55 protein-coding genes and 7 pseudogenes (1 of these 62 only partly in view) are annotated in these 55,152 nt (G+C 67.4%); 41 read left to right on the top strand and 21 right to left on the bottom strand.

All coding sequences use genetic code 11. The annotated features are described in order from the left end of the window. Positions 1 to 410, top strand: the 3' portion of a protein-coding gene (locus tag ACF3NH_RS20205) for a site-specific integrase (protein ID WP_422925466.1). 271 nt of this gene lie to the left of the window's left edge; the window shows 410 of its 681 coding nt (coding positions 272-681); the start codon falls outside the window, past its left edge; the stop codon is at positions 408 to 410. A gap of 19 nt (positions 411 to 429) precedes the next feature. Here ACF3NH_RS20205 and ACF3NH_RS20200 read toward each other — a convergent pair whose 3' ends face one another. The 3 genes from ACF3NH_RS20200 to ACF3NH_RS20190 form a co-directional block, all read right to left on the bottom strand. After that, positions 430 to 1,122, bottom strand: coding sequence for a hypothetical protein (locus ACF3NH_RS20200; RefSeq protein ID WP_422925464.1), 693 nt, complete (start codon positions 1,120 to 1,122; stop codon positions 430 to 432). Positions 1,123 to 1,368: 246 nt separating this feature from the next. Further along, positions 1,369 to 1,533: a hypothetical protein gene (locus ACF3NH_RS20195; protein ID WP_422925462.1), complete on the bottom strand. Its 165-nt coding sequence runs from the start codon at positions 1,531 to 1,533 to the stop codon at positions 1,369 to 1,371. A 411-nt stretch (positions 1,534 to 1,944) separates the two neighbouring features. Continuing rightward, positions 1,945 to 2,175, bottom strand: coding sequence for a hypothetical protein (locus ACF3NH_RS20190; protein WP_422925460.1), 231 nt, complete (start codon positions 2,173 to 2,175; stop codon positions 1,945 to 1,947). A gap of 159 nt (positions 2,176 to 2,334) precedes the next feature. On the opposite strand from ACF3NH_RS20190, the gene ACF3NH_RS20185 reads away from it, so the two are divergent. Both ACF3NH_RS20185 and ACF3NH_RS20180 read left to right on the top strand, forming a co-directional pair. Next, positions 2,335 to 3,534: an IS256 family transposase gene (locus tag ACF3NH_RS20185; protein ID WP_422925458.1), complete on the top strand. Its 1,200-nt coding sequence runs from the start codon at positions 2,335 to 2,337 to the stop codon at positions 3,532 to 3,534. 454 nt (positions 3,535 to 3,988) lie between these two features. Next, the gene (locus ACF3NH_RS20180) at positions 3,989 to 4,273 is read left to right on the top strand and encodes a hypothetical protein (protein WP_422925456.1); all 285 of its coding nucleotides are present in this window, start codon (positions 3,989 to 3,991) and stop codon (positions 4,271 to 4,273) included. A 56-nt stretch (positions 4,274 to 4,329) separates the two neighbouring features. On the opposite strand, the gene ACF3NH_RS20175 is transcribed toward ACF3NH_RS20180, so the two are convergent. The 3 genes from ACF3NH_RS20175 to ACF3NH_RS20165 all read right to left on the bottom strand — a co-directional run bounded on the left by ACF3NH_RS20175 (position 4,330) and on the right by ACF3NH_RS20165 (position 6,779). Beyond that, a protein-coding gene (locus ACF3NH_RS20175; RefSeq protein WP_198368402.1) for an IS630 family transposase occupies positions 4,330 to 5,275 on the bottom strand; the annotation gives its coding sequence in 2 pieces (ribosomal slippage) (positions 4,330 to 4,936 and positions 4,935 to 5,275; 948 coding nt in all). A 162-nt stretch (positions 5,276 to 5,437) separates the two neighbouring features. Next, entirely contained in the window at positions 5,438 to 5,821 is a 384-nt protein-coding gene (locus tag ACF3NH_RS20170) for a nuclear transport factor 2 family protein (protein ID WP_422925454.1), read from the bottom strand. A 328-nt stretch (positions 5,822 to 6,149) separates the two neighbouring features. Beyond that, positions 6,150 to 6,779, bottom strand: coding sequence for a LysE family translocator (locus ACF3NH_RS20165; protein WP_422925452.1), 630 nt, complete (start codon positions 6,777 to 6,779; stop codon positions 6,150 to 6,152). Positions 6,780 to 6,936: 157 nt separating this feature from the next. Between ACF3NH_RS20165 and ACF3NH_RS20160 the strand changes: the two genes are divergently transcribed. Beyond that, on the top strand, positions 6,937 to 7,080 hold the full coding sequence (locus ACF3NH_RS20160; RefSeq protein ID WP_422925450.1) for a hypothetical protein: 144 nt from the start codon (positions 6,937 to 6,939) through the stop codon (positions 7,078 to 7,080). A gap of 145 nt (positions 7,081 to 7,225) precedes the next feature. Here the strand turns inward: ACF3NH_RS20160 and ACF3NH_RS20155 are convergent, their stop codons facing one another. Then, positions 7,226 to 7,567, bottom strand: a complete 342-nt coding sequence (locus ACF3NH_RS20155; RefSeq protein ID WP_422925448.1) for a phage baseplate assembly protein — start codon at positions 7,565 to 7,567, stop codon at positions 7,226 to 7,228. Positions 7,568 to 7,668: 101 nt separating this feature from the next. Between ACF3NH_RS20155 and ACF3NH_RS20150 the strand changes: the two genes are divergently transcribed. The 4 genes from ACF3NH_RS20150 to ACF3NH_RS20135 all read left to right on the top strand — a co-directional run bounded on the left by ACF3NH_RS20150 (position 7,669) and on the right by ACF3NH_RS20135 (position 9,383). Further along, on the top strand, positions 7,669 to 7,971 hold the full coding sequence (locus tag ACF3NH_RS20150; RefSeq protein ID WP_422925446.1) for a type II toxin-antitoxin system HigB family toxin: 303 nt from the start codon (positions 7,669 to 7,671) through the stop codon (positions 7,969 to 7,971). Then, positions 7,971 to 8,342 (top strand): helix-turn-helix domain-containing protein, encoded by a 372-nt coding sequence (locus tag ACF3NH_RS20145; protein ID WP_422925444.1) that lies wholly within the window; start codon positions 7,971 to 7,973, stop codon positions 8,340 to 8,342. The genes ACF3NH_RS20150 and ACF3NH_RS20145 overlap by 1 nt, the downstream gene beginning before the upstream one ends. 109 nt (positions 8,343 to 8,451) lie before the next feature. Next, positions 8,452 to 8,763 carry a glutathione S-transferase N-terminal domain-containing protein gene (locus tag ACF3NH_RS20140; RefSeq protein ID WP_422925442.1) on the top strand — a complete coding sequence of 104 codons (312 nt, stop codon included), beginning with the start codon at positions 8,452 to 8,454 and terminating at the stop codon, positions 8,761 to 8,763. Next, the gene (locus tag ACF3NH_RS20135) at positions 8,673 to 9,383 is read left to right on the top strand and encodes an IS6 family transposase (RefSeq protein WP_422925440.1); all 711 of its coding nucleotides are present in this window, start codon (positions 8,673 to 8,675) and stop codon (positions 9,381 to 9,383) included. Before ACF3NH_RS20140 ends, ACF3NH_RS20135 begins: the two co-directional genes overlap by 91 nt. Positions 9,384 to 9,545: 162 nt before the next feature. Here ACF3NH_RS20135 and ACF3NH_RS20130 read toward each other — a convergent pair whose 3' ends face one another. Both ACF3NH_RS20130 and ACF3NH_RS20125 read right to left on the bottom strand, forming a co-directional pair. After that, a complete protein-coding gene (locus tag ACF3NH_RS20130; protein ID WP_422925438.1) occupies positions 9,546 to 9,887 on the bottom strand; it encodes an ATP-binding protein in 342 nt (113 codons plus the stop codon). Then, the gene (locus ACF3NH_RS20125; RefSeq protein WP_422925693.1) at positions 9,884 to 10,684 is read right to left on the bottom strand and encodes an ATP-binding protein; all 801 of its coding nucleotides are present in this window, start codon (positions 10,682 to 10,684) and stop codon (positions 9,884 to 9,886) included. The genes ACF3NH_RS20130 and ACF3NH_RS20125 overlap by 4 nt, the downstream gene beginning before the upstream one ends. On the opposite strand from ACF3NH_RS20125, the gene ACF3NH_RS20120 reads away from it, so the two are divergent. The 5 genes and pseudogenes from ACF3NH_RS20120 (at position 10,671) to ACF3NH_RS20100 (ending at position 13,664) form a co-directional block, all read left to right on the top strand. Then, a complete protein-coding gene (locus tag ACF3NH_RS20120) occupies positions 10,671 to 10,910 on the top strand; it encodes a hypothetical protein (protein WP_422925436.1) in 240 nt (79 codons plus the stop codon). The two genes, ACF3NH_RS20125 and ACF3NH_RS20120, sit on opposite strands and share 14 nt — an antisense overlap. Before the next feature lie 84 nt (positions 10,911 to 10,994). Beyond that, positions 10,995 to 12,166 (top strand): IS3 family transposase gene (locus ACF3NH_RS20115; protein ID WP_422925434.1). Its coding sequence is split into 2 segments (ribosomal slippage): positions 10,995 to 11,259 and positions 11,259 to 12,166, totalling 1,173 coding nucleotides; the frame shifts between segments, so codons are not numbered across the junction. A gap of 47 nt (positions 12,167 to 12,213) precedes the next feature. Continuing rightward, positions 12,214 to 12,337 (top strand): annotated as a pseudogene (locus ACF3NH_RS20110) (IS5-like element ISMex42 family transposase); the annotation flags it as partial. 292 nt (positions 12,338 to 12,629) lie between these two features. After that, positions 12,630 to 13,340: an IS6 family transposase gene (locus ACF3NH_RS20105; protein WP_422925432.1), complete on the top strand. Its 711-nt coding sequence runs from the start codon at positions 12,630 to 12,632 to the stop codon at positions 13,338 to 13,340. A 75-nt stretch (positions 13,341 to 13,415) separates the two neighbouring features. Next, the gene (locus tag ACF3NH_RS20100; protein WP_422925430.1) at positions 13,416 to 13,664 is read left to right on the top strand and encodes a hypothetical protein; all 249 of its coding nucleotides are present in this window, start codon (positions 13,416 to 13,418) and stop codon (positions 13,662 to 13,664) included. Between the two features lie 263 nt (positions 13,665 to 13,927). Here ACF3NH_RS20100 and ACF3NH_RS20095 read toward each other — a convergent pair. Then, positions 13,928 to 14,683, bottom strand: a pseudogene (locus tag ACF3NH_RS20095) (DDE-type integrase/transposase/recombinase); the annotation flags it as partial. A 139-nt stretch (positions 14,684 to 14,822) separates the two neighbouring features. Here ACF3NH_RS20095 and ACF3NH_RS20090 point away from each other — a divergent pair. The 8 genes and pseudogenes from ACF3NH_RS20090 (at position 14,823) to spt (ending at position 21,839) form a co-directional block, all read left to right on the top strand. Further along, positions 14,823 to 14,996, top strand: a complete 174-nt coding sequence (locus tag ACF3NH_RS20090; protein ID WP_422925428.1) for a hypothetical protein — start codon at positions 14,823 to 14,825, stop codon at positions 14,994 to 14,996. 185 nt (positions 14,997 to 15,181) lie between these two features. Then, entirely contained in the window at positions 15,182 to 16,315 is a 1,134-nt protein-coding gene (locus ACF3NH_RS20085; protein WP_422925426.1) for a hypothetical protein, read from the top strand. A 144-nt stretch (positions 16,316 to 16,459) separates the two neighbouring features. After that, a complete protein-coding gene (locus ACF3NH_RS20080; protein ID WP_422925424.1) occupies positions 16,460 to 17,575 on the top strand; it encodes an IS110 family RNA-guided transposase in 1,116 nt (371 codons plus the stop codon). 365 nt (positions 17,576 to 17,940) lie between these two features. Then, a pseudogene (locus ACF3NH_RS20075) lies at positions 17,941 to 18,471 on the top strand (IS3 family transposase); the annotation flags it as partial. A gap of 185 nt (positions 18,472 to 18,656) precedes the next feature. Continuing rightward, entirely contained in the window at positions 18,657 to 18,869 is a 213-nt protein-coding gene (locus ACF3NH_RS20070) for a hypothetical protein (RefSeq protein ID WP_422925422.1), read from the top strand. A gap of 79 nt (positions 18,870 to 18,948) precedes the next feature. After that, positions 18,949 to 20,280 (top strand): lipopolysaccharide biosynthesis protein, encoded by a 1,332-nt coding sequence (locus ACF3NH_RS20065; protein WP_422925420.1) that lies wholly within the window; start codon positions 18,949 to 18,951, stop codon positions 20,278 to 20,280. 130 nt (positions 20,281 to 20,410) lie between these two features. Continuing rightward, positions 20,411 to 20,629 (top strand): acyl carrier protein, encoded by a 219-nt coding sequence (locus ACF3NH_RS20060; RefSeq protein ID WP_422925691.1) that lies wholly within the window; start codon positions 20,411 to 20,413, stop codon positions 20,627 to 20,629. Position 20,630: 1 nt separating this feature from the next. After that, positions 20,631 to 21,839, top strand: a complete 1,209-nt coding sequence (spt, locus tag ACF3NH_RS20055) for a serine palmitoyltransferase (protein WP_422925418.1) — start codon at positions 20,631 to 20,633, stop codon at positions 21,837 to 21,839. On the opposite strand, the gene ACF3NH_RS20050 is transcribed toward spt, so the two are convergent. The 3 genes from ACF3NH_RS20050 to ACF3NH_RS20040 are packed head-to-tail and all read right to left on the bottom strand — an operon-like array spanning position 21,840 to position 24,819. Then, positions 21,840 to 22,739, bottom strand: a complete 900-nt coding sequence (locus tag ACF3NH_RS20050) for a hypothetical protein (RefSeq protein ID WP_422925416.1) — start codon at positions 22,737 to 22,739, stop codon at positions 21,840 to 21,842. Between the two features lie 53 nt (positions 22,740 to 22,792). Further along, complete coding sequence (locus tag ACF3NH_RS20045; RefSeq protein ID WP_422925414.1) at positions 22,793 to 23,737, bottom strand: diacylglycerol kinase family protein; 945 nt, start codon at positions 23,735 to 23,737, stop codon at positions 22,793 to 22,795. 8 nt (positions 23,738 to 23,745) lie between these two features. Then, positions 23,746 to 24,819, bottom strand: a complete 1,074-nt coding sequence (locus tag ACF3NH_RS20040; RefSeq protein WP_422925412.1) for a CDP-alcohol phosphatidyltransferase family protein — start codon at positions 24,817 to 24,819, stop codon at positions 23,746 to 23,748. Positions 24,820 to 24,921: 102 nt separating this feature from the next. On the opposite strand from ACF3NH_RS20040, the gene ACF3NH_RS20035 reads away from it, so the two are divergent. Beyond that, positions 24,922 to 25,851: a metallophosphoesterase family protein gene (locus ACF3NH_RS20035; protein WP_422925410.1), complete on the top strand. Its 930-nt coding sequence runs from the start codon at positions 24,922 to 24,924 to the stop codon at positions 25,849 to 25,851. Here the strand turns inward: ACF3NH_RS20035 and ACF3NH_RS20030 are convergent. Continuing rightward, positions 25,802 to 26,368, bottom strand: a complete 567-nt coding sequence (locus tag ACF3NH_RS20030) for a DUF2141 domain-containing protein (RefSeq protein ID WP_422925408.1) — start codon at positions 26,366 to 26,368, stop codon at positions 25,802 to 25,804. The two genes, ACF3NH_RS20035 and ACF3NH_RS20030, sit on opposite strands and share 50 nt — an antisense overlap. Positions 26,369 to 26,387: 19 nt before the next feature. Here ACF3NH_RS20030 and ACF3NH_RS20025 point away from each other — a divergent pair, with 19 nt between their 5' ends. From ACF3NH_RS20025 to ACF3NH_RS20005, 5 genes are read left to right on the top strand one after another with little or no spacing between them, the layout of a single operon-like run. After that, the gene (locus ACF3NH_RS20025; protein ID WP_422925406.1) at positions 26,388 to 26,789 is read left to right on the top strand and encodes an HIT family protein; all 402 of its coding nucleotides are present in this window, start codon (positions 26,388 to 26,390) and stop codon (positions 26,787 to 26,789) included. Further along, complete coding sequence (locus ACF3NH_RS20020) at positions 26,789 to 28,045, top strand: LptF/LptG family permease (protein WP_422925404.1); 1,257 nt, start codon at positions 26,789 to 26,791, stop codon at positions 28,043 to 28,045. Before ACF3NH_RS20025 ends, ACF3NH_RS20020 begins: the two co-directional genes overlap by 1 nt. Beyond that, positions 28,042 to 29,109: an LptF/LptG family permease gene (locus ACF3NH_RS20015; RefSeq protein WP_422925402.1), complete on the top strand. Its 1,068-nt coding sequence runs from the start codon at positions 28,042 to 28,044 to the stop codon at positions 29,107 to 29,109. The genes ACF3NH_RS20020 and ACF3NH_RS20015 overlap by 4 nt, the downstream gene beginning before the upstream one ends. Then, positions 29,099 to 30,256 (top strand): GNAT family N-acetyltransferase, encoded by a 1,158-nt coding sequence (locus ACF3NH_RS20010; RefSeq protein WP_422925400.1) that lies wholly within the window; start codon positions 29,099 to 29,101, stop codon positions 30,254 to 30,256. The genes ACF3NH_RS20015 and ACF3NH_RS20010 overlap by 11 nt, the downstream gene beginning before the upstream one ends. Beyond that, positions 30,253 to 31,029, top strand: coding sequence for an NTP transferase domain-containing protein (locus tag ACF3NH_RS20005; RefSeq protein ID WP_422925398.1), 777 nt, complete (start codon positions 30,253 to 30,255; stop codon positions 31,027 to 31,029). Before ACF3NH_RS20010 ends, ACF3NH_RS20005 begins: the two co-directional genes overlap by 4 nt. Here ACF3NH_RS20005 and ACF3NH_RS20000 read toward each other — a convergent pair. Further along, the gene (locus ACF3NH_RS20000; RefSeq protein WP_422925689.1) at positions 31,026 to 31,805 is read right to left on the bottom strand and encodes a phosphocholine cytidylyltransferase family protein; all 780 of its coding nucleotides are present in this window, start codon (positions 31,803 to 31,805) and stop codon (positions 31,026 to 31,028) included. The two genes, ACF3NH_RS20005 and ACF3NH_RS20000, sit on opposite strands and share 4 nt — an antisense overlap. A gap of 279 nt (positions 31,806 to 32,084) precedes the next feature. On the opposite strand from ACF3NH_RS20000, the gene ACF3NH_RS19995 reads away from it, so the two are divergent. Further along, the gene (locus ACF3NH_RS19995) at positions 32,085 to 33,827 is read left to right on the top strand and encodes a fatty acyl-AMP ligase (RefSeq protein ID WP_422925396.1); all 1,743 of its coding nucleotides are present in this window, start codon (positions 32,085 to 32,087) and stop codon (positions 33,825 to 33,827) included. Then, complete coding sequence (locus tag ACF3NH_RS19990; RefSeq protein WP_422925394.1) at positions 33,824 to 34,780, top strand: NAD-dependent epimerase/dehydratase family protein; 957 nt, start codon at positions 33,824 to 33,826, stop codon at positions 34,778 to 34,780. The genes ACF3NH_RS19995 and ACF3NH_RS19990 overlap by 4 nt, the downstream gene beginning before the upstream one ends. A gap of 51 nt (positions 34,781 to 34,831) precedes the next feature. Here the strand turns inward: ACF3NH_RS19990 and ACF3NH_RS19985 are convergent. Both ACF3NH_RS19985 and ACF3NH_RS19980 read right to left on the bottom strand, forming a co-directional pair. After that, a pseudogene (locus ACF3NH_RS19985) lies at positions 34,832 to 35,101 on the bottom strand (transposase); the annotation flags it as partial. 23 nt (positions 35,102 to 35,124) lie between these two features. Continuing rightward, entirely contained in the window at positions 35,125 to 35,406 is a 282-nt protein-coding gene (locus ACF3NH_RS19980) for a hypothetical protein (protein ID WP_422925392.1), read from the bottom strand. A gap of 157 nt (positions 35,407 to 35,563) precedes the next feature. Between ACF3NH_RS19980 and ACF3NH_RS19975 the strand changes: the two are divergent. Beyond that, positions 35,564 to 35,689, top strand: a pseudogene (locus ACF3NH_RS19975) (transposase); the annotation flags it as partial. A 163-nt stretch (positions 35,690 to 35,852) separates the two neighbouring features. On the opposite strand, the pseudogene ACF3NH_RS19970 reads toward ACF3NH_RS19975, so the two are convergent. Continuing rightward, positions 35,853 to 39,176, bottom strand: a pseudogene (locus tag ACF3NH_RS19970) (non-ribosomal peptide synthetase); the annotation flags it as partial. A gap of 4 nt (positions 39,177 to 39,180) precedes the next feature. Then, positions 39,181 to 42,162, bottom strand: a complete 2,982-nt coding sequence (locus ACF3NH_RS19965; protein WP_422925390.1) for a salicylate synthase — start codon at positions 42,160 to 42,162, stop codon at positions 39,181 to 39,183. 461 nt (positions 42,163 to 42,623) lie between these two features. On the opposite strand from ACF3NH_RS19965, the pseudogene ACF3NH_RS19960 reads away from it, so the two are divergent. Continuing rightward, positions 42,624 to 43,168: pseudogene (locus ACF3NH_RS19960) on the top strand (transposase family protein); the annotation flags it as partial. A 157-nt stretch (positions 43,169 to 43,325) separates the two neighbouring features. Here ACF3NH_RS19960 and ACF3NH_RS19955 read toward each other — a convergent pair. Continuing rightward, positions 43,326 to 43,685: an HU family DNA-binding protein gene (locus ACF3NH_RS19955; protein ID WP_422925388.1), complete on the bottom strand. Its 360-nt coding sequence runs from the start codon at positions 43,683 to 43,685 to the stop codon at positions 43,326 to 43,328. Positions 43,686 to 43,965: 280 nt separating this feature from the next. On the opposite strand from ACF3NH_RS19955, the gene ACF3NH_RS19950 reads away from it, so the two are divergent. From ACF3NH_RS19950 to ACF3NH_RS19910, 9 genes are all read left to right on the top strand, one after another. Further along, positions 43,966 to 44,100 (top strand): hypothetical protein, encoded by a 135-nt coding sequence (locus ACF3NH_RS19950; protein WP_422925386.1) that lies wholly within the window; start codon positions 43,966 to 43,968, stop codon positions 44,098 to 44,100. Positions 44,101 to 44,144: 44 nt separating this feature from the next. Beyond that, positions 44,145 to 45,836: a ParB/RepB/Spo0J family partition protein gene (locus ACF3NH_RS19945; protein WP_422925384.1), complete on the top strand. Its 1,692-nt coding sequence runs from the start codon at positions 44,145 to 44,147 to the stop codon at positions 45,834 to 45,836. 105 nt (positions 45,837 to 45,941) lie between these two features. Next, entirely contained in the window at positions 45,942 to 46,226 is a 285-nt protein-coding gene (locus ACF3NH_RS19940) for a hypothetical protein (protein ID WP_422925382.1), read from the top strand. Next, on the top strand, positions 46,201 to 46,650 hold the full coding sequence (locus tag ACF3NH_RS19935; protein WP_422925380.1) for a hypothetical protein: 450 nt from the start codon (positions 46,201 to 46,203) through the stop codon (positions 46,648 to 46,650). The genes ACF3NH_RS19940 and ACF3NH_RS19935 overlap by 26 nt, the downstream gene beginning before the upstream one ends. 290 nt (positions 46,651 to 46,940) lie before the next feature. Beyond that, complete coding sequence (ssb, locus tag ACF3NH_RS19930; RefSeq protein WP_422925378.1) at positions 46,941 to 47,369, top strand: single-stranded DNA-binding protein; 429 nt, start codon at positions 46,941 to 46,943, stop codon at positions 47,367 to 47,369. Between the two features lie 78 nt (positions 47,370 to 47,447). Next, positions 47,448 to 47,708 (top strand): hypothetical protein, encoded by a 261-nt coding sequence (locus ACF3NH_RS19925; RefSeq protein WP_422925376.1) that lies wholly within the window; start codon positions 47,448 to 47,450, stop codon positions 47,706 to 47,708. A gap of 125 nt (positions 47,709 to 47,833) precedes the next feature. After that, positions 47,834 to 52,870, top strand: coding sequence for a lactate dehydrogenase (locus tag ACF3NH_RS19920; RefSeq protein ID WP_422925374.1), 5,037 nt, complete (start codon positions 47,834 to 47,836; stop codon positions 52,868 to 52,870). Positions 52,871 to 52,955: 85 nt separating this feature from the next. After that, the gene (locus ACF3NH_RS19915) at positions 52,956 to 53,243 is read left to right on the top strand and encodes a type II toxin-antitoxin system RelB/DinJ family antitoxin (RefSeq protein WP_422925372.1); all 288 of its coding nucleotides are present in this window, start codon (positions 52,956 to 52,958) and stop codon (positions 53,241 to 53,243) included. Further along, positions 53,212 to 53,547, top strand: coding sequence for a type II toxin-antitoxin system YafQ family toxin (locus ACF3NH_RS19910; RefSeq protein ID WP_422925370.1), 336 nt, complete (start codon positions 53,212 to 53,214; stop codon positions 53,545 to 53,547). The genes ACF3NH_RS19915 and ACF3NH_RS19910 overlap by 32 nt, the downstream gene beginning before the upstream one ends. A gap of 30 nt (positions 53,548 to 53,577) precedes the next feature. Here the strand turns inward: ACF3NH_RS19910 and ACF3NH_RS19905 are convergent, their stop codons facing one another. After that, positions 53,578 to 53,943, bottom strand: coding sequence for a hypothetical protein (locus ACF3NH_RS19905; protein WP_422925368.1), 366 nt, complete (start codon positions 53,941 to 53,943; stop codon positions 53,578 to 53,580). Between the two features lie 411 nt (positions 53,944 to 54,354). Here ACF3NH_RS19905 and ACF3NH_RS19900 point away from each other — a divergent pair. Further along, positions 54,355 to 55,152, top strand: a 798-nt coding sequence (locus ACF3NH_RS19900) for a DUF932 domain-containing protein (RefSeq protein ID WP_422925366.1), incomplete at its 3' end; no start/stop codon positions are given.

Genomic DNA, 55,152 nt, shown 5'->3' with positions numbered 1-55,152 from the left:
AGCCGTCCTGCTGCCCGCTGGCGGCGTGGCAGGCCTGGATGGGCTTCCGGCGGGAAGCTGCGGACTTTTGCGGCGGCGCCTCGGATGCGGAGCTGCCGCTGTTCGTTGGGCTGAGCAAGGCAGGCCGCGCCAGCGGCCTCCAGCTGTCCGACAAGGCGGTCTGGCGCCTGGTGCGCGTGGCGGCCCAGGACGCCGGGCTGGAAGGCTGGGAGCGCTTCTCCGGCCATTCCCTGCGGGCCGGGCTGGCGACGGCCGCCGGCGAGGCGGGGGCGGATCTGGCGCAGGTCATGCGGCAGACCCGGCACCGCTCGGCCGAGGTGGCCATGGGCTACCTGCGGCCAGCGGAGATCTGGCGCCAGAATCCGACCAAGCGGATCTGGGATCGGCAGCCATCCGTTCCAACGGATTGAACTCTATGGGAGTCGGCGCCTATGACCAGAACTGGGTGCTAAAGTTATTGAGACCGCGTGTATGCGGGTCGGTCTTGGCCTGAAACACTTTCGGAATCTTGTTTCTATCACGACCTGATTTGAGATATTCCCGGACAGCATAAAGCGATAATCGCGTTAGTTGTTCCCAGCTCAGAGAGAGCTGATACTGCAACTCTGGCTCCTGCTTGGCGGCGCTCGGCTTCCGCTTCGGAACTGGTGCGGTATAATCAGGACGTGCCTCGACATCATGGACAAACGTGATGCAGCCCCTTTTCCATTCTTCGTCGACGGTTGAGCGCCATTGGTAGCTCACCATCACGCGTAGGTGCTTCGCAAAATAAGAAGGTCGACCGATGTCATCGTCGACGAAGAAGAGTTGCCCTTCCTTCTCCTGATCTTCCACCCGCTGCTTCATGGTGCCGACTGCAAAATAAAGCTCACTACCTGCCTGTAGAGCGCGGCCTCTCGCCTCATCCCGCTTACGGGGTGACTTGGATCGATTGAATTCTGCTATCGCTTCATAGAAGCTCCTGAGACAGGCAGAAACAAATGGACCGCAGTCTGCGAGGACATGATGCGGAATACAGGATTTTTCTTCACGTATCGATTGATCGATAAACCGATCCAGTTCCCGGTTGTTGACCGCCTTCAGGGCAACCTGGTGGTTCCGAGGGATGTTGATCTCACCCATGCCGCGTCTCCCAGATTCCCGAAGGTGTGCCGACCTTTTCCTAGCCCAACTTCGCAGCCTCATAAATGGACAGGTCGGTCAGGATCACCGGCATGCCTCCCAGCCGTACTTCGACGTAGGGCCCGACAATGCGCGCCGTAGCGCCGGCAAGGAGCCGCTTCTCGACTTGGCGCACCAGCGGTGCCCATGGGCCAAGGGGAGGGGAGGGCTCGGGCTCCCAGACCCCCGGATGATGCCCATCAAGCATCAGCCTTGCCCCCCGGCCAGAAGCGCGCGCAGCCAGGACGCCACGGCGCGCAGATCCGCCTGCAGCTGCCGGTGCTCCTGCAGGCGATCCCGGAACCCTAGGTAGTCGGCCTTTTCGTCCAGGGTCTGGGCGGCCTGGGTCAGCTGCTCGGGCGAAGGGTGCATCAGCTGCACCCTAACCGGCCGGCCGCCGCCGGCTGACCCACACCCCAGCCGATATGGGTGTTCTCGCCGGCGCGAACGCCGGCCCGGGCCGCATCAGCGAAATGCTGCGTGCGACGCGGCCCCCGGTTTGGCACATCCGTCACGCCCATGCGGGCAACGGCCTTGCTCGCCAGGGCCAGGTCGCGCCGCTGTTCTTCGGCCTCATTGCGGCGGTCCTTGCCATGGACCAGATCCCTTATGGCGGTGATGCGGGGGCTAATCGCCTCACACAGTTGCTCCTCTGCATCCCGCTCCTCCTGGCGACCGCCATGGTGATGGGCATTTCACCAGACCATGAGCGCCAGGCACAGATCCTCCGGAATCACTGCTACCTGCTCGATGGTGTGCTCGGCAGGCGGGGTCGTTTGCTGGTCAGCCATCGATCGGCTCCTCCTCGGCCCGGCGCAACGGCGTGTGACACCGCACCATCTGCCGGAAGTTGTCCCTCCGTCCTAGATCGCTGAAGCCCAAACTCAGGTACCAGCTAACGAGTTCATCTGGCGTTCGTGCGCCTTCCCCCTCGTCCGCCACGTCCAGATCTTCATCCACTTCCAGCGTGAGATCCAAAGCGTGTCGTTCGGCAATCTCGATCAGCTGCCTCATCGTGCTCGAGGCAACACCTGCGCCTCTGTCGGCCGGCTGGGAGGTCGTGTCCCGGGTGGTGGTGTAGGAGGTGACCGCTTTTGAGGAGGCGGCCACCGCAATGGTTCTCGGTAGGGTGTGGGTTGTCGAGACCTGTAACCCGAACCTCGGACCACCACGATGACCGATGACAAGATTGCCCTTCGCGAGCTGTTGGAGAAGGGCTCGGACGCCAGCTTCCTGCGGGAGATGATCGGCTTTGCCGCGGAGCGGCTGATGGAACTGGAGGTCGGCGAGGTGACGGGAGCCGCTCATGGCGAGCGCTCCCCGGACCGGCTGGTGCAGCGCAACGGCTATCGCGAGCGGGACTGGCAGACCCGGGCCGGGACGGTGGAGCTGCGGATCCCCCGTCTCCGGCGCGGCTCCTACTTCCCGGCCTTCCTGGAGCCACGCAGGACCGCCGAGAAGGCGCTGACGGCGGTGATCCAGGAGGCCTATGTCCAGGGCATCTCCACGAGATCGGTCGACGACCTGGTTCGCGCCATGGGCCTGGAGGGGGTCTCCAAGAGCCAGGTCAGCCGCCTCTGCGCCGAGATCGACGAGCGGGTGGGCGACTTTCTGGCCCGCCCCATCGAGGGCGACTGGCCCTATCTCTGGCTGGACGCGACCTACGTGAAGGTGCGCGAGGCAGGGCGCATCGTCTCCGTCGCCGTCACCATCGCGGTGGGCGTGAACGCCGACGGACGGCGCGAGGTGCTCGGCATGGCGGTGGGCAGCTCGGAGGCGGAGCCGTTCTGGCTCGACTTCCTGCGCGGCCTCGCCCGCCGCGGCCTCAGGGGCGTGAAGCTCGTCGTCTCCGATGCCCACGAGGGCCTCAAGGCCGCCGTGACGAAGGTGCTCAGGGCCACCTGGCAAAGGTGCCGCGTTCATTTTGCCCGCACTGCGCTGGCGCATGCCGGAAAGGCGCAGCGCCGCATCGTCTCGGCCTGGATCGGCACCGCCTACGCGGAGCCCGATGCGGAGGGTGCCAGGCGGCAGTGGAGAGCGGTGGCCGACCAGTTGCGGCCGAAGGTCCCGAAGCTCGCTGTCCTCATGGATGGCGCCGAGGAGGACGTGCTCGCCTACATGACATTCCCGGCCGCGCACCGGGCGAAGCTGCACTCCACAAACCCCATCGAGCGCCTCAACGGCGAGATCAAGCGCAGGACCGATGTGGTCGGCATATTCCCGAACGAGGCCGCCGTCGTGCGGCTCGTCGGCGCCATTCTGCTGGAACAGTCCGACGAGTGGGCCACCCAGCGGTCGCGCTACATGACGCTGGAGACCGTCGCCGCAGTCAGCGATACTGGTCCCATCAGGCTCTCCGCCGTGCCAGCCTGATCCCGGCTACCCAACCCGCCGGAACCATCGCTCCTACACCACGCGATGGGACACGACCGGTCTGGGATTTTGATTCCGCCAAGATGGACTGATCTCTGTTCAAGATGGCCGCAAGCTAGCTCGACATGAATCGTCATTTCCCAGCCGCGCTGGCGGAGGAAGCCGAATAGAAATAGTGAAAGAGGGCACCTGCTGAGGGTCCCCAAATTAAGATGACTGTAGCAGCACCTGGCTCAGCCAGACGTCGAAGGGATGCACCTTCGTCATGCTGCCCTCCGCTCGCGGGTGGACCGCCAGAGGTGCGTGATCCGCTCGAAGCCCATGGCAGCAGCGACCGCCGGCGACATGTGGCGGGTGCAGCTCTCGACGTCGCCGACCTGTCCATAGGACAGGTCGTTCGCGCCCGGGCCCAGCTGCGCAGGCCACCGATGGTGCGTATCCGCTGGCGCAGGTTGTGCAGCAGGTCGTCCGAGGTGGGCACGCGCACCAGCCGCATCGTCTGCGAGCTGCCGATGCCCGGCAGGCCGTCGCCGCCGACTTCCAGTCGGAAGGTGCTGCCTTGCAGGCTGCGCACCAGAACATCAGGCACCGCGGCGGCATCGGCGCCTATGGTCCAGCCGATGCCGTGGCATTTCACCAGCGCTTCGCCAGCAAGCAGGCGCTCCAGCAGATCTCCGACGCGGGTGACCGGCCTAGACATGAGGCTCTTTCCGCGCGATCGCCGCCTGCCGGTGGTTGAACAGCGTGCGCTCCGGGCAGCTGATCCAGGCCGAGCTGCACTAGAGCATTTTCCATCTACTCCGGCTCATATCCGGCGGCGGTGAAGTAGTTGGCGCATTCTGCTGGTGTGAAGGCATCGAGGAGTTGGCCGATGGTGGCCCAGAGCCCGTCCAGGGTGCGCTCCGCCGCCTTGCGCAGGAGCGCCTTCAGCTTGGAGAAGGCATTCTCGATTGGATTGAAGTCCGGCGAGTAGGGCGGAAGGAACAGCAGGGACGCACCCGTGGCCTCGATAGCCCGGCGGGCCTCGTGGCGCTTATGCGCAGCCAGGTTGTCCAGGATGACGGTGTCGCCGGCGCACAGGGTTGGACAGAGGACCTTCTCGACATAGGCCTGGAAGGCCTGCGCGGTCATGGGCCCATCGAGCAGCATAGGCGCGGTCAGGCCTGTGAGGCGGAGACCGGCGACGAAGGTGGTGGTCTTCCAATGTCCGTGCGGCACGCCTGCACGCAGGCGCTCGCCACGTGGGGCACGGCCCCGCAGTCGCGCCATCTTGGTGCTGGCACCGGTTTCATCGATGAACACCAGGCGATCAGGATGAAAGTCAGGCTGCCGATCGAACCAGGCTTCGCGGGCCGCGGCGATGTCCGGCCGGTCCTGCTCGGCGGCGTGCGCGGTTTTTTTTGAAGGTGATCGCCCGTGCCGCGAAGAAGCGCCAGAGCGTGCCAATCCCCGCCGAGAGGCCGCGCTCGTCATGCAGCCGCTGCTGCATCTCGCGGAGGGTAATGAGGGGCCTGACGGCGACCAGGTCGAGCAGGAAATCGGCCTGCCCATCAAGCTTGGAGCCTCTGGGCTGCCCCTGGCGGCGTGCCGCCGTCTCACCCTCATCCCGCGCTCGCCGTACCCACACAACGGCTGTTGCCACACCCACTCCGAAATGGGCTGCGGCCTGCCGTGCCGACATCCCGCGTGCCGTTGCGTCGAGCACACGCGTCCGGAGATCCTGGCTGTAGGCTCGGGCCATCCTGTCCTCCCTCGCAGGAGGAAAAGCGAATCACATCCCGCCGCAGAAGGGAATCCTCTTCTGAATCGGTGAACGCGGAAACTGCTCTAGGGTGATAGTTTTATCAGCAACGAGCGCTCCTGGCCCAAAGCGGACGGGCTTAACCCGTCCGGATGCAGAGTATCAGGCCACAGGTTCGTGCAATCGCGGCTCTCCCATTTTGAACCAAGCCTTAGAAATCTTCCCTTCTTCGACTTCATAGATACAGACCACGTCGACCTCACCTCGACCTTCGGGAAAGTTCCTCTGCACAGTCTCGTGGTCCACAACCAGGTTGCCGATCACGATGCGGCTTAGCAACATGCCGAACAGGTCCGGCTCCCTGAAGCGCACGATATGCCGCTCTCGGATTGCCGCCGCGTTGCTAGCTAGGAGGATGGAGGGAAAAGCGTAGTACTCGCAGTTGTCAGCCCACCACGGCATGAAGGCGTCAATATCATGCGCGTTGTATGCTTCTAGCTGCATATGAACGGGGTAGGCCAGATCGGTCGGCTGCATGCGGGTCATTGGTTCACCTCAAAACAAAAACCCCGCGACGGGTGTCGCGGGGCGTTTCATGCTCACGGAGAGGCGGCTTTAGGGGGCTGCTTTATCCACCTGCCGCTTTGAACTCTGCGCGTGCAATACCACCGCCGCGGGTCGCGTGGCGTCGGCTTCGCTCACAGAGGGTTCGGCTCTGGATCATGCGGTACCAAGGCTGTCGATCATTGTCGGCATCGTCAAGCGGAATGTCCTCTGACTACCCACCTCAGCCATACCTGATTGGGCTTTCACCCCAGGCGGAGGACGCACCATGCGCGCCGACTTCCGAGCCGACTTTAGCCTGCCGCCGGCGTCATGGTCCCACCTCCGCGGACGGGGACAGCACTAGCAGCAGCGCCGCCGCAAGCATGACCACCCCACCCGCCCGGTTGATCCACAGAGCCGTCGCCGGGCGGCGCAGCATCGGCGCGAGGGCGTGGGCGGCGAGTGCCACGGCCCCGGTCGCTAATAGCTCCAGCCCTGCAAAGGTCGCAGCCAGCCCGGCAAACTGCGGCAGCGTCGGTCTCGCCGGGTCCACGAACTGCGGCAGCACCGCCCCGAAGAATAGGATCGCCTTGGGGTTGGACAGCGCAATCAGCACGCCCCGGCCGAGCCCCATCCCCGTCGCCGGAGTGCCATCCCTGGCCGCAGCAACATCAGCGGGCGCCCACAGTGCCTTGAGGCCGAGCCAAGCTAGGTAGCCCGCCCCGATCCAGCGCAGGGCGGTGAGCCCGTGCGGCACCGCCGCCGGCAGCGCGGCGAGGCCGAGCACGGAAGCGGCCATCAGCGCCACCACGCCGAGCGCGTTGCCCGCTACCACGGGCACGGTCGCGAGGCCGCCACGTTGCAGGGCCTGGCCGAGGATCGCCAGCATCGCCGGTCCCGGCGACAGGACCGCTGCCGCCGCGACGGCGAGGAACAGCGTCCACGTCTCGGCCGTCACGCGGGCCGCACCGCGTCGATCGCCTCGGGCTCTGCCCATCCTGCGTGCCTGGGCGGCGCTGGTCGGCCTGTTCGAGAAGGATGCGACGGCAGCCAGCGGCTGGGTCGCCTTCGCCGGCACCCTGCTCCGGGAGCTGCCCATCACCGTCTCGCTCGGGATGATTTCCTGGGCGCTGACCGACTGGCTCAGCCTGCAGGGCGGCGCCGCCTTCGTGCTGGCGGCGATGCTCGGGCGCTTCGGTCCTGACCGACTGGAGCCGTTCTTTGACAGCTTCCTGGCCCAGCTGGTGCGCAAGCCCTGAGCCCCGGCTTGCGCAATTCCGCAAGTTGACCCGTTCGCATTCATGCGAACGGCAGGCGGGCCATCCAGGCTGTGGAAGCGTGAACCCACCGCCCTGGATGGCCCTGCCGCACCCTCGCCTGGGACACTTCAAGGGCGCGGCGCTCTTAGCGGCAGCGTAGCTTGCCGCGCAAACCCCTGGCGAAGATGCGCAGCGGCGAGGTGCGCAGCAGGACGAAATTGCCGGTGGCTTCCGCCATGTCGGCCGAGGCCTGCGCGAACAGGGTCCGCAGTGTCGGGCGCTGATACCGGTCGATATAGCCGGTGACCACCACGTCGCCGCCGATCAGCACTTGGCAGAGCGTACCGGCGCGGAGGATCGCGGCGTCCATCTCGTCCGGGTAGCGTTCGGTCAGGCTGATGTCGAAATCGGAGAGGATGCGCTCGATGCCGCGGCTGACGCGGATCTCCTGCCAGCCGGACAGGCGCTGCCCATCGACCAGCAGCACCAGCTGCCGTCATCGTGCATGGATGGCTCCAGTGGGAAGGACGCGATTGCGTGTTCCCAAAACGGGAATTACCTCTTGTTCCCGAATTGGGAACGGGCTATATGCTGCTCATGCAGATCATCGCGAAGCGGACGCTGAAGCAGTTTTGGGAACGCCATCCACAGGCCGAGACCCCGCTTCGCGTTTGGTTCGCGCTGGTCAGCAAAGCTGAGTGGAAGACGCCGGCCGAGGTGAAGGCCATGTTCAACTCTGCTGATTTCGTGGCTGACAACCGGGTCATTTTCGACATCGGCGGCAACAAGTTCCGCCTGATCTGCCGGGTGTCCTATGGCTATCAGCGTGTCCTGATCAAATTCGTCGGCACCCACAAGGAATACGACGCCATCAACCCGGAGACTGTGTGATGAACATCCGTCCCATCACCACCGAGGCCGACTACGATTGGGCTCTGGCCGAGGTGGAGCAGTATTTCGACAACGAGCCGGCGCCGGGTACCCCGGAGGCCGATCGGTTCAATGTGCTGTCCGCGCTGATCGAGAACTATGAAGGCCGGCACTGGGCTATTGAGGCCCCCGATCCTATTGAGGCCCTGCGCTTCCGCATGGAGCAGGCTGGCTATACCCAGGCCGATCTGGCCCGACTGCTGGGATCGCGCTCCCGTGCATCAGAAGTCCTGGCCCGGAAGCGCGGCCTCACCATGGAACAGGCGTATAAGCTGTTCAGCGAGTGGAAGATCCCGGCCGAGGTGCTGATCCGACCGTATCACCTGACGTGACAGGGGAGCACTAGGGTGGCAATCCAGTCAGGAAGGGCTGCGAACGGGTGGATTGCGGACTCTCACCAAGTACTGTCCACTTATCCTGATTGCTAAGTTGGGAGCAGCGATGAGAGAACAGCCAGTCCTCTACGGAGCATCCTACAGCGTCTATGTGCGTGCGGTCCGCCTGACCCTTGCCGAGAAGGGCGTGCCCTATACCTTGGTGCCCGTTGATGTATTCGCGCCCGGAGGTCCACCTGCCGAGTATCTGGCGCGCCAGCCGTTCGGCCGGCATTGTCAGCTTGGCGGCCCCTGGCCGGAACGAGGTGCCTGGGACAAGCTGGCAGCATGTCGCCCGACCTCGCCACCTATCCCGGCTACCGCTTCCCAGCCGAGATCATCAGCCACGCCGTCTGGCTCTATCATGTCTTCAGCCTGAGCCTACGGGACGTCGAGCTGATCCTGGCCGAGCGAGGCATCACGGTCACCCACGAGAGCATTCGTCAGTGGTGCCTGAGGTTCGGGGCCGACTTCGCCCGCAAGCTGCGCCGGCGACGGCCGCCGCCGGGCGACACTTGGCACCTGGATGAGGTCTTCCTGCGTATCAATGGCGCGTCGCACTATCTCTGGCGGGCGGTGGACCAGCACGGCGTCGTGCTCGACATCCTGGTGCAAGGTCGGCGGAACGCGACCGCGGCCAAGCGCTTCTTCAAGCGCCTGCGGGCCGGACTGAAGTACAAGCCCAAGCGCCTCGTCACGGATGGCCTGCGAAGCTACGGCGTGGCGCAGCGTGAGGTCCTGCCGGATGTGCGGCACCGGACCAGCCGCTACCTCAACAACCGTGCCGAGAACTCCCATCGGCCAACCCGGCGACGAGAGCGGCAGATGCAACGGTTCAAGTCGCCCGAGCAGGCCCAGCGGTTCCTGTCAGCGCACAGCATGATCTACGGCCACTTCCGCCCACGGCGGCACCTGCTAACTGCGGCCCAGCACCGGCGTGTCCGCGCTGAGGCCTTCCGAGTCTGGCAGCAGGAGACGTGCGCCCAAACGGCAGTGTGAACGTGCAAGCCTCCACGCCCCTCGATCTAGCGCGACCATCGCCACAACAACTTGGCAATGCCCATGAGCGCCCCTCCCGGCATTAATATACCATTGCCGGAAGATATCGCCCGGCGTGTGCGATGATCGGCGGCAGTATCGGGCCTTTGGCGGGTATGTCGCTCAGCTAGTCCGAGATTGCCCACGCAAACACTCGATCGCAGCGGTGATCGCTGCATCATTCGGTTTGGCTGATCCCCATTCCTTCCAAAAATCTCGCGTAGCACTATCGGGCGGGATCTTAGGTATATCCAGTTTGATCCGTGTCGGCAGCAGAACGGCATCACCCAATAACAGTGCCTCACCTGTATCGAGCAACGGCAAGATACTTGTCAGCCCGGCCAAAGAATCCGTAATCAGGCGCTTGATAACACCTTGGTCGGCCTCATTCGTCAGGCGCAACGCCAAGAAATTATTGCACTGGCTGAGGATGGTCCGGCTGATATCCGAAGGGCGCTGGCTCACCACCAGCAGAGAGAAGCCGTATTTCCGGCTTCCTTGGCGATCCGCTCGAATGATCCGAGGGCCTGACGCTGGACGGCATCGGCGTCATCGCAAACCGGAAGATAGAGATGCGCTTTGTCGCACAAAAGCGTAACCGGCGTTCGGGTTTTCCCACCCACCCAAAACTGAACGTCGTAGAGCAGCCGGGAGAGTGTCCCCGTTACGGCAGGAAGAACATCGGCAGCAACTTCAGAAAAGTCGATAACCTTGATGCCCGTGTTGTCGCCAGATTGGATCAGTTTGAGCACCTGGAACGCGAGCCAATCATATTTCATCGCGGCGGGCGGTGGTGCGAACATGAATCCGTAGCGACGATCATCCAGCTTCGCTTCGAGGCGCGATAGGAATCGTGTCAACTTATCTTCCCATTCGTCCTTCACAGGGCCGGTCATTCCAATCCCTTTTGTAGTGTTGTCCGTGTTCAGGAGCTCCACTAACTGCTTTACGTCGTAAGGTATCGGTGAATCGACCGTATATGTTTTCTTGATGTCTGCCTTACCCTCGGCATCGAGCGTCTGTCCTTTTAGAGAACGGACATGCAGCGTGAATCGCGACGCCTGATTGGGCGCGTTCTGGTCGCTGCGATCGAGGATCATCGAAAGCATTTCATCGCGTTTGAGCAACCAGTATGGGAGGAACAACGTGTCGTCGCCCGGATTTTCCAGATCGCCAGGGCCAGCGACACGGAAGCGCGCGGCAAATCCTCCGGCCGCCTTATCGGCCAAGGGTGCGTATTCCCCGTGCATGTCGAACACAATGATGTTCGGAAATTTCAGCTTGGCGGCTCGTTCGAGAATCGACGCGACCGCCCAGCTTTTACACGAGACGCATGATCGCGGCCGGACCGCCGCGAAGGATCAGTTGGCTGGAATGCAGAGCCAGGATCTCGTCGCAGAAGCTCGCCGCTATAATGAAGTCGTCAATCATGAGCACGACGCTGATGCCACGCTGCTGGTTGAGACGCTGGATGGAAACGCCTGTTGAGTCCAGTGCAGGAGCAGTGGCCTGCCCCCTTAAAAGTGGGCCGCCGCTGATGTGAGAATGGCGGGACGCGGAAAGGAGGCGGGGATGGCGAGGAAGCAGCACAAGCCGGAAGAGATCGTGGCCAAACTGCGCCAGGTCGAGGTTCTGGTGGCGCAGGGCAAGACGGTGGCCGAAGGTGCCCGGGTGATCGGGGTGACGGAGGCGACCTACTATCGCTGGCGGTCGGAGTATGGCGGCCTGAAGCTGGACCAGGTGAAGCGCCTGAAGCAGCTGGAGCAGGAAAATGGCCGCCTCCGCAAGGCCGTGGCGGATCTGACGCTGGAGAAGCTGGTGCTGAAGGAAGCCGCGTCGGGAAACTTCTGAGCGCCGCGCGTCGTCGGGCGGCGGTGGGGCATGTCAGGGCGGCGTTGGGCGTCTCGGAACGCTTCGCCTGCCGCGTGCTGGGCCAGCATCGCTCGACGCAGCGGCAGGCGCCGGTTTCCCCGGACGACGAAGCGGCGCTGACGGCGGCGATCCTTGGCTTGGCCCGGCAGTATGGGCGGTACGGCTATCGCCGGATCACGGCCCTGCTGCGGGCGGAGGGCTGGCGCTGCAATCACAAGCGGGTGGGGCGCATCTGGCGCCGTGAGGGACTGAAGGTGCCTGCCCGACAGTCCAAACGCGGACGGCTCTGGCTGAACGACGGTTCCTGCGTGCGGCTGCGCCCTGAACGGCCGAACCATGTCTGGGCCTACGACTTCGTGGAGGACCGGACGCGCGACGGGCGCAAGCTCCGCATGCTGAACGTGGTGGACGAGTTCACCCGCGAATGCCTGGCGATCCGGGTGGCGCGCAAGCTGAACTCCCTCGACGTCATCGACGTGCTGACAGACCTGTTCATCGCCCGCGGCACGCCCGCGCATGTTCGGTCGGACAACGGTCCTGAGCTCGTGGCCAGAGCGGTGAGGGGCTGGATCCACGGCGTGGGCGCGAAGACCGCCTTCATCGAGCCCGGCAGCCCCTGGGAGAACGGCTACGTGGAGAGCTTCAACGGCAAGCTGCGCGATGAGCTGCTGAATGGCGAGGTGTTCAACTCGCTGGCCGAAGCCAAGGTGCTGATTGAGCAGTGGCGGGTGCACTACAACACCGCCCGTCCCCATTCCGCGCTCGGCTACAGACCACCAGCCCCGGAGGTGATCATGCCAGGAAGCGCCAGATCAGCGTCCTATCCCAGTTCCAATGGATCATCGGCACCGCCCCTGCCCATGATCCACTAAAATCTTGCTCGGACCAGTCGATGGGGGCTGGTCAGCAGAGCGTACGGCTGGGCCTGGTCGTCCTCGATGGCAGCAACATCCGTGCGCATCAGAAGGCCGCCGGTGCCGCCAAGATGGGGATCTGGAGCCCGACGTGACGCGCGTGAGGTTTTTGGCCGATCAGGTGGCGGCTAACCGCCTCGTTTCGGTCGGATGCTTGATGTGCTGCGTGTGGCCTGCCCTTGGCGCGATTCAAATGAACGCTACGCCATTGGAATTCGGCTCGACGTCGGGCGAGACGCTCAACCGCCGGCGCACGCGGACGGCTCAGCTCTACCAACGCCCCACGATAGGCGTCCCTGTAAGATGGTCAGCGTATGCAGGCCGTTCGAATAGGTCGTTCCGTCTGGTCCCATGGCGGGCAGGGGCATTGTCACGTCGTTGAGCGCTAGCCGGAATGAGGGGGCTGAGCCAGGCTGGCGGGATGTCAACCGAGCCCGCCACCTATCCCGGCTACCGCTTCCCGGCCGAGGTCATCCACCATGCCGTCTGGCTCTACCACCTGTTCAGCCTGAGCCTGCGTGACATCGAGCTTATTCTGGTCGAGCGGGGCGTGGTGGTCAGCTACGAGAGCATCAGGCGCTGGTGCCTCCGCTTCGGCACGGAGTTCGCGGCAAGGCTGCGCAAGCGGCGGCCGAGGCCGGGCGACACCTGGCACATGGATGAGGTGTACCTGAGGATCAATGGCGAGCTGTTCTACCTCTGGCGCGCGGTGGACCAGCACGGTGTCGTGCTCGACATCCTCGTCCAGGAGCGGCGGAACGCCACGGCCGCCAAGCGTTTCTTCAAGCACCTGCTGGTCGGCCTCAAATACAAGCCGCGCAAGATCATCACGGATGGGCTCCGCAGCTACGGCGTCGCGCAGCGTGAGGTCCTGCCCGGCGTGCGGCATCGGACCAGCCGCTACCTCAACAATCGTGCCGAGAACTCCCACAGGCCGACACGACGGCGAGAACGCCAGATGCAGCGCTTCAAGTCACCTGGGCAAGCCCAGCGGTTCCTCTCGGCACACGCGATGATCTATGGCCATTTCCGTCCACGGCGACACCTGATGACCGCCGAACAGTACCACCGTTCGCGCGACAAGGCCTTCCGGATCTGGCGGCAGGAAACGTGTGTCCAGATGGCGGCGTGACGTCGCGCAAGCTCCGTCCTGAGATCAAACTCGTCTGGCCATCAAACAACGTGACAATGCCCTCTAGGCGCTATGATGGTGATGAAGACGAAGGCGGCGGACGCGATCCCGCATCAGCCAGCCCCGGCGGAGATTATTCCTACGGCGGGGCAAACCTCTGCCTTCACCGGGACCAAAGCCCTGACCGTGAAACTGGACGGCGCCCTATATGCCCGGCTGGTGCAGTTCGCCCATGGTCGGCGCCTTGCTACCGGCAAGCGGACGACCCATCAGGACATCATGGTGGAAGGCCTTCTCACTGTGTTGGAGAAGGCTAGTAAGTAGCTACGTACGCATCTACGTATTTTGAGACCGAGAACACCCCCCCAACCGGCATAGAGGCCAATCATGTACGCGGTAAGTTGGAAGAGGCTGTCAGATGGGGCGGTGGTCCGCACCGAGACCTACGCCCCCCGAGAAGAAGCTCTGACGGAAGCCCAGAAGCCAATCTCAATCTTTCCGGCTCCCGTCGCGGTTGTCGTGACCGATCCTCAAGGGAAGGTGGTTGTCAGAACGGCGGACGATTCCGCGCTGAAGTAGCGTCCGATAATACCCAGCACTTCGCTCTCGATGCGCCCGTTGAAACGCTCCACCATCCCGTTCGTCTGTGGCCTGTAGAGCCGGGTATGGCGGTACTGGGCGCCCAGTTCGGCGCAAGCCTTCTCAAAGGTGGGCGAGAAGCAGCTGCCGTTGTCGGTCAGCATGTGGGTGATCCGAAACGGGAAGGCCTGAGCGGCTTCGCGCAGGAAGGCCACGACACTCTTCGTCGTCATATCGTCCTTGACCGCCAGGTGTACGGAGCGCGAACAGCGGTTGATGGCCACGAAAAGGTAGCGTTTGCGTCGCTCGCCATTGGCCATGCGCAGCATGGGCAGTTGTTTGATGTCGAGGTGAATGAAGCCGAGATCGTAGTCTTGGAACTTTCCGGCGCCCCTGGACCGGCGTTCCGAGGTCGTAGAACGCCGCTGGTTGAGCCCTTCAGCCTTGAGGATGCGCCAGATGCTGTCGCGGTTCAGATGCGGCAGGAAGTGCGTGACGACGAAGGTCAGGTCGCCGAGGGCGAAGTTGGTGCTCTGGCGTAGCGCGCAGGCCACCGCGCGCTCTTCGGCGGTGGCCTTCCACGGCAGGCGGTGAGGCTTGGCGGAGCGATCCAGGCAGTCAGCAACGCCTCGCTTGCGCCACTTGCGGATGGTCTCGGTGCTGATCCCGTAGCGCCGGGCCAGTAGGCCGGAAGGCTCGGAGGAGCGGGCGATCTCGGCGCGGACGGCTGGGGTGGCGCGGGCATTCGGATGGATCTGGTGCATGGCTCATCTCGGTCCCAGGACAGCGCGCGGCAGGCGCTCAAACCGAGGCCGGTATTCTATGATGGCCAGCCCCACCAGCCGGTACCTGAACAATCGTGCCGAGAATTCCCATAGGCCGAACCAACGTCGGGAAAGCGCGATGCAGCGCTTCAAGTCACCCGGGCAAGCCCAGCGGTTCCTGTCGGTGCACGCTATGATCCATGGCCACTTCCGTCCGCGGCGGCATCTGATGGCCGCCGATCAGTACCGGCGTGAGGGCGCCAAAGCCTTTCGGATCTGGCGGCAGGAGACGCGTGCCCAGATGGCGGCGTAAGGTCATGCAAGCTCCGCCGTGCAGTCAAACTCGCCTGGTCACCAAACAACGTGACAATGCCACGACCAAGCATGCCGGTAGCCTGCACCACCAGCAAGCAACGTCGCATCACCGGTTAAGGAATGGATGTTAAGGCCAATCCATTAGGTGTACATTGTCTGACGTGACCGGAAGGCTATCGCCGTATGCGGATTTGTTTCTATTTTAATGGCCAGAAGCACCAAATTTTACATGGAGTTGCAACGGCCTGCGCCTTGTCCTATTACCCGAATACAGAAGTCACTATCGCATCGCCGAACCGGAGCGCTATCATTTATGCGCGTGCGGCTGCGGAGCGGCTTTCCGCAAGCGGGATCCGGTTCAAGGAACTTGATTCGACCCTGCTGTCCTTCGCGCGCCGGCTGACTGGCAAGGAAGTACCCCTCAAGCGCCTGACCCTGGTAGCCTGGTCCTATTGGCTGCAACAATTCCATGCAGTGGCCGTCACCGAACGCACATCAACAGTGTTACGGCACCTGGGACGGCACTGCCCGAAACTGATCCACCTTGACCACGGCGCCGGCGATCGCGCAGCAGGCTTTGATGCTCGCATCCGGCATTTCGACTTCGCCCTCCTAGCTGGCGAGAAGCAAAGGTCTCAGCTTTTACAGCGGGGGCTCATCACCTCCGAGCGATCGGCTGTGGTGGGCTACACAAAGTTCGAAGCGGCCGACGCGCTGCGGCGTCAAGCTTCCAGGCTGTTCACAGAAAACGTGCGGCCGGTCGTTCTTTATAATCCGCACTTCTCAGAACTAGGATCATGGAACGCAATGGGGCAGGAAATCCTGCGGCAGTTTGCTGGGCAGGATGCCTACAATCTGATCGTCGCGCCTCATGTCAGGGCCCTTGATAGCCGTCGCTCGGCCCAGGCATGGCATTCACTTGCCGACGTCTATGCACGGCATCCGGCAATTCACGTTGATCTTGCGAGCGATTACTGCCTCGACATGACCTACACGAATCAGGCTGATGTGTATCTCGGAGATGTCAGCAGCCAGGTTTATGAGTTTCTCCGCAAGACACGACCATGCCTGTTTTTAAACCCGCACCGATTGAGCTGGCGGTCCGATCCGCATTACGCCCATTGGCAGCTTGGCCCAGTCATACAAGAGGCGGATCAGATCATACCAGCGATAGACCATGCTGTCCGTGAGCATTGGCACTACGCGGAGAAGCAAGAACGAGCTTTCCAGGACACGTTCTCTTCCACCCACACCGCGCCCTCGAAGAGAGCTGCGGCAGCCATCATGGCGCACCTTTCCTCGGCAGATTTTCCATAAACTAATCTGACATCAAGACGATACTTGACGATCTGTCTAGACCAGATGTCCGTCTGAGGCGGGGTAGCCCGCCTCGAACTGTGCAGGAATGACGAGGGTTGCGCCGGGTGGGCCGGCGCCTTGCCTCAGCACAGGAGACGGGCCATGGGAGAGCATATCAGTTTTGTTGGGCTGGACGTGCACAAGGCGACGATTGCCGTTTGTGTTGCGGAGGCCGGCCGTGATGGCGAGGTCCGGTTCGTGGGCGAGATCCCGAACGAGCCAGCAGCACTCGACAGGCTGGCGGCTCGGCTCGGCCGGGGCGGCCGGGCATTGCGCTTCGTCTATGAGGCCGGTCCCTGCGGGTACGGAGTGTACCGGCACCTCCGGAGCCGCGACCATGAATGCGTGGTGGTCGCGCCGAACCTGATCCCGCGCAAACCTGGCGATCGGATCAAGACTGACGGGCGGGACGCAACGACGCTCGCCCGGCTGTATCGGGCCGGCGAGCTGACGCCGGTCTGGGTGCCTGAGCCGGAGCATGAGGCCATGCGCGATCTGGTCTGGGCACGTGCCGACATGGTGGAGGCGCTACGCAAGGCACGGCAGCGGCTGATGGGCTTCCTGCTCCGGCACGGGCGGAGCTATGACGGCAAGCGCTGGACCTGGCCGCATCACAAGTGGCCGAGGGGGCAGACTTTCCCGCACCCCGCCCAACAGGTCGCCTGCCAGGAATACCTCGATGCAATGAACGAACTCGAGGCGCGTGTTGAGCGGCTCACCGGCCGCATCCGTGACCTGGTGCCGGCCTGGAGCATGGCGCCGATGGTCGAGGCGCTGCAGGCCATGCGTGGCGTCTCGCTGATCGTCGCCTCGGCCCTGGTGGCTGAAGTCGGCGACATGCGGCGGTTCGACAATCCGCGCCAGCTGATGGCCTATCTCGGCCTTGTGCCATCGGAGCATTCCAGCGGAGCCAAGCGCCGCCAGGGCGCGATCACCAAAGCCGGCAGCCCGCTCGCACGCCGCATGCTGGTCGAGGGTGCCTGGGCCTACCGCCTGCCAGCACGGGTATCCACACAGATGAAGCCCCGCCTGGCCGGATTGCCGCGCGAGGTTCGCAACACAGGCTGGAAGGCACAAGTGCGACTCTGCGCCCGGTATCGGCGCCTCCAAACCACGGGTAAACGGCCCCAGGTCGTCGTGACGGCCATAGCGCGCGAGATGGTGGGATTCGCCTGGGCCATCGGCCGCATGGCCGCACCGCCAACCGTGGCGGCTTGAGGCATCTGTCAAAGAGACAGCAGAGGAGAAGTCGCCAAACAGACGAGACGCTTGGGCGAGGAGGTGGAACGGTCAGGGGAACCCTCGGCAGACACTACGGGGAGGCTTCGTACCGATCCCCGCCACTAGACAGCGGCAGCCCCGCGACGATCAAGGTCATGCGGTACCCAACCCGCGCATCAGAGTTGGATCAACCGTCGCTCGTCATCCGCCTCCTCACCCGAACGCCTTTGCATTGAGAGCAATGCCTGCACGGCGACTGGTAACGCGCGCCTACACCTTGAAGCGGCGGACATCAGAGATGTTTAGTCCCAGAGTTTCATGGTGCAATCTTGTCCCGCGAGTGGAAGGAGGCACTATGGGCCCGGTTCCGGGCGCCGCGGCCGAACATGCTGTGGGTGTCAGACTTCACCTACGTGGCGACCTGACAGGGCTTCGTCTACGTCGCCTTCGTCATCGACGTTTTCGCCCGCTACATCTTCGGCTGGCGGGTGTCGCGCACAGCCCACGCCGCTTTCGTCCTCGATGCCCTGGAGCAGGCGGTGCACGACCGCCGTCCGGTGAAGGGCGGCCTCACCCATCATAGCGACAGGGGGGCGCAATACGTGTCCATTCGGTACACCGAACGTCTGCTTGAGGCCGGGATCGAGCCATCCGTCGGCAGCGTCGGCGATTCCTACGACAACGCACTCGCCGAGACCGTCATCGGCCTGTTCAAGACCGAGGTGATCCGGTGCCGCGGCCCATGGCGCTCGCTGGAGACGATCGAATATGCCACCCTGGAGTGGGTGGACTGGTTCAACAACCGCCGCCTCCTCGAGCCGATCGGCAACATGCCGCCCGCCGAGGCTGAGGCCTGCTACTATGCTCAGCTCGATCCAGCCGCCATGGCGGCCTCCGTGCTACGCTTTGCTGCTGCTTGCCAGCTGCGCTACATCTGCTCAGATAAAGTCCCGCGAAGCGCAGCCATTCTCCTCGATGCGCCGTCTAAACTCGTTGCTGCGCTGGACGGCTGGTACGAAGGACGGCAGTTGTCCGTCGAGCAGTCTGCAGGAGGCAGGAGAAGAAAGTCTGGTTCAGGGTGAACGGGCAGGCAATCGAGATGTACGCATCCCGGCACCGTCGCCCGGCAGTATGCCGTATCCTGGCCGCCGACGGCAGGCTGGTGCTGCGGCCACAGGCGCTTGATCGCTCGGCCTCCGGATTGATCCGTGGCGACGTGATGATGGCTTCAGATCTGCCGGCCGAGATGGATGTGGCGGTGCACCGCCATTCCTGCACCTACCGGTACTAGGCCACGTGCAAACGGGCAGAATGACGTTCCCTTCGCTCAATCCGCAGGCGCCGAGACACACGATCGAATGCTGAGACCCTTGCAGACCACCACGAACCCAGCCTCCCCCAAAATCACCACCGCACCCACCGTCTTCAGCCGCATGCTGCGCAATGCTGGTACGCTGCTGGGTGGTAAAGTCGCAATGGGCTTGCTGAACCTCGCCGCAACAGGCATCGCTATCCGGTCGCTCGGCGCCGAGGTCTTCGGCACGCTGATCCTGATCCATACCTTTGCTCAGGCGACGGCGGCCTTCACCAAGTTCCAGTCTTGGCAGACGGTGCTACGCTTCGGGGCGGCCAGCCTCAAGCAGGAACGAAGGGCGGATTTCCGTGCACTGGTGCGCTTCACCGCCTGGCTGGACGCAGGTGCCGGGGCCGTCGGGATCCTGCTGTGTGGCGCATTGGCCTTCCTGTTCGGCCGCTTCTTCGATATCCCGCCAGGTTTGGCGCTGATAGCCACCGCCTACGCCACGTCCACTGCCTTCATGGTGATGGCGACGCCGACGGGGTTGCTACGGCTGTTCGACCGGTTTGACGTGCTGGCCACTCGGGACACGCTCGGTGCCCTGTTCCGGTTGGCGGGTGCGTCGCTCGCTGCCCTATTAGGCTGGGGAATCGGTGGCTTCCTGGCAGTCTGGTACTTGGCCACGGCACTGGGCGGCCTGTCACTGGCCTATGCAGCGTATCGTGAGCTGGGTCGCCGTGGCTTGCTGGGGGATGATGGCAGCGGAACGCCGCTGCCTTCCGTCTCTTCCGCGCATCCCGGACTGTGGTCCTTTGTCTGGTCTACCAACCTGACCACCACGCTGTCGTTGGTGTCGGGACATCTTGGCACGCTCAGCGTCGGGCTGATGCTAGGCCCGGCCGAGGCCGCGCTGTTCGCTATCGCGCTGCAGATCGGCAATGCCGCCCTGAAGCCCAGCCGCTTCCTGAGTCCGGCGATCTATCCCGAACTCGCGCGGCTCGCAGCTATTCGTGACAAGGCGGCGATCGCAGCGCTGTTGCGACGGGTGCTGCTGGTGTCAACGGGGGGCTCGGTGCTCATGCTTGGGGCGCTGGCACTGCTGGGCTCACCGCTGCTGCGGCTGGTCGGCGGCGCACAGGCAGTTCCGGCCTTTCCAGTGATGCTGATGCTTGCCACCGCTTCGGCCATCGGCTTCGCGTCCTTCGCGTTCGAACCGCTGCTGATCTCCACCGGTCGCCACAGGGCGGCGCTGCGCGCGCGGCTGCTGGCCGCCGTACTTTACATACCCGTCGCGCTGGGCGCGATCACCGCCTACGGGCTCCCAGGCGCCGGCCTGGCAGCCATCTTCACCGCGATCGTGATCTCCGCGGCGCAGGCCCATTCGGCATCCAACACCTCCGCTTGAGGTATGACGGAGCCCCGATAGTAAACCGCAACGATGCTACCATTTGATTAAAACTTAGCTATGACTTAGCGTCCAACCTTAGCAGCTTTCCTGGAGACCTCGTTTGCAACAGGACGAAATCCACCAGCAGGTGGTTACGGCCATTCAATCCGTCATAGGCACCGAACACCTGATTACTGCCGAAACCAACATCCTATGTGACCTCAGCCTCGATTCCGTAGCTGTGATGGACGTCATCATGCACATCGAGACGCAGTTCGACACCATGATCCCGATGAACCAGTTCGCCGAGATCCAGACGGTGGGCGACCTGACCCAGGTGATCATCGCATCCAAGAAGACCGCCTGACATGCTTGCCAAGTACCGTGAGCTGCGCAATGCCCGCGCCGGCGTGATGCAGCTGGGGCAGGATCCCTTCGGCGTGGTGTTCGACCGCATCCTGTCCGCGACCGAGGCGACGCTGGGCGGCAGCCGTGTCATGCTGTTCGGCACCAACAACTACCTAGGCCTGACCTTCGACCCGAGTTGCATGGACGCCGCCGCCCGCGCGATCCGCGAGGAAGGCACCGGCACCACCGGCTCGCGCATTGCCAACGGCTCCTATGGCGGCCACGCGGCGCTGGAGGCGCGGCTGGCCGGCTTCCTGAAGCGCCGCCACGCCATGGTCTTCTCCACCGGCTACCAAGCCAACCTCGGTGCGTTGTCCGGGCTGGCCGGGCCGAAGGACCACCTGCTGCTGGATGCCGACTCCCACGCCAGCATCTATGACGGCGCGCGCATGGCCGGCGCCCAGGTCACCCGCTTCCGGCACAACGACCCCGAGGACCTGCGCCGCCGCCTGCGCCACCTGGCCGACCAGCCGGGCGAGAAACTGGTGGTGACCGAGGGCATCTACAGCATGCTGGGCGACGTCGCGCCGCTGCGCGACATCGTCGCCGTCAAGCGCGAGGCCGGAGCCAGGCTGATGGTGGACGAGGCGCATTCATTGGGCGTGCTGGGCAAGGCCGGGCGTGGACTAGCGGAGGCCGATGGCGTTGAGCCGGAGGTCGACTACGTGGTCGGCACCTTCAGCAAGAGTCTCGGCGCGGTCGGCGGCTTCCTGGCCTCGGATGCGGAGGACTTCGACCTGCTGCGGCTTGCGTCGCGGCCCTACATGTTCACCGCGTCGCTGCCGCCCTCGGTCATCGCCTCGGTCACACAGGCGATCAAGGTCCTGGAGACCGAGCCGTCTCTGCGCGCTAGGCTGCGCCGCAACGTGGCGCATTTTCACGACGGGCTGGTGGCAGCCGGCCTCAGTATCGGGCCGTCCGTCAGCCCGATCGCCTCGATCCGCTGCCCCGACCAAGCCACGGCGATCGTCTTCTGGAACCGACTGCTGGCGGCGGGGGTCTACGTCAACTTGGCCATCGGCTCCGCCACGCCGGGCGGCAAGCCGCTCCTGCGCACCAGCATCTGCGCCGAGCACACGCCAGAGCAGATCGACCGCGCGATCATGATAATCCGCGACATCGCCGCCTCGCTGGGCTTCTTCCAGCCGATGGAAGCGGCCGCCGAGTAGCTACCGCACCAGCCCCTGGCGGCGCAGCCGCCACAGCAGCAGCGGCGCCGCCATCACCGGATGGCGCCGTTGCCACGGCGTCAGTGGCAGCGGCTGGCCGGTGTGGCGCTCGATCTTCCAGGCCAGGTAGTCGGCGCCGCCTTCGAAGGTGAATGCCGCCTTCACCAATCGGGTGACGTTTAGCAGCTTGCCGAGGCCCTGCCGCCAGCGCCAGCCGCCCTGCGCCCGTCCCGACAAACCGGGTGCCAGCCGCCCCGCGGCATCGGCATCGCTCCGCAGCCCCTGCGCCGCCAGGGCTAGCGGCAGCCCGGCATCGAACCAGTCCGGCGCCGCGCCATGGATCGTTACTGCCCGGCTGCCCTGTTCAGTGCGCAGCTCGGCGCCATAGGTGCGGGCGAACAATCCCTGCCAGAAGACGGCGGGTGTGGCTGCGGGCGGGCCGAGCCGTGCGGCCCAGAGGGCGGCCGTCGCAAAGGCCCGGGCACAGCTCCGTGCGACCCAGGTGGCCTCGGCCTCGCCGCGGGCATGCAACAGCGTCACAGGCTGGCAGAAGCGCGCCCAGACGGTGGTGTCCCAGGCTTTGGCGCGCAGCCGCCGCGCGAACTGGCGGCGCGACAGCACGGCAATCTTGGCTCGCACCGGGCGCAGCCCCTCCACCTCAGCCTTGCAAAGCAGCACGGTGGGCGGCAACGCGGCGGTCAGCAGGGCAGGCAACCAGTTCCCGTGGAAGCGCCGGTGCCCGTCATACAGGACGTAGAGGTCAAGCAGCCCGTCCGTTTCGCCGGTGCGGCGGGCGGAGCCATAGAAGAGGATCGCCGCGACCGCGTCGCCGTGCCTGGCCTGCAGCTGCGCGGCAAGCACCAGCGCGGCCCGCATGGCCGGGGAGCGCACCTGTGGCACGGCCATCGCTTCAGCCGCCCGGGTTTCCAGCGCCCGCAGGCTGTCCGCCGGCGTCATGGCGCCACGAAGGCGATGGGCACGGAAGGCTGCAGGCGGATGCCGCCGGGCCCGGGCTCGAACACCTCGCCATCCAGCACGAAGGGCTGGTCGAAGGCGGCGTCCAGCCGGTCCGCGCGGCCGCTGTTCCAGCCCGGTATGCCGGGTGGCCGGCGCCGCAGCAGCGACCACAGCCCGCCCATCAAGCGCGGCGGCGGCGCCGCCACGTCCAGCCAGCGCAGCGGCCCCGCGCCGTCGCCCCAGAAGGGCCAGAGGCCAAACATCAGCCGGTCCAACGTAGTGGCCAGCAGAATGAAGCGCGGTCCGTCCGCGCCGGCCGCGCCATCCGGTGCGACCCGCATCAGCGTGCCCTGGCGCAGGATACGCGCCTGCGGGCCGCGCCCGGCCAGGGTCTGCACGGTTGTCAGCAGCGCCGTTGCGCCGACGGCGGCATTGTCCTTCAGCCCGCGCTGGCGGGGGGCGTCGTTGGCCAGTCGGGTGGCGTGCAGGAAGCCCGCCGCGCCGAACAGCAGCCCGCGCAGCGGCGGCCCGGCCGCGGCGCCACCCAGGCGGTGGACCTCCAGCACCGGGCGCCTGTCCTGGCGCAGCCGCCCGGCGGCGGCGGCATCCCGCAGCACCTGCAGCGCCGCATCGCCCCGGCCGCGCTGGCCGATCGTGCGCGCTAGCAGGTTGGTGCGGCCGGCGGCCAGCGGCGCCAGCGCCGGCGGCGACCCGGGCCAGGCCGCAGGCAAGGCGCTCAGCACTTCCCGCAGCGTGCCGTCGCCGCCATTGACCACCAGCAGCGTCACCCCGCGCGCCGCGAAATCCGCCAGCGCGGCGTGCAGTGCCGGGCGGTCGGGCGGCGCCGCGTGCGGCAGGCCGGCGGCGGCGGCACCCAGGCCAGCCACACCGTCCAGGTGCCCGCGGCTGCGGGGATTGCTGATGATGCCGAGCGCGCGCAAGGCCGCGTTCAGCCGTCCAGCCAGGAGCGCAGCGGCGCGCGCCGGCGCGCCAGCGCAGCCTGGAGCGTGACGAACAGCTGCTCCACGCAGCCGAAGGCTGTCCAGGCCGCGACGGCCAGGATGCCCAGGTCCGGCCGGCCGAACAGGGTGGCAATCGTCAGCATCACCAGGTTCGGGTTGCGCCGGGCGATCACTTGGCGGAACAGGCTATCCAACCGCCGCCAGATGTGGATCTGCATCTTGAAGGCGATGATGAACAGGCCTTCCTGCAGCCGCTGCAGCACGTAGCCGCCGAAGATCACCACGCCGGTAGCCACCGGATAGTCCAGCGGCAGCCCCACTGCGCCGCAGCCGGCGATCCAGGCCAGCCACCAGAAGGGCGGGTGGATCATGTCGATCAGGTGGTCGAACCAGTTGCCGAACTTGGTGGAGGTCAGCGTGACGCGCGCCAGCTTGCCGTCCACTGTGTCCAGGAAGGTCATTACCCAGGCGGCGGCGAGGCCGGGCCAGAACTGCCCCTGGGCGAACCACCACAGCGCCAGGAACACCATGGCCAGGCTGGCGGCGGTAACCATGTTGGGGGTGATGCCCAGCGCGGCGCAGCCTCGCGTCACCGCAAAGGCGGGCCGTGGCCAGACATGCTTGGTTACGAAGTCGGTCACGCCTTTGTAGGCGCCGCCGAACATGCGCCATTCCACGGCGTGGCGGCTGGCGGCGGTCAGTTCCAGCACATAGGGCGTGCCGCGCTTGCGCAGCGCCTGGTTGTAGGCGCCGACCAGCTCGGCCGGCGTCGCCGCCGTCAGCCCCAGTGGTGGGGAGCCGCCCTGCACGAGCGCTGCGGTGGCCGCCTCGCGCGCCGCCGGGTCCGCCCCGGCCGGCAGGTGCAGCGCCACAGGCCTGCGGTCCTCGGCGCGTAGCAGCATTGTTCCCGGGCTGCGGGCCAGCTCGGCGATCACGGCGGCATCGAACACGTGGTCGGCCCGCAGCAGCAGCAGTCCACGGTCGGCCGGTGTCCCGGCGCCGGGCCATTCCGCAACGCCGGCACGCCCCAGCGCCCGCCGCAGCAGCGCGGAGGATGGCATGCTCCAGACCGGCACCGGCCCTTCGCCCAGCAGGGCGGCGGCAGGCAGGGGGGGCGGGCCGCCGCTTGCCGGCGCACCCGCAACCGTTAGTGTCACCCCCGCATGACGTTGGTCCTGGCCCATCTCTCCGATCTCCACCTGCCGCCCGATAACACGCCGACGATCCGGCAGCTACTTGGCAAGCGCTTGCTGTCCTACATGGCGTGGCGGCGCAAGCGGGGCATAGGCGATGACGACGTTCCGCCGGCGCTTCTGGCGGCCGATCTGGCCGCCTTCGGGCCTGACATGCTGGCGCTGACCGGCGATTTGACCAATTTCGCGCTGCCCGACGAATTCGCCGCCGCCGCCAGCTTCGTCGCGGGGCTCGGCCGGCCAGAGGACGTTCTGGTGATCCCCGGCAACCACGACGCCCTGGTCGCGGTGCCGCCGGCCGAGGGCCTGGAATACTGGGGCCCCTGGATGCGGGACGACGCCGGGGGGGCGGGCTTTCCCTATCTGCGGCGCCGGGGGGGCGTCGCGCTCCTTGGCCTGTCCTCGGCGGTGGTGACGCCGCCGGGCTGCGCGGCGGGGCGGCTTGGCGCCGCGCAGCTGGAGCGGCTGGCAGCATTGCTGCACCGGCTGGGCGACGAGCAGCTGTTCCGCGTGGTGCTGATCCATCACCCGCCATATGGCGAAGGCCGGCGCCGCGGGCTGCAGGACCGGGATGGGCTGCTGCGGGTGCTGGCGGCGGCGGGCGCGGAGCTGCTGCTGCACGGCCACAGCCACCGACCGGGACTGACGGTGCTGCCGGGCCCCGGCGGTCGCGGCACGGCGGCGATCGGCGTGCCGCCAGCGCTGGCCGGCGCCGGGCGGCGGCACCTGGCGCGGTGGCACCGCTATGCCATCACGCCCGTGCCGGAGGGGTGGATGCTGGACACGCTGGTGCGCGGCTGGCAGCCCGAGGCCGGCGGCTTCACGACGCTGGGCCGCTGGCGCCTAGCGATCAATAGCGCAGCAGCACCGGGACTATCCCCCCCGCCTGCTCCACCCTGAACCGCACCGCCTCGAAGGACGGCGCGCCGAAGCGGCCCTGGGCGTCGTTGGAGAAGCCGTAGCCTTCCTTCGGTATGCCGAGAACCGACAGGTTGAAGTCGTGGTCGTCGTTCTCATCATGGTAGATGGCTATCGCGAACACGCCGGGCGCGGACACAGCGAAGCAGGCCTCCGCCTTGCCGCCGCCCTGCACCGGCACCCGCAGCCGGGCCAGCTTGCCGCCGGACGCCAGGAAGCGTGCGGGGTCGCTGCCATACAGCGTCACGGTGATGTTGCCCTGCGTGCTGCGGGCACCGTGCACCCGCACATGGATCTGCGGCCCGGCCGGGGCGCCCGCCGTGCAGGCAGTGGCCGTCGTCTCGGCCCAGGCCGGCACGGTTGCGAGCAGCAGCGCCGGCAGCAGGGCCAGCGCGACGCATGGCCAGCGCCCCTCGTCACCCCCCGCCGGATAAGCTAAGATCTTTCCCCTTCCCGCCAGGTATTCGAGGCCCTGCATGACAAGCGCAACGTTGAGCAAATTCGGATATCCTTCGAGCTTGGTCGGCCAGACCGAGCACTGGACCGTGCTGCTGCGCCCCGAGCAGCCGACCCTGGGCAGCCTGGTGCTGATCTGCCGCGAGCCGGTGACCGCCTTCGGCGCGGTGAGCACGGAGGCCTTCACGGGCCTAGCCGCCGTGGTGGCGCGGATCGAAACCATGCTTGGCCGCTTCGTGCAATACGAGAAGATCAACTACCTGATACTGATGATGCTCGATCCAGACGTGCACTTCCATGTCATCCCTCGCTACCAGGGCAGCCGCAGCCGGGCCGGGTTGACGGTCGAGGATCGCGGCTGGCCAGCGGCGCCCTCGCTCGGCGGGGCGGTCACGCCGGATGCCGCGCAGCAGGCGGAGATGGTCGCGGCCCTGCGGGCTTTCTGGGACGGACAGCCCGCCTGATGCCGGGCAACCCGGCCGCGCCGGTGGCCCCGGTGCCCACCGGGCACAGCCCTCTGGTGCGCGGCTACCTGCTGCGGCTGCTGGTGCGGCCGCTGCTGACCACGTTGGTGGTGGTGCTGCCGGCGCTGCTGCTGGAACGGCTGCTGCGGCTGTTCGACCTGCTGGCGCCCAGCGGCGCGATGAGCCCGATCATCCAGCTGCTGCTTTACCTCGCGCCGCATTATGTCGGGCTGGCGCTGCCGGCGGCTTTTTTCATCAGTGTGTTCACCGTGATCGCCGGCAGCAGCGAGCATCACGAGTTGGACGCGCTGCAAAGCATCGGCGTCTCGCTGGCGCGCCTGTGCCGGCCCTTTCTGTGGGTCGGCATGCTGCTGGCGCTGGGCGGGCTCGGGCTCTACGGCTACCTGCAGCCGCTCGGCCGCTACCACTACCGCGCGGCGCTCGATGCCGCGACGCATGCGGGCTGGAACGCGACCGTGGTGCCGGGCGAGTTCGTCCGCATCGGCCGCCGGCTCAGCGTCACCGCAGACCGGGTGGACCAGACGACCGGCCAGCTGACCGGCGTATTCATCGAGCAGCAGCACCCGGACGGCGCCACCTCCACCACCACGGCGCAAAGCGGCTGGCTGACCAGCCAGGGCGATGCCGGTCAGCTGGTGCTGGAGCTGCAGGATGGCGCGCAGGTTACCGTGGCGCCGGATGGCGAGGTGACGACGCTGCAGTTCGGCACGTCCAGCCTGACGCGCCGCTTCACCATCGCCGTGACGGTGTTCCGCCCGCGCGGCGACGACGAACGGGAGATGACGCTCGACGAACTGTGGACCCGCCGCACGACGCCGACGCCGCCGCCCGAGGGCACGCCGCCGGTACCGGCCCGCTGGCTGGCCGCGGAACTGCACGGGCGGCTGGTGCGCGCCGTCTCGCTCGCGGTGCTGCCACTGCTGGCGGTGCCCATGGCACTGGGCTCGCAGCGCTCGCGGCGCTGGTACGGCGCGACGCTGTCGGCACTGATCATCATGCTCTACCACCACGCGGTGCAGCTGGCGGAATCGCTGGGCGACCTCGGGGTGCTGGAACCACGGATCCTATTATGGGGTGTCTTCGCGGCCTTCACGCTGTTCTGCGTGATGACCTTCCGCAGGGCCGAGAGGCATCCGCAGGAAGGACCTTTCGACGCCTTCTTCGTGGGGATCGAGCAGCTGCTGGGCACCGTCCTGGCGCGGCTGCCGCGCCGGCGCCGCGGGACAACCCGGTGATCCGCCGTCGCTACCTGTCGCGCCTGTTCCTTGGGCGGGTGATCGCGGCGCTGCTCGGCCTCGCCGGGCTGCTGCAGCTGCTCGACCTTCTGGACAACGCCAGCGACGTGCTGTCCCGTGGCGGTGCCGGCGAGCTATGGCTCTATGCCGCCCGGCGCCTGCCCAGCGTGCTGGCGCAGATGATGCCGCTGGCGGTGCTGATTGCGGCCATGCTGTCGCTGCGCCGCCTGGCGATGACGCTGGAGATGGCAGCGCTGCGCTCGGCCGGCGTGCCGGTGCGATGGGTGCTGGCGGCGATGCTGCCGGTCTGCCTGCTGGCGGTGCTGGTCCAGGCGGTGCTGTCCAGCGTCGTGGCGCCGCGCACCGAGCGGGCGCTGGCGGAATGGATGGCGCGCACGGAAAGCCGCGCCATCAAGCCGCCCGCCGCCCATCCGCCGCGGATCTGGATGCGTGCGGGGGGAGAGATCATCGGCATCGACCGCATCTCGCCCGACGGGCGGGAGCTGCAGGGCGTGCTGCTGGTCACCCGCTCGCCCGAGCGGCTGATTCTGGCGCGGACCGAGGCGCAGCGCGCCAGCCGCGCCGCGGAAGGCTGGGTGCTGCACGACGTGCAGGTTGCAGCCCCCGGCGGCACGGCGTTGCGTCACCTGGCCGAGCAGCCTTGGCCGGAAGGCCCTTCGCCGGCCGAGATCGTCGCGGCGGCGCGGCCCACCAATGCCCAGACTCCCGGGTTGCTCGCCCGCTCGCTGCGCGGCGAGCAGGCGGCGGCGCGCGGCCCCGCCTTCTTCACCACCCGGCTGCACGAAAGCGCCGCCCGGCTGCTGTCCCCGCTGGTGATGCTGCTGCTGGCGGCGCCGATGGCCTTCGCCACGCCCCGGCGCGGCGCGCAGATGCTGGCGCCCTTGCTGTGCCTGGCGCTAGGGCTCGGCTTCCTGCTGTCGGGCGGATTGCTGAGCGCGCTGGGGGAGGCCGCCATCCTGCCGGCGCCGCTGGCCGTCTGGTCGGTGCCGCTGGTCTTCGCAACGATCGGGACCATGCTGCTGATGCACTACGATGAACGCTGACCCCACCGGCCCCGTGGAGGTCGTGCCCGTAATCGGCCGGGCGGCGATGGAGACCTTCATCCGCCTGCCCGAGCGACTGATGCGGGGCGACCCGAACTGGATCGCGCCGCTGCGCCAGGAACGGCGCATGGCGTTCTCCGCCCGGCACAACCCATTCTTCCGCCATGCCGAGGTGGCCTTCTGGCTGGCCCGGCGCGGCGGCCGCGTGGTCGGCCGCATCAGCGCCCAGCACGACCGGCTGGCGCCGGCCGCTGCCGATGGCTCGCCCGCCGGGCATTTCGGTCTGCTGGCGGCGGAGGATGACCCGGCGGTCTTCGCCGCGCTGCTCAGCGTCGCCGAGCGCTGGTGCGCGGCGCGCGGCAGCCGCCATGTCAGCGGCCCCTTCAGCCTGTCGATCAACGAGGAAACGGGGCTGCTGGTACGCGGCTTCGACACGCCGCCCATGCTGATGATGCCGCATGACGCGCCCTACGCCGCGGCGCAGCTGGAGCGGCTAGGCTACCGCGGCGAGCAGGACCTGCTGGCCTTCCGGGTGGACACCGCGCCGCCGCTGCCGGCCGCCACCACCGGGCTGGTGCAGCGCGGTCTGCCGGACGGCGTGGTCCTGCGGCCGCTGCGGCGCGGCCGGCTGCGCCAGGAGGTCGCGCTGCTGGTGGAGATCTTCAATGACGCCTGGGCCGGCAATTGGGGCTTCGTGCCGCTGACGCCCGAGGAGGTCGACGCCATGGCCAAAGCCCTGAAGCCGCTGCTGCGCGAGCGCTTGGTCTGGTTCGCCGAGGCTGGTGGCCGGGCGGTGGCCTTCGCCGTCTGCCTGCCCAACCTGAACGAGGCGATCCGCGACCTGTCTGGCCGGCTGCTGCCGTTGGGCTGGGCCAAGCTGCTGTGGCGACTGAAGGTCGGCAGCCCCTCCACCGCGCGGGTGCCGCTGATGGGCGTGCGGCGGGACTATGCCGAGGGTATCCTGGGCCGGCTGCTGCCGCTGTTCATCGTCGACACCCTACGGCGCGAGGCGCTGGCCCAGGGGATCCGCACCATCGAGATGTCCTGGGTGCTGGCCGATAACATGCCGATGCGCCGGCTGGCCGCCGCGGTGGGCGGCGACGCCTACAAGACCTACCGGATCTATGGCCGGGACCTAGCGGCGTGAGCAGCGTCACCGCCATCATCATGGCCGGCAGCCGGGCCGGCGCGGCCGACCCCATGGCGGTGGCCGGCGGCGTGTCGCACAAGGCGCTGCTGCCCGTCGGCGGGGTGCCGATGCTGTCGCGCGTCGTGCGGGCGCTGCAGGCGAGCCCCGGCATCGGCCGCATCGTGGTGATGATCGAAGCGCCGGCGCGCAGCTTGGCGGGGTACGACGCCCCCCCAGGCCTGCTGCTGCGGGAGGCCGCCGGCTCGCCCAGCCGCAGCGTCGCCGCCGCGCTGGCCGAGTTCAATACGCCGCTGCTGGTCACCACCGCCGATCACGCGCTGCTAACCCCGGCGATGGTGGCGCATTTCATGGCGGCCGTGCCGGCGGGCACGGATGTCGCGGCCGGGCTGGCGCGGGCCGAGACGGTGCTGGCCGCTTGGCCGGGCACCCGGCGCACCTGGCTGCGCTTCCGCGACGGACGCTTCAGCGGCTGCAACCTGTTCTGGATCGGCGGCCCCGGCGCGGCGGCGGTGGTGCAGTTCTGGCAGCGGGTGGAGCAGAACCGCAAGGCGCCACTGGCGATGGTCGCGCTGCTCGGCCCGCTGGCGCTGCTGCGCTTCTCGCTGGGCCGACTGCGGCTGGACGCGGCGCTGCGGCTGCTGGGCCAGCGCGCCGGCGGCGCCCGGTTAGCAGTCGTCGAGCTGCCGTTCGCCGAGGCAGCGGTGGATGTTGACAAGCCGGACGACTTGGCGCTGGCCGAAGCTGCGCTGGCCGGCCGGGCCGGCGGCTAGCCCGCCTCCAGCTCAAGCCAACGCTGCCCGAGCAACTCCGCCTGCGCGACATCGGCCGGGAAGTCGATCTCGCCCCAGGACAGCCCTTCGACCGACACGACGCCGACCAGGATCCGGGCGGACAGCGCGTTGATCACCGACAGATACCAACGCTTCAGGCCTTCCGGCTGGCGCAGCGCCGCTTCCACGCCCTCGGCGAAGCGCGCGCCGCCGTCGCCGCGGAACAGCAGCATGCCGATCGACTCGCCATGAACGGTGTCGAGCGGCAGCGCCTTGCCGATAGCGCGCAGCCGGTCGCCTTCGAGCGACACCTTCATGTCGTCGGCGTCATAGGTCGGCTTACGGTCGATCGCGACCGTGATGGGCAGGGCGGCATTGGTCAGAAGGGCGCGCAGCACATCGGGCTCGAACAGCGTGTCGCCGTTTAGCAGCACGCAGCCGCCTGCATCGCGGCTGCCGCCCTCAATGATGTCACGCACCAGGAAACAACTTCCGGTGTTGTCGGACACCCCGAAGAATGGGTTGAACCGGGTGCGAACGCCGTGCGCCAGTTCCCCGATGCCTTGCAGCATGGCATCTACCGCCTCGGCCGCGAAGCCCGTGACCACGGTGACGTCGGTGATGCCGTTCTGGGCCAGGGCGCGGAGCTGCCATTCCAGCACCGAACGCCCGGCCACCGGCAGCAGGCACTTCGGTCGGTTTTGCGTGAGAGGCAAAAGCCGCCGGCCCTGGCCGGCACACAATATCACAGCGCGCAATTTATCATCCTCATGCACTGCCAAGCGACGTTCCGCGCCCCGGCCGACGGCGCGGCAAACAGGTACTGTGGGCCGCTCCGGCCGGAGCGCGGACTTAAGCATCAGGCGGCGATCCGCGCTAGGGCGGCTGCCGCGCCGCAACGCAGGGTTGCCCAGACAGGATTTGACGTGCTTCCAATGACACCCTAGGCAACTGCCTTGGTTTGGCGTCGGAGGCGCTTCCGGCGAGGGGCCGGGCAGCTGACGCGTCCTGCCCGTCCGCCCGGTCGCCGGGCTGCCAGAACCGGAGCGTCCTGCATGTTGGCATCCATCCCGACCATGAGCGGCCTGCCGCAGCGTCGCAGCGACTTTACGACGCTGATCGACGCTCTGGACTATGCGGCGCAGGGCGCCACGGGGCTGGCCTTCCACACGGCGCGGGACGGCCATGTGGCCAGCCTGACCTATCATGCACTGCGCGACGACGCCCGCGCCCTTGCGCAGCGGCTGCTCGGCGCCGGCCTGCGGCGGGGCGGCCGCGTGGCGATGCTGGCCGATACCTCGCCCGACTTCGTGCGCGCCTTCTTCGCCAGCCAGTATGCCGGCATGGTGCCGGTGCCGCTGCCGCTGCCGCCGCCCTTCGGCGGGCGGGACAACTACATCGCGCTGATCGAACGGCTGATGCGCGGCGCGCGGGTCTCGGCGCTGTTCTCGCCCGCTGACTTCCTGTCCTGGCTGGAGCCGCTGGCCGGGCAGCTCGGGCTGCGGGTGTTCGGTACGCTGGCGCAGCTCGACGCCGTGCAGCCCAGCGACAAGCAGGCGGCGCCGAGCGGGCCCGACGACATCGCCTACCTGCAGTTCTCCTCGGGCAGCACCCGCTATCCGACCGGCGTGGCGGTGCGTCAGCGCGCCGTCATCAGCAACGCGTCCGGCATCATGCTGCACGGCTTGAAGGTGGAGGACGGCGACCGGGCGATGTCCTGGCTGCCCTTCTACCACGACATGGGGCTCGTCGGCTTCCTGCTGACGCCGATGACCGCCCAGCTCTCGATCGACCTGATGCCGACCGCTGACTTCGCCCGCCGCCCGCTGCGCTGGCTGTCGATCCTGTCGGACAACCGGGGCACGCTCTCCTTCAGTCCCAGCTTCGGCTACGAGCTCTGCGTCCGCCGCCGGGCAGCGGCGCAGCCGGAGTTCGACCTGTCCTCCTGGCGGGTCGCCGGGCTGGGCGGCGACATGATCCGCCCCGGCGTGCTGGCCGGCTTCGCCGAAGCCTTCGCGCCCAACGGCTTTCGCGCCGAGGCCTTCGTGCCGAGCTACGGCATGGCGGAAGCGACACTAGCCATCAGCTTCGCCGGACTCGGCGAGGGCGTGCGCACCGACGAGATCGACCTCGGGCGGCTGGAGCGCGAAGGCTGGGCGGTGCCGGCGGGCCCGGACACCACGCAGCGCCGCGAGTTCGTCCGCTGCGGCGCGCCGCTGCCCGGGCACCGGGTGGAGATCCGAGACGCCGAGGGTACCCTGCTGCCGGACCGCCAGGCCGGACGCATCCTGGTGCGGGGGCCGAGCGTCATGCTGGGCTATGACGGGCAGCCCGAAAAGACCGCCGAGGTGCTGTCGGCCGATGGCTGGCTGGACACCGGCGACCTCGGCTACCTGCTGGACGGCGACATCGTCATCACCGGCCGCGCCAAGGACCTGATGCTGGTCAATGGCCGCAATATCTGGCCGCAGGACCTGGAATGGTCCATCGAGAAGGCGTTGCCCGGCGTGCGCGCCGGCGACGTCGCCGCCTTCTCGCTGGAGCATGGCGACGCCGGCGAGCATGTGGTCGTATTGGTCGAGGCACGCGGCGCCGCCGGCCCGGATGCACAGGAGCGGCTGGTGGCGGAGGTCGCCGGCCTGCTGCGCGCCCGCCACGGGCTAGAAGCCCGCGTCGTGCTGGTGCGCCCGGGCAGCCTGCCGCAGACCTCCTCCGGCAAGCTGAGCCGCGCCTGGGCCCGCCGGCGCTATCTCGCCGGTGAGTTCGCGCCCGAGGGCGAAGGCCGGAGGGTGGCGTGACCGCCGCGGTCCCAGCGCTTCCCGTCGCGGCGCTGACCGGGGGCACCGGCTTCATCGGGCAGCATGTCGCGGTGGCCTTAGCCGCCGCAGGCTGGCAAGTGCGAATGCTGTGCCGGCACGACATCGTCTCCCCTCGCCTGGCCAACGTCACGCCTGAGGTCGTGCTGGGCGACCTGGCCGACCCCGCTGCGTTGCGCCGTCTGGTGACAGGCGCAACCGCCGTGGTGCATCTGGCCGGACTGACCAAGGCAAGGAACCGCGACGAGTTCATGCAGGTCAACCGGGATGGCACGGCGCTGCTGGCCGGGATCGTGGCGGCGGAAAACTCGGTGCCTCGCTGCATCCTTGTTTCCTCGCTGGCCGCGCGACAGCCGGAGTTGTCCGACTACGCCGCCAGCAAACGGGCGGGCGAGGCGGCGGTCGGCCCGGACTGGACTATCCTACGCCCAGGCGTAGTCTACGGGCCGGGTGACCAGGAAGGCCGCGCTCTACAGAGGCTGGCTTCGGCTCCGGTCGCGCCGCAGGTCCGCGCCCCCGCCGCCAAGCTGGCCATGTTGCATGCCGCGGACCTCGCGGAGGCCATCGTCATGCTGTGCACGGATGATGCCGCTGGGGGCCGCTTTGAGGTCTCCGATGCCCGTCCGGAAGGGTATGACATGGAGGAGATCCTGCATTTGGTGGCCGAGTTGCTCGGGCGCCAGCCTCCGCGCATGGTGACGCTGCCGGATCGCCTGTTCAGCTTGGCCGGCATAGCGGCGGATGCTGTCGCGTCAGCGACCGGTCGGCAGGGCATCTTCGGGCATGGCAAGGCACGCGAGCTGCTACACCGGGACTGGAGTGTTGATCCTGGCCGCACCATTCCTGCCGGTCTTTGGACACCGAGGATATCTCTGGCCACGGGAATGCGAGATACACTGCAATGGTGGCAGGCTCTTCGCTCGCAAAGGGGCTAATTGTCTGCGGCATCCCCGTCATTCTCGCCAATGATGCAGCCGCAAGGGTTAACGCTTGCGGATCACTTTGACGATAAGCTTAGCCCCAGCCGCGTCCGGCACATCGGCCAATGGCAGGTTGCCCATCAGCAAACGGCCCTTGGTATCTACCGCGATGTGGCGTTTGCGGCCCTTGCAGCGCTTCGCGGCATCGTAGCCACCGCCGCCTGCCGCATGCGGCGACTTCAGGGTTTGGCTGGCCAGCACTCCGGCGGTGGGGCTGGCCTCGCGCCCCGCTCGCTCGCGATCGAGCATCAGCGCGATGTTGTTCAGAGTGGCGAAACGCCGCTGACAACCCAGGTGGTTCAACGTCTGACAGCCTCGGAAGGATCGCTGGTCCCGGCCGCTGCTTCCTCGCTTTGGGCGTGCCAAAGGGAGGCATAGAGCCCCTGGCGCTGCAGGGGCTCCTTGTGACTGCTGCGCTCAATCACCGCGCCGCCGCCCAGCACGACGATCTGGTCGGCCTGGCGGACGGTGGAGAGCCGGTGCGCGATCACCAGCGTCGTGGTTCTCCGGGCCAGCCGGTCCAGTTGCATCTGCACCTCCCGCTCCGTGCAGGTGTCGAGCGAGGCGGTGGCCTCATCCATTACTAGCAACCGCGGCTTCTTCAGAAGAACGGTAAGCGGCCGTTCTGGGCCCTTCTTCCCTCGGCGTGCCTGAACGTGCTGGGTCGGTCTGGAGCAAGGAGCTACCGGATAGCGCTAACGACAACGCGAAGGGTGTCGGTATCGCCGGGTCGAGGTTCTGACGGGGCCTGGCCGGCGGCGGAATTGGTCGGATGACGAGAAGGCACGGATTGTCGCCGAGACGGCAGAGCCTGGCGCGAAGGTGACCGAGGTAGCCCGCCGCTGGCAGGTGAGCCCGCAGCAGGTCTTCGACTGGCGCCGGCAAGCGCGAAATCGGTGCTGCGGCCCATCCAGTAGGCCTGCTGCACGTCGGTGGGCGGGAAGGGCGCGGCACGCTGCCCCGGATCCGGCTCGATGCGCGGCAAAGCCGGCGCGGCCGTGCCAAGCGTCAGCCCGGCGGCGAAGTCGCGCAGCACCGGCTGGGCGAAGAGGCGGCCCAACTCGACATTCGCGATGCCGGCCTCGCGCAGCCGCGTCACGGCACGGGTGGCCATCAGGCTGTCGCCGCCGAGCGCCAGGAAGCTGTCGTCGCGGCTGATGGCGCGAAGGTTCAGCAGCTCGCACCACACCGAGGCCACGGCTTGCTCCACTGCGCCGGATGGGAGCGCGCCGGTGGTGGTGGCGGTGATCTCCCGCTCCGCGCGCTGCGCCAGCGCCTTGCGGTCAATCTTGCCGTTGGGGGTGAGCGGCAGGGCGTCGAGCGGGATGAGCTGGGCGGGGACGGCATGGGCGGGCAGCTGGGCGGCCAGGTGGCGCTGCACTTCGCCGGGCGTGGCGCTGCCGCTGTAGAAGCCGCTGAGGCGCTGGCGGCCGCTCTCGCCGCTGGCGATGGCGGCGGCCTGGATGACGTCCGGATGCGCCTCCATGGCGGTCTCGACCTCGCCGAGTTCGATGCGGTGACCTCGGATCTTCACCTGATGGTCGATGCGGCCGAGGAACTCCAGCGTGCCGTCCGGCCAGTAGCGGCCGAGGTCGCCAGTGCGGTACCAGCGGGTGTCGCCGATCTCGTGGAAGCGCGCGGCGGTGGTGGCGGCGTCGCCGCGGTAGCCGGTGGCCAGCCCGGCACCGCCGATCCAGAGTTCCCCCGCCACCCAGTCGGGGCAGTCGCGCCCCTCGCTGTCGACCACGCGGTAGCGCTGGTTGGCGAGCGGCGTGCCGTAGGGGATGGAGCGCCAGTGGGCGGGGATGTCGCCGACCTCGCAGGCATTGGACCAGATCGCCGCCTCGGTGGCGCCGCCGAGCGCCACGAAGTGGGCATCGGGGGCGCGCTCGCGCAGCCGGGCGGGCAGGTCGAGCGCGATCCAATCGCCGGAGAGGAGGGCGAGACGCAGTGAGGGCAGGCCGCCCGGCGTGGCGAGCAGCATCTCCAGCAGCGCCGGGGCGGAGTTCCACAGGGTGACGCGGTGGGTGCGCATCAGCCGGTGCCAGGCGGCGGCCTCGCGGCGGTCATCCTCGGCCACCAGCACCAGGGCGCCGCCGGCGCCGAGCAGGCCGAAGATGTCGTAGACGGAGAGGTCGAAATCGAGGGACGAGACGGCGAGGACACGGTCCTCCGGTCCCACGGCGAAGCGGCGGTTGATGTCGGCGACGGTATTCAGCGCGGCGCCGTGCGACAGCTCGACACCCTTGGGCTCGCCGGTGGAGCCGGAGGTGAAGATCACATAGGCCGGGTCGGCGCCGGCGCGCGGGACGGGGGCCGGCAGCGGTGCCACGTGATCGGCGCGGGAGACGTCGATGGTCACGGCGTCTGCGATCAGGTCGGCATGCGCGGCATCGGTCAGCACATGGCGGATGCCGGCGGTGCGGTGGATGCGGGCGCGCCGCGCGGCGGGTTGGTCCACCGCAACGGGCACATAGGCTGCGCCGGCGGCGAGGATGCCGAGGACACCCACGATCTGGTCCACGCCACGCGGCAGGGTGATGGCGACGGCATCGCCCGGGCGCACCCCTTCGGCCTGGAGCAGGGCGGCGAGGCGCAGGGCGCGCCCGGCGAGGGCGCCGAAGGTGATCGGTGCCACGCCCAGCAGCGCCACACGGTCCGGCGCGGCGGCGGCCTGGGCGAAGACGCCGTCATGCAGCGCGCCGGCGGGCAGCGGTTGGGCGGTCGCGTTCACCTGCTGACGGATGGCCCGCTGGGCGGCAGGCAGCAGCGAGGGCACGGGACGGCGCCATTCGGCCGCGTCATTGGCCAGCCAGTCCAGCAGCCGCGCATAGGCGGCAAACATCGCATCCACCAGCCCGGCCGGGAACAGCGCCTCCACAACGTCCCAGCAGAGCTGCAGGGCGCCATCCTGCTCGTACACCTGATGGTCCAGCCAAACGCCCGGCGTCTGCGAGATCATGTGGCCGATCTCGCCCAGCACAGCGCGGCATTCGCCGTTCGCCAGCGGCGTGCCGAGGTTGCATGCGAAGACCACGGGGGCGATGCCTTGCATCGCTTGCCGGCGCTGCGCCATGTCCCGCTGCACCTGCACGCCGGAATAGCCGGAATGGGCGATGTCGGCGTGCAACTGCCGCTGCATCCGCCGCGCCTGCTCCAGGAAGCCCAGTCCGCCGCGCAGATCGGCACGCAGCAGCAGAAGGTTGGTGAAGTCGGCGATCACCGCGTCCAGGCCGGGCTCGCCGAGCTGGCGGTCGAACAGGGGCAGGTTAAGCAGGAAGTCCTGCTCGGCGCTCCATTGCGCCAGTACGGAGGCGAAGGCGGTCGCCAGCATCACCGCGGGAGTCAGCTGATACGCAGCCGCGTTGCGCCGCAGCCGCGACCATTGTTCCGCCGGCAGATGATGGATGCGGCGGCGGAATTCGGGCCGCCCCACCAGTTCGGGCGAGACGGCCAGGGGCAGGGACGGCCCGGTGGGCAGCGTGTCCAGCCGCGCCTGCCAATAGGCGCGGTCGCGTTCCCGCTGCGGCGCGCGGCGGCGCCGCTCGGCCTCGAGGTAGCGGGCGAAGCTCCAATCCGCCGGCGCGGCGGGCGCCGCCTGCCGGGTATAGGAAGCGGCGAGGTCGCGCAGCAGGATGTGCAGACTGTGCACATCCGCCACCAGCAGATCGATATCCAGGTGGATGCGCGTGGCGCCGCCGGGCAGCAGGCTCAGCGCCAGGCCGGCGACCTCGCCGCGCGCCACATCCAGCCGACGATGGTCACGCCCGGCGCGAATGGCCGCCAGCGCGGCGCTGGCATCAGGCCGGTTGCGCAGATCATGCACCGCAAGCGGTGTCTCCGGGAGCTCGGGCAGGACGCGCTGGCGCCCCTCCTCGCCGAAGGCCGCGCGCAGCATGGGGTGGTGCCGGCGCAGCCGCTTCCAGGCCGCTTCCAGCCGGTCCGGTTGCACGCCATGGCCGTCCAGCTCCAGATAGGCGTGGCAGCCGACGCCACCGAGCGGCTGATCGTCGCGGCGGCCGATCCAGTAGGCGTGTTGCACATCAGTCAGCGGGAAGGGCGCGTCGGCAGGCGCCGGCGCTTCCGCGACCGCCTCGGCCGCCGGCGCGGCGGCGCCGTGCAGTAGGCGCGCCCAGTGATCGAGCGTCGGGTATTCCACCAGCTGGGCGAAGGTGACGGCCGCGCCCGCGCGGCGCCAGCGGCCGACCAGTTGCATCAGCTGCAAGGAGTCGAGGCCATGCTCGATCAGGTTGTCATCATCGGCGAAGACCGTACCCGGCATGGGCAGCAGCGCCGCCACCTGCTGGCGCAGCGTGGCGTGGTCCAGCCTGGCGGAAAGAACGACGTTCATGGCGTCACACCTCCTCCAGCGTGCCGGGTGCGCGGGCTTGCTGCGGCAGCGCCACCAGGTTGCGCGCCACGCTGGTCAGCTTCTCGCAGGTCTCCTCCAGCTCGCGCTCCGGCGTGGACAGGCCGACGATGCCGGCGCCGGCCTGCAGCCAGCAGCGTTCGCCATCCCGGTACAGGGCGCGCAGCACCAGCGCGGCATCCAGCGCGCCGTCCTGGTCCGCCACCAGCACGCAGCCGCTGTACAGGCCGCGCGGCGCGTCCTCATGCCGCGCGATGGCCTCGATGGCCTTCTGCTTGGGGATGCCGGAGGCGGTGACGGCCGGGAACAGCGCCTGGAAGGCGTGCCATGCCGAGCGCCCCTGCCGCAGCCTGCCGCCGAGGCGCGAGGCCAGGTGCTGCACCGAGCCGCGCCGGGCCACCGCCATGAACTCGGACACGGCGACACTGCCTTCGGCGCAGATCGGCTCCAGCTCCTCGAAGGCCAGCTTCACCGAGACGGCGTGCTCCGCCACCTCCTTGGGATCGCGGAGCAGCTCCCGCGTCAGCTCGGCGTTGCGCCCCTCGTCCGCGCCCAGCGCGCGGGTGCCGGCCAGGGGCTGGGTGCTGACACAGCCGGCGGCATCCACCTCCACCACCGTTTCCGGGCTGAAGCCCGCGGCCCCGAAGCCGGAGCGGAACAGCAGGAAGGACCGCGCCGGGCGGTTGGCACGGCGGCCGGCGACATAGCTGGCCGAAAGGTCCAGCTGCGCCGGCAGCGGCACCGCGCGGGACAGGATGACCTTGTCGTAGTCGCCCGCAGCGATCTCGGCCACCGCGCTGGCGACGCCTTGGCGATAGCGCGCGGCGCCCGCCATCGCCAGCGCGGGCACTGGCATGGCGTGGTCCGCGCGGCGGCGGGCCAGCACATCCTCGCCATCCTCCGTGGCGCGGGCCTCGGCACCCTGCAGGGCGGCGCGGGCGCGGGCGAGGCCGGCCTCGTCCGTGGCGCGCAGCAGCGCGGTGCCATGGCGCAGGCGGATCTCGTATTCAGGCAGATGAAGCTGCAGCAACGGCCGTGCGGCGTCCCGCGCCGGCAGGCCGTGGAACAGCCGGGACAGCTCGAATTCCGCCATCCCGTAGGCGCGCCAGCCGCGCAGCGGCAGGGCGGCCAGCGCCGCCTCCAGCGCCAGGGGCAGATCGGCCGCAGGCCAGTCCCGCGTGTGGTCGCCCTGGCGCAGCGTGACGCGCGCCGCATCGGCGACGATCTCCGCCACGCTGCCGATGCCGAGGCTCCACTCGCCATCCCGCTCATAGGCGGTGAAGCAGGGGGCGAGCCCGGCCTCGCCGAGCAGCGCGGCCAGAAGCAGCGGCTCCGTCGCGATCGGCACCGTGACCTCCCGGTAGCTGGGCGCCGGCATCTGGGCGGTGGCGAGCCGGCGCCTGTCGATCTTGCCGATGGCTGTCAGCGGCCAACTGGCGGCGAAGCCGATCTGGTCCGGCAGCTTGTAGCGCGGCAGCCCGCGGGCGCGCAGATGGGCATGGATGCTGGCGAGGTCTGGCCGCGCCCCATGCGTGATCAGCACGGCGCAGCTGCGTTCGCCCAGCTGCGCGTCCGGCAGGCCGAGCAGCACGGCATCGGCGACATCGGGGTGGCTACGCAGATGCTCCTCGATCTCGGCCGTCGCGATCTTCTCGCCGGCGCGGTTGATCTGTTCTTTGATGCGGCCTTCGACGACGATGTTGCTGTCCTCCACGCGCCGGCGCACCAGGTCGCCGGAGCGGTAGAAGCCGTCGGGGGTGAAGGCGGTCCGGTTATGCGCCTCCGCGCGGTAGTAGCCGCGGATGGTGTAGGGGCCGCGCACCAGCAGCTCGCCCACCATGCCGTCCGGGACATCCCGCCCATCGGCATCGACGATGCGCAGCTCGTCATCGGGGCAAAGCGGGCGGCCCTCGGTGTTGATGATCGCCTCCAGCGGATCGTCCGGGCGCGTAAAGCACAGCAGGCCCTCCGCCATGCCGAAGACCTGCTGCAGGCCGCAGCCGAGTTCCGGAGTGATGCGCCGTGCCAAATCCGGCATCAGCCGGGCGCCGCCGACCTGCAGCAGGTCCAGGCTGGACAGGTCGGTATCGTCCCATTCGCGCTGCTGCAGCCACAGATTGGCCAGGGACGGGACCAGCGAGGTGATAGTGACCTTCTCCCGAGTGATCAGCGGAAAGGTCTCGTCCCCGCCAGGCGTCTTTGCTATCACCACGCGCCCGCCGCAGCCCAGCGTGCCGATGATGCCGGGGCAGCACAAGGTGAAGTTATGCGCCGCAGGCAGGGCTGCAAGATAGACGCTGTCCTCCGTCAGGCCACAGAGCTCTGCCGAGGCGCGGGCGTTGAAGGCGTAGTCGGCATGGGTGCGAGGGATCAGCTTGGGCGTGCCCGTGGTGCCGCCCGACAGCAGCAGGCAGGCGATGTCGCGATGATGCGGCTGCACGCTGTCATCGAAGGGGGCATCGACGGAGGAAAGGAGACGGTGTGGCCCGGCATCGCCATCCACCAACACATGGCGCAGGCTCGCATGGCGCGCCATCAGCTCCGCCGCCATGGGACGATAGTCGAAGCCGAGGAACTGATCGGCAATGATGCAGGCCACAGGTTCCGCCAACCCGCACAGCGCATCGAGGTCGTTGATGCGCTGCGCCGGCATGGCGAAGATCGGCACGGCGCCCAGACGGAACAGCGCGAAGCTCGCGGCCACGAAGGCAATACTGTTCGGCATCTGCACCAGTACGCGGTCACCACGCCGCAAGCCGAGCTTCTGCAGCCCTCCAGCCAGACGATTCACGCGCGCATCGAGCGCGGCATAGGTTATTTGCCTATCACCCTCCGTCACGGCGATGCGGCCGACCTGCGCCGCGGCCCAGCGGCGCAGCGCCTGGCCTAGCGTTTCCGCCTGCCAGTAGCCGAGGCTTTCGTAGCGCTGCGCGAAAGCCTCGGGCCACAGGCTGGGGTACGTCTGCATTGTTGCCTCCGTCGACGGTATGGCCCGGTTCGCCGGGCATTCGGCGTGGCGTTAAGCTGATCCCTGCTTCTGCCGCCCGCAACATGCCCGGCTTCGGCGAAATGGTCCGTGTCTTCAGGGATCGCGAGGGAAAGGCTAAGAGGCCCGGATTAGGACCCAACAACTGTGAGGGTCTGGTCCAGATTAGAAGCCGAGCGGGCTATGTCGGACGGATTGGCATGAGACGGTAGTAGTTGTGCTGCCGGGATTGAAGTGGAACTCGCGCTCCTTGAGGAAGAGCGGAAAGCTGCTAGGCGGCACTGCGTTGAACCTGGCCAGGCGCCGCTTTGGGAAGCTCCAGAAAATTCCGTTGATGTGGACCGCATCCGACGATCTGGTCGTTCTGTTGGTGGATGCGGTGGTGCTTGGCAAAGCCTGCCCCAACCAGACCGCTGTAGCGCTTCCAGCGATCGGAATAGATGTTGGCCGAGGGCTCCAAGAGCTACGTGAACAGCGTGAACGCCACCCATGACTTTGGCACCTGACATGGTAGACCCGCTGTTGCGGGGACTGCCGAGGAGATCGCCAAGGATCTCGATGCTGCCGCTCGGCGACGTCTTGCGCCGGTCTAGGCACGAAGGGCGAGCGCCTGCACGATTGGGCCTACTTGGAGTTGGCAGACCTCGAAGCTGATGAGTTCTGCCCGGGAGCCAAAGGATTGTGGACGCGCGGCCTGCTGATCCGTCGCTACATCACCGATGGAAAAGTGGCCTACTTCACTATCTGCTGCCCAGCCGGAACAGCCATCGAGACGCTCGTTGCTGTCGAAGGACATCGCTGGGCCATTGAGGATAGCTTCGAGACCGCCAAGAACGAACTTGGCCTGACCCATAACGAAACCAGGTCCTGGCATAGTTGGCACCACCGCGTGTCGCTGGTGATGGTGGATTTCGCGATGATGGCGGTGATCCGCCATGACGCAAATCGGCTGGCACCCCGAAAAGCGTCGACAGCTCGACGGCCACGCCAGATCTCGTCCGCTGGTCGATCCAGGAGATCCGCGCATAGCCATTCGCCTGGCACAACGGCGTATGACCTGCCAGCGTCATCGCCTGGCCTCTCTGTCGGCGCGCCATCAAGCTGCCCGAACAAGCCCACATCGAACACAGAACGCAGCTATAATGCTAGCCCAGATCCTTCGTCACACCGCGCTTTGGAACGACACACCGACCTGTGCGTCCGCCGGGTGTGACCTTCTTCAGTCGGGCCTTCGGTGTGACATAGACCCTGAGTGCCGGCGATGCCTTGAACTTCACGGCGTAGGGCGGAATGGCTTCACCAGCCTCATCTCCGTCAGGACTGTACCACTTGCGCTTCTTTGTCTGCTGAACCTTGAAGGTTCCAAAGCCATTGATGCTGAGCGTGCCCTCCTTCTTGATCTCGGCACAGATGCCACGGATGAATTTCCGGAGCATGACTTCGCTTGGCTCGAAGGGGAACCCGGTAACATCCGCGAACAGGCGGCTCAGGACAGCCAGGGTCAACGTCGTGCTCCGCAGCTGGAGTGAAAGATAGAGAGCTACTAGGGAGGGAAGGTAGAGCGGAGCGCACGCTCAATGAAGGTTAAATGATGCGGGAATAGCTCATTTAATGGCACCAACCAGAGAGACGGAAGGTGGAGGATGAGGCCCTGCCGGAGACGCGTCGCCGTCGCAAGGGTAAAGACGCTCCGCGTCCGCGCTGCGCGCGCCCCTGCGCCGCCGCCCCGCCCCCGGCGGTCGGGCTGGGTCTTCAGGAAGAAGACTCAGCAGAGGAAGAACAGAGATGAGAATGCTGCGCCTGACAGCCGGTGGCCTGATGTTCGCGGCCGCTGCCTATGCCCTGGCGGCTTTGCCGGGCCTTCTCATGGACCGGGATTCCACCACCCCGCTTCGCCTGTCCGTCACCGCTGGCCGCTGAGCCGGCCTTTTCCCTTCCCCCTACATTCTGACCGGAGGCTCCTCATGGAACTCAGGATCGTTGACCCGCGCCTGCTGCAGGCGAACCCTAACAACCCCCGACGCACCGCCGCCGGCAAAGAGATGGATGATCTCCTCGTCGCCTCGGTCAAGGCCGTGGGCCTCGTTCATCCGCCCCTGGTCCGCCCGGCCGGCGATAGTCTGGAAATCATCGCCGGACATCGCCGGGTGGCATCGGCTATCGAGGCCGGCCTGGAGGAAATCCATGTTGAGGTCGTCCAGCATGCCGATGGCTGCGACGACATGCGCGCTTATGTGGAGAACTTCGCCCGCGCGCCGATGGCTGCCCCCGATCGCTGGCAGCATATCAACCGGCTTCTGGAAATGGGCTGGACCGAACAGGCCATCGCCGAGACGCTGACCCTGCCGGTGCGTGAGGTACGCAAGGCCCAGCTCCTTGGCAAGATCCATCCCGATATCTTCGCCTATATTGCCGGGAGCGGCGACATGCCGAGCCCCTCTTATTGGAAGACCATCGCCCTGGCCGCTCCGAAAGACCAGGCGGCCGCCTGGAAGCGCCACAAGCCGAAGGGCAGGAAGAGCGGGGGCGTCAACTGGCTTGAGCTACATCGGACTCTCGACCGTCGCCGCATCGCGCAACGGCTCGCCTGCTTCGATGCGGAGCTGGCGCGGGCCCATGGGGTTACCTGGAGCGAGGATCTCTTCGCGGAGCCAGAGGATGCGATCCATACGACGAATGTCGGCGGCTTCATGGGGGCGCAGTTGGAGTGGCTGACCAGCCACCATATCCCCGCACTGCAGGAGCGTGGCTACAGCGCGGTTCTGCTGGAAGCCGACCACTATGGAACTGCCGAGCTGCCCAAAGGCGCTCACCGCGAATACGGGCTTGATCCCGAGAAGGCTCCCAAGACCGTCTGCCGCGGCTTTTATCTCAGCCATTCGGGCGAAATCGGTTGCACACTCTATCGTATGCCGCAGAAGTTGCCCGGGAAGGGCAAAGGCGGAGCCAAGGCGGCCATGACTGCCAAGCGGCCGCGGATCAGCAAGGTGGGTGACCAGCTGGTCGGCAGCATGCGCACCACGGCGCTGGGCGAGGTACTGCGCGGCGGCCCGGTCGAGGATGATCAATTGCTGGCCCTGCTGGTGTTGGCCTTCTCCGCCAGGAACGTGCGGGTTGCCAGCCACGAGGCCGGCTTCCGGGCCGAGCAGAGGCTGGCGGCGCGGGTGCTGCGCCAAGCCGATGCTGGCCTCGAACTGGCCAGCCTGGACGAGATCCGTGCCGCGGCGCGGGAGATGCTGGCCCATGTGCTGAACTGCGATGTGTCCTTTCACTCGGGATCGGGGCTGGCCGGGCGGATCGCGGGCGCACTGCTCGGCGCCGATCACCGGCTGCCGCATATGGCGACCGAGGAATTCCTCGGCTGCCTGTCGAAGCCCGAGCTGGAACGCGCAGCCGCCGCGGTGAATATCCTGCCGCGGCAGACCGGCAAGGCAACGCGCGCGGCCATGGTAGAGCAGCTCAAGCCGGGGGAGGGCGGCCGGTCCTGGCGCTGGGAAGGCGCGGGCTTTGCGCCGAGCCTGGCAGAGCTCGCTCAGTTCGGTGCCGCATGGGACGGGCCGGATGACGGGGATTCCGGTGAGCCGCCGGCAGCCTCGGGCGAGGATGAGCCGCCGGAAGATCTGCCGGACGAAGAGGAGTACCGACAGGCGGCCTGATGCGCTCCTCGCGCTGGCCCTGGGTCGCCATCCGCGTGGACGCGCCCGCAACAGTGCGCCCTGGACGGGCGCACAAAGCGGATGCATCTGGATTATCCATAAAATATGGATATGATGGAGCCGGAGGTTCCCATGCGCCAATTCACGACCGCCGATCTTAACAAGCAGGTCGGCATCGTTACCGACGCCGCGCGGCGAGAGCCTGTGCTGATCACGCATCACCGCAGGCCGCGCCTGGTCATGATGTCCGTGGAGACTTACGAGATGCTGACCCACAAGAGCGCCGAGGACCGCCAGCAGGCTTTTACTCTGGACACTATGCCTGACGAGATCGCGAACGGGCTGCTGAAGCTGGCGGATCAGTATGAGCGGGACGCTTCGGATAGCTGAGGAGCCCAAGACCGGGCTCGTCGTCAGCTACCGCTTCCTGTGGCCGCACGAGCACACGGCTGGGATTGAGGAGGGCCGGAAAGCCCGGCCAGCCTGCGTCGTCATTCCCATCACGGCGAAAGGCGATGACGTGGTGCTGTTTCCGCTGACCACGCAGGAGCCTTCGGTCGACCGTCTGTTCCTGCGGGTGCCGGAAACAGAGCGCCGCCGCCTCAAGCTTCGCGGAGCCGGGCCGAGTTGGCTGCTGCTGGACCAGGGCAATACCGACATCCTGCCCGGTTCGTTCCATGTCGAGCCGATCAGCTACGACCCCCCGGTGCATGCCTATGGCCATTTCAGCCAGGCCTTCATGCGGGTCGTGCTCCGGACACTGGCGGAGGCGATTCGAGTTCGACGCCTGCGGCTGATTCGGCGGGGCGACTGAAGCGCTCCGGACCTGCCGTCCGGAGATGAGACAGAGGGGATCGGGCAGAGGGGGAGGGAGCGACTGGCAAGGCCCGGCGTCCGGCTGCGGCACGCCGGCTACAGCATGACCAGGCCGCGCCGCGCGCGGGGCAGGGGCCCCGCTTCGGCGCAACCCGGCCATGCCCGCCCGCATGCCTCCGCCGGCCCCCGTTCCCGCCCGTGTCGAGAGCATCCCGGAGAATGAGACCGGGAGGAGGAAGGATCGAGAGCGATCCGCCTCACGCTCACATCAAGACACAGGAGATCACCATGGCTGGCTCCCTCAACCGCGTGCAACTGCTGGGCTATCTGGGGCGCGACCCCGAGGTCCGCAACACCCAGGCCGGCGCCCGCATCGTCAGCTTCCGCATCGCCACGACCGAGAGCTGGAAGGGGAGCGACGGCGAGCGCCGCGAACGGACTGAGTGGCATTCCGTCGTCATCTTCAACGACGCGCTCGGCAAGATCGCGGAGAGGTATCTGCGCAAGGGCAGCCGCGCGCTGATCGAGGGCTCGCTGCAGACCCGCAAATGGACCGACACGAACGGGGTGGAGCGCTGGAGCACGGAGATCGTGCTGGGTGCCTATAATGGCAACCTGCTGCTGCTAGACAACCGGCCGAATGCCGGCTCGACGCAAGGCGAGACGAGCGAGCGGCCGCCCGTCGGCGGCGAGCTGGACGACGACATTCCATTTTAGGGCCATGGCAGGGGAGGGGTGTTTCGCCCTCCTCCTGAATCCGACCCGTCTCTTCCCAGACAAGCCGGAGCCATTCCGATGCGGATTCAACGACTGTCCCATGCGGGCTGTCGCGCGAACGCGCGCGACTGGACCGCCGAAGCCGAACTGCTGCGCGATATGGCAAACGCAGAGGCCCTCTCCTCGCACGCCAAGACGCAGCTCATCCGCCAGGCCGAGGCCGCCGAGCGGCAATCGCAGGCCTGGCTTTCCGCCGCACGCGAAGAGGCGGGGCTGACGAGCTCACCATCCTCGCGCGGCAAGCTATCGCGTCCGCCGCGACGCGGTCTCGCCGCCTGACCCGGAGGTCGGCACCGCCTCCTCCCCGCCTGGTCAGCCCTTGAAATCCACCCCGCGCCGCCGCGCCTGCCTCCCCGCCGGGAGGCGGGCCGGCGGCGCTTGCCGTTTCAGCGGAGCACCGCCCGATGCCCCTTCAGCTCACCCTCTTCGACCTGGCCTCCCCTGGTTCTGACCTGAGCCTCTTCGACCAAGTCCTGTCACCCGAGCTCGCACGCCACGTGGCGTGCTTGCCGCTGCCGATGCCCAACAAGGCACCGGTGCAGCCGCCCGCGATCCCGCGTGATTTCCGCCTGACGGGGGAGCGCCTCCTGGCGACCATCTGGCGGGAGCGGGCCCGCGACAATCTCGCCGCCATCCGTCTGCTGAAGGCTCTGGCGGAGGGGGGCAGGGCGGCAACACCGGAGGAGCAGGCGGCGCTGATGCGCTTCACCGGCTTCGGCGCCTCGGAGCTCGCCACCAACTGCTTCCTGCGCCCGGGCGAGGGCGGGTTCCGCCCCGGTTGGCAGGAGATCGGCCAAGAGCTGCGGAGCCTGGTCTCGGAACAGGATTATGCGGCACTCGCGCGCGCCACGCAGTATGCCCACTACACACCGGCCTTTCTGGTGCGGGCGATCTGGGCCGGCCTCTCCCGCCTGGGCTTCTGCGGGGGCCGTATCCTCGAGCCGGGCATGGGCACCGGCCTCTTCCTCGCCCTCATGCCAGAGGAGATCGCCGTCGCGAGCCACGTCACCGGCATCGAGAACGATGCCGTCACCGCCGGCATTGCACGGCTGCTCTATCCCTCGGCCGAGATCCGACAGGAGGATTTCTGTCGCGCCCGGCTGCGCGACGGCTATGACCTGGCCATCGGCAACCCGCCCTTCTCCGATCGCGCGGTCCGCATCGATCCCGCCTATAAGGCGCTTGGCCTGCGGCTGCACGACTACTTCCTGGCCAAGGCCATTGATGCGCTGCGGCCCGGCGGGCTGGCCGCCTTCGTGACCAGCCAGGGCACGATGGACAAGGCGGACGACGCCGCCCGGCGCTACATCGCGAGCCGGGCCGATCTTCTGGCCGCCATCCGGCTGCCGGAACAGGCGCTGCAGGCCGAGGCCGGCACCCATGTCGGCGTCGACCTGCTGTTCTTTCGCCGCCGGATGGAGGGGCAGGAAGCTGGCGGCGCCGACTGGCTCGAAACCGTCGAGCTGCTGCCAGGCATCAACGTCAACCGTCGCATCGTATCATATGACGCGATGACGCTCGGGCGCCATGACAGCCGGGCAGGACCGTTCGGCAGGACCTATGCCTGCCTGCCTCACCGGGACAGCGACCTGATCGCCGATCTGAACGAGGCCATCACCCGGCTGCCCCGGAATCTCTATCAGCCGACTGTCGCGACGGCGGACGACGCCGACAACACCTCCTCCCTCCTGCCCGACCTGCGCATCGGAACCGCTGCCGAGAAGGCTGATCTTAAGGAGGGTTCCTACTTCACCGGCCCGGAGGCCCGGCTGATGCAGGTGCTGGACGGGGCGCCAGTCGAGGTGCCGGTGCGCCGGCCCGGCATCGCCGCTGGCATGCCCGCCAGGCATGCCCGCATCATCAAGGCGCTGATCCCGATCCGTGACGCGCTGCGTGCCGTCCTGCGGGCCCAGGCCGAGGACCGGCCCTGGCAGGACGCGCAGCGCCGTCTCCGCAGCGCCTATGCCAGCTTCACCGCGCAGTTCGGCCCCATCAACCTGACCACGGTCGCGACCTGGACCGATGCATCGGGTACGGAGCGCGAGACGCACCGCCGGCCCAACCTGGCGCCCTTTCTCGATGATCCCGATTGCTGGCTGGTCTCCTCGATCGAGGAGTTCGACCTTGATACCGGCATCGCCCGTCGCGGCCAGGTCTTCACCCAGCGGGTCATCGCCCCGCCGGCGGCGCCGGTCGTCAGCAGCGCGACCGATGCCCTGGCCGTCACCCTCAACGAGTTTGGCCGGGTCGATGTGCCGCATATGGCGGAGCTACTGGACAGCACGCCGGAGGCGGTGCTGGACGAACTGGGGGAGGGGATCTTCGAGAACCCGGACACCGGCCAGTGGGAAACGGCGGACGCCTATCTCTCCGGCCGGGTGCGCGACAAGCTGGCCGCCGCCGAGCGCGCCGCCGCCGAGGACATTCGTTATATCAGGAACGTCGAGGCGCTGCGGCAGGTGCAGCCGGAGGACCTCAAGCCTTCGGAGATCACCGCCCGGCTTGGCGCACCCTGGCTGCCGGTTAGCGTGGTGCAGGACTTCTGCGAGCAGGTGATGGGCGCTCGGCCGACCCTGCAGCACAACGCTGCCGCCGCGGCCTGGGCGGTCGGAACTCATGTCTTTGCCGGCACGCCGGTCGGAACTTCGGAATGGGGGACACACCGCCGCCACGCTGGCGACCTGCTGGAGGATGCGCTGAATGCCCGTATCCCGCAGATCTACGACAGCTTCAAGGACGCCGACGGCAAGGATCGCCGCGAGCTGAATGTCGAGGCGACGGAGGCGGCCAAGGAAAAGCTGACGAAAATCAAGGCGGCTTTCGAGGCCTGGGTCTGGACCGATCCGGCCCGGGCTGAGGATCTCTGCGCCCGCTACAATCTGGCCTTCAACAACCTGGTGCCGCGGCATTTCGACGGTAGCCACCTCACCTTGCCAGGCGCCAGCTCGGCCTTCGCCCTGCGCGGCATCCAGAAGCGCGTCATCTGGCGCATCATCGCCTCGGGCGGCACCTACATCGCCCATGCGGTCGGGGCGGGAAAGACGCTCTCCATCGCCGCGGCGATCATGGAGCAGCGCCGCCTGGGGCTGATCTCCAAGGCCATGCTCGTCGTGCCCGGCCACTGCCTGGCGCAGTTCAGCCGGGAGTTCCTGCAGCTCTACCCGCAGGCCCGCATCCTGGTGGCTGACGAGCAGGCTTTTTCGCGCGAGAAGCGGCACCGCTTCCTGGCGCGGGCGGCGACGGCCGAGTGGGATGCCATCATCATCACCCATAGCGCCTTCAAGCTGATCGCCGTGCCGGCGAATTTCGAGCGGGCGTTGATCGAGGAGCAGATCGCCGACTATGACGCGCTGCTGGCTGGCCTGGCGAAGGACGGGGCCGACTACTTCACCCGCAAGCGGGTGGAGCGGCTCAAGGAGGGGCTGAAGGAGAAGCTTGAGGCCTCGGCCGCCCGCAAGGATGACATGTTGACCCTGGACGAAATCGGCGTCGATCAGATCCTGGTGGATGAGGCGCAGGAGTTCCGCAAGCTGGCCTTCACCACCAACATGGACACGCTGAAGGGCATCGACGCCGATGGCTCGCAGCGCGCCTGGGACCTCTACGTCAAGACGCGCTTCCTGGCGACCCGGCGGCCCGGCCGGCCGCTGATCCTGGCCTCGGGCACGCCGATCACCAACACGCTCGGCGAGATGTTCTCGATCCAGCGCTACATGGACCCGGAGGCCCTGGCGGCACGCGGGCTGAACCAGTTCGACGCCTGGGCCTCGACCTTCGGCGACACCCGCACCGAGCTGGAGCTGCAGCCCTCCGGCCTCTACAAACCGGTGACCCGGTTCAGCGAGTTCGTCAACGCCGCCGACCTGATCGCCATGTTCCGCAGCTTCGCGGACGTGGTGCAGAAGCAGGACCTGCGCGAGATTCTGACGCTGCCGGCGGTCCGTGGCGGCCAGCGCCAGATCGTCACCGCGCCGGCGAGCGACGGCTTCAAGGCTTACCAGAAGACCCTGGCGGCGCGGATCGCGGCCATCGAGAACCGCTCCGGCCGGGCCAAGCCGGGCGATGACATCCTGCTCTCGGTCATCACCGATGGGCGCCATGCCTCGATCGATCTGCGCTTTGTCGATCCTTTGGCCGCCGATGATCCTTGCGGCAAGCTGAATGCCCTGATCGACAATGCCTTCCGCATCTGGAAGGAGACAGCGGGCCAAACCTATCGCCGGCCGAACGGCGAGCCCTTCGAAAAGCCCGGCGCGGCGCAGATGATCTTCTCAGACCTGGGCACGCCGGCGGTCGAAGCCAGCCGGGGCTTTTCGGCCTATCGCTGGATCCGCCAGCGGCTGATCGGACTGGGCGTGCCGGCCGCCGAGATCGCCTTCATGCAGGACTTCAAGAAGGCCGAGGCCAAGCAGCGGCTGTTCCACGATGTGAACAGCGGCCGGGTCCGCTTTCTCCTGGGTTCCTCGCAGACCATGGGGACGGGGGTCAATGCGCAGCTCCGGTTGAAGGCCTTGCATCACCTGGACGTGCCCTGGCTGCCCTCCGAGGTGGAGCAGCGGGAAGGGCGCATCGAGCGCCAGGGCAACCAGCACGGTGAGATCGAGATCTACGCCTATGCAACCCTCGGCTCGACGGATGCGACCATGTGGCAGGCGAACGAGCGCAAGGCGCGCTTCATCGCGGCGGCGCTGGCCGGCGATCGCAACGTCCGCCGCCTGGAAGACATGGGCGCGCAGGCGAACCAGTTCGCCATGGCCAAGGCGCTCGCCAGCGGCGACGAGCGGCTGATGCGCAAGGCCGGGCTGGAGGCCGAGTTGGCTCGGCTGGAACGGCTGCGGGCGGCGCATTTCGACGACCAGCTCGCCGTGCGCCATGCCATCCGCCGGGCGGAGGAGACCATTGCCTATGCCGAGCGGCGTATTCCGCTGATCGAGGCGGATATCGCCCGGCGGGATGGGGCAGGGGACGCGGCCTTGCTTATCGGCCGCAGCCGATATGCCGATCCTCAGCAGGGTGGTCTGGCGTTCCTGGCCCGGCTCCGGCAACTGGTCACCGCTCGCGCCCCCGGATCTGAGATCATCGGCAGCTATGCCGGCTTTGACCTTGTCTTCGAGGGCGGGCAGCGGCTGCTCGATCGGCGGTTCGCCTACAGCGTGGCGCTGCGGCGCAACCGGTCGGAGGATACCCTGGAGCTGAACCTCTCCACGACACCGCGCCAGGTCACCGCCACGCTGGCTGCCCTGGTCGGCGGCTTTGAGGGCGAGTTGGTGGAGCGCCGGGCGCAGATCAGCCGCGAGCAGGGCCGCGTGGCTGACTATCGCGCCCGACTGGACGGGTCATTCCCGCACGAGGAAGACCTGGCGCTGAAGCAGGCCGAGCTGAAGGAACTGGAGGCGGACCTGGCTGCCGGCGCCAGGCAGCAGACCGAGGCGAGCTCCTAAAAGCTGGCAGCATAATGAGCTGGAAATGTAGTCACAAATAGACTACATAATCGGCCGAGATACACGCAGCAGTGAGGAGGGACCCGTGACCGCCATCGCAGACACCTATGTCCGCGCCCGCATCGATACCGTCACGAAGGACCGGGCCGAGGCAGCCTTGCGGGCCATGGGCCTCTCCACCTCGGAAGCCATCCGCCTCCTCCTGGTTAAGGTCGCCAATGAGCAGCGGCTGCCCTTCGATGTGTCCCTGCCAAACTCCACGACCCGGACGGCCATGTCTGAGGCAGAAGCCATCGTCCGGAAGCGCCGCCCCCGCTTTGCCACCTCTCAGGATGTGTTGAATGCCCTCGAAGAAGAAGCCCGCGGCGGCTAAGCGGGCTCCTCTGCCGAGGGCTTCCGATTACACCAAGACCTTCGCCAAGGATTGGGAAAGGCTTAGCCGGTCCGGTCGGTACGACCTGCACCGCCTGAAGGAGGCAATGCTGTTGCTGATTGCCAATGACGGCCCCTTGGGGCCGGAATGGCTCGATCACCCGCTACGCGGCAACTGGGATGGTCATCGCGAATGTCATATCGGCGGAGATTTCCTCCTCGCCTATCGACTTGCCGATGATGGGCCGGGGGGGCTGATCGTTTTCGTGCGCGCCGGCACCCATGCGGATCTTTTCGACGAATAGCGTCTCTGCGAGCCTCGGCGATCGCAACCGCTACCAACCCGCCATGCACCGCTGGATATCAGGGCGATTGAACATCATAGGCAGGAAGCCGGCCACGGCCGGGACCTCCTTGTTCCTGATCTCCGCGGCCAGGACGCGCTCGCCTTCCAGAAGGCGCCGCATGGCATCGCTATCCTCCTCCGAGAGCCTCAGCCGCTGCTGAATGCTCTCCATGACGCAGTCGCAGCCGGCACTCAGCGCCGCGGGACCTGGGTTCGTCCTCAGCGCGGATTTGCGCATCCGTGCGATGCAGGTGTCCACCAGTTCCTCATGGGTTGCGGCCCGCACCGAGCACCCCAAGGCAATCGTTGCTGTGATGGCGCAGATCATTGCCCTTCGTCGATTGGGCATAGCCATGCCGTCATCTCTCTCCTGCTGAATGCGCGCGCGCCGCCTGGCGAGCTGCCGAAGGGTATTGATCGGGGAATCTGCCGGGCACCCCCGTAATTCGACTTTCGAATGCCCATTCGTGCTTGTGAGGCGGCGGCGGTGCCAGGCCACTCAGAGGACGGAAAAGGAGAGACAGAGAGGGCGCAGAAGCGCCGGCCGGGCGCATGCCGCTGCGCGGCCCAATGCCGGCTACGGCATGGCCAGGCCGCGACGTGCGCAGGGCTGCGCCCCGCTTCGCCGCACCCCGGCCACGCCCGCCCGCATTGGCGCCCACCCGTCGCCCCTGCGCGGGGGAGAAGCATCCCGGAGAGAGAGAGCCGGGACGAGGAACGACCGAGCTGCGGTCGCCTCAGCTCAACCCCAGCCAGGGATGGTCCCATGTCCTTCATCAGCCGCCGCTCCTTCTCGCTCGCCAACGGCAAGACGCCGCTGACAGACGAGCAGATCCGCCTCCTCGCGCCCTCCGCCTTCGCCGCCGAGGCGCATGAGAGCCGCTCGGCCCGCTACACCTATATCCCGACCTCAGAAGTCATTGCCGGCATGCGCGACAATGGCTTTCTGCCCGTGATGGCGAAGCAGTCACGCACGCGCGATGCCGGCAAGCGCGACTTCACCAAGCATATGATCCGCTTCCGCTACCAGGGAGCGGTGGCCGGCCAGCGCCGGGTCGGCGAGACCTTCCCGGAGATTGTGCTGGTGAACAGCCATGACGGCTCCTCGGCCTATCAGGTCATGGCCGGTGTGTTCCGGCTGGTCTGCCTGAACGGCATGGTGGTGACCGAGCGGGAAGGGGAGGAGGTGCGCGTCTCGCACAAGGGGGATGTGGTCAGCCGCGTCATTGAGGGCAGCTACGAGGTGCTCGAGGACGCCAACACGGCGATTGCTGCGGCGGAGGCCTGGACCGGGCTGCGACTCAGCCGGGACGAGCAGATGGCGCTGGCCGACGCCGCCCGGACGCTGCGCTTCGGGGACGCCGAGGGCAATGTGGAGACCCCGATCCAGGCCGAGCAGATGCTGGCGGTGCGCCGGCATGACGATCGTGGCGATGATCTGTGGCGCACCTTTAACAGGGTGCAGGAGGCCGCCATCCGGGGAGGGCTGAGCGCCTGGGGTCGGGACGCCAACAACCGGCGCCGGCGTGTCACCTCGCGGGAGGTGAAGGGCATCGACCAGGAT

It is taken from the genome of Pseudoroseomonas sp. WGS1072, assembly GCF_049340465.1.
Lineage (GTDB): Bacteria > Pseudomonadota > Alphaproteobacteria > Acetobacterales > Acetobacteraceae > Pseudoroseomonas.
The sequence above is the reverse complement of the archived record's forward strand: the minus strand, read 5'-3'. Positions and strand labels throughout refer to the sequence as shown.

Bases quoted from the DNA above. Each gene is read 5' to 3' on its own strand.
- ACF3NH_RS20190 (WP_422925460.1), bottom strand. From the start codon at position 2,175: ATGAGGCAGCTGATCGAGATTGCCGAACGACACGCTTTGGATCTCACG.
- ACF3NH_RS20195 (WP_422925462.1), bottom strand. From the start codon at position 1,533: ATGCACCCTTCGCCCGAGCAGCTGACCCAGGCCGCCCAGACCCTGGAC.
- ACF3NH_RS20090 (WP_422925428.1), top strand. From the start codon at position 14,823: ATGCAGCGCTTCAAGTCACCCGGGCAAGCCCAGCGGTTCCTGTCGGTG.
- ACF3NH_RS19905 (WP_422925368.1), bottom strand. From the start codon at position 53,943: ATGGCTATGCCCAATCGACGAAGGGCAATGATCTGCGCCATCACAGCA.
- ACF3NH_RS20100 (WP_422925430.1), top strand. From the start codon at position 13,416: ATGGTGATGAAGACGAAGGCGGCGGACGCGATCCCGCATCAGCCAGCC.
- ACF3NH_RS19910 (WP_422925370.1), top strand. From the start codon at position 53,212: ATGCCCTCGAAGAAGAAGCCCGCGGCGGCTAAGCGGGCTCCTCTGCCG.
- ACF3NH_RS19935 (WP_422925380.1), top strand. From the start codon at position 46,201: ATGAGCGGGACGCTTCGGATAGCTGAGGAGCCCAAGACCGGGCTCGTC.
- ACF3NH_RS20135 (WP_422925440.1), top strand. From the start codon at position 8,673: ATGTCGCCCGACCTCGCCACCTATCCCGGCTACCGCTTCCCAGCCGAG.
- ACF3NH_RS20035 (WP_422925410.1), top strand. From the start codon at position 24,922: ATGACGTTGGTCCTGGCCCATCTCTCCGATCTCCACCTGCCGCCCGAT.
- ACF3NH_RS19940 (WP_422925382.1), top strand. From the start codon at position 45,942: ATGGATATGATGGAGCCGGAGGTTCCCATGCGCCAATTCACGACCGCC.
- ACF3NH_RS19995 (WP_422925396.1), top strand. From the start codon at position 32,085: ATGTTGGCATCCATCCCGACCATGAGCGGCCTGCCGCAGCGTCGCAGC.
- ACF3NH_RS19980 (WP_422925392.1), bottom strand. From the start codon at position 35,406: ATGGATGAGGCCACCGCCTCGCTCGACACCTGCACGGAGCGGGAGGTG.
- ACF3NH_RS20145 (WP_422925444.1), top strand. From the start codon at position 7,971: ATGAACATCCGTCCCATCACCACCGAGGCCGACTACGATTGGGCTCTG.
- ACF3NH_RS20160 (WP_422925450.1), top strand. From the start codon at position 6,937: ATGATTTCCTGGGCGCTGACCGACTGGCTCAGCCTGCAGGGCGGCGCC.
- ACF3NH_RS20120 (WP_422925436.1), top strand. From the start codon at position 10,671: ATGTCGAACACAATGATGTTCGGAAATTTCAGCTTGGCGGCTCGTTCG.
- ACF3NH_RS19925 (WP_422925376.1), top strand. From the start codon at position 47,448: ATGCGGATTCAACGACTGTCCCATGCGGGCTGTCGCGCGAACGCGCGC.
- spt (WP_422925418.1), top strand. From the start codon at position 20,631: ATGCTTGCCAAGTACCGTGAGCTGCGCAATGCCCGCGCCGGCGTGATG.
- ACF3NH_RS19965 (WP_422925390.1), bottom strand. From the start codon at position 42,162: ATGCAGACGTACCCCAGCCTGTGGCCCGAGGCTTTCGCGCAGCGCTAC.
- ACF3NH_RS20040 (WP_422925412.1), bottom strand. From the start codon at position 24,819: ATGCCATCCTCCGCGCTGCTGCGGCGGGCGCTGGGGCGTGCCGGCGTT.
- ACF3NH_RS20020 (WP_422925404.1), top strand. From the start codon at position 26,789: ATGCCGGGCAACCCGGCCGCGCCGGTGGCCCCGGTGCCCACCGGGCAC.
- ACF3NH_RS20150 (WP_422925446.1), top strand. From the start codon at position 7,669: ATGCTGCTCATGCAGATCATCGCGAAGCGGACGCTGAAGCAGTTTTGG.
- ACF3NH_RS20010 (WP_422925400.1), top strand. From the start codon at position 29,099: ATGAACGCTGACCCCACCGGCCCCGTGGAGGTCGTGCCCGTAATCGGC.
- ACF3NH_RS19950 (WP_422925386.1), top strand. From the start codon at position 43,966: ATGAGAATGCTGCGCCTGACAGCCGGTGGCCTGATGTTCGCGGCCGCT.
- ACF3NH_RS19945 (WP_422925384.1), top strand. From the start codon at position 44,145: ATGGAACTCAGGATCGTTGACCCGCGCCTGCTGCAGGCGAACCCTAAC.
- ACF3NH_RS19920 (WP_422925374.1), top strand. From the start codon at position 47,834: ATGCCCCTTCAGCTCACCCTCTTCGACCTGGCCTCCCCTGGTTCTGAC.
- ACF3NH_RS20080 (WP_422925424.1), top strand. From the start codon at position 16,460: ATGGGAGAGCATATCAGTTTTGTTGGGCTGGACGTGCACAAGGCGACG.
- ssb (WP_422925378.1), top strand. From the start codon at position 46,941: ATGGCTGGCTCCCTCAACCGCGTGCAACTGCTGGGCTATCTGGGGCGC.
- ACF3NH_RS20185 (WP_422925458.1), top strand. From the start codon at position 2,335: ATGACCGATGACAAGATTGCCCTTCGCGAGCTGTTGGAGAAGGGCTCG.
- ACF3NH_RS20105 (WP_422925432.1), top strand. From the start codon at position 12,630: ATGTCAACCGAGCCCGCCACCTATCCCGGCTACCGCTTCCCGGCCGAG.
- ACF3NH_RS20170 (WP_422925454.1), bottom strand. From the start codon at position 5,821: ATGACCCGCATGCAGCCGACCGATCTGGCCTACCCCGTTCATATGCAG.
- ACF3NH_RS20200 (WP_422925464.1), bottom strand. From the start codon at position 1,122: ATGGGTGAGATCAACATCCCTCGGAACCACCAGGTTGCCCTGAAGGCG.
- ACF3NH_RS20140 (WP_422925442.1), top strand. From the start codon at position 8,452: ATGAGAGAACAGCCAGTCCTCTACGGAGCATCCTACAGCGTCTATGTG.
- ACF3NH_RS20085 (WP_422925426.1), top strand. From the start codon at position 15,182: ATGCGGATTTGTTTCTATTTTAATGGCCAGAAGCACCAAATTTTACAT.